This is a genomic window from Streptomyces mayonensis, assembly GCF_018982965.1.
GTDB classification, from domain to species: Bacteria; Actinomycetota; Actinomycetes; order Streptomycetales; family Streptomycetaceae; genus Streptomyces; species Streptomyces mayonensis.
This window is the reverse complement of sequence record NZ_JACBYP010000002.1, coordinates 1-57671: the sequence shown is the minus strand read 5'-3', so window position 1 is coordinate 57671 and position 57671 is coordinate 1. Positions and strand designations below refer to the sequence as shown.

28 protein-coding genes, 1 pseudogene and 1 riboswitch (1 of these 30 running past the window's edge) are annotated in these 57671 nt (G+C 73.6%); of the genes and pseudogenes, 22 read left to right on the top strand and 7 right to left on the bottom strand.

Translation table 11 applies throughout. The annotated features are described in order from the left end of the window. Positions 1–2183 carry the 5' portion of a molybdopterin-dependent oxidoreductase gene (locus HZS56_RS01090; RefSeq protein WP_308407956.1) on the bottom strand. The gene continues 1183 nt to the left of window position 1, outside the view, so 2183 of the gene's 3366 nt are visible here — the first part of the coding sequence; the start codon lies at positions 2181–2183; the stop codon falls past the left edge of the window. Positions 2184–2287: 104 nt separating this feature from the next. Between HZS56_RS01090 and HZS56_RS01085 the strand changes: the two genes are divergently transcribed. Further along, a complete protein-coding gene (locus tag HZS56_RS01085) occupies positions 2288–2974 on the top strand; it encodes a GntR family transcriptional regulator (protein WP_216718713.1) in 687 nt (228 codons plus the stop codon). Positions 2975–3612: 638 nt separating this feature from the next. Then, positions 3613–4104 (top strand): hypothetical protein, encoded by a 492-nt coding sequence (locus HZS56_RS01080; RefSeq protein WP_216718712.1) that lies wholly within the window; start codon positions 3613–3615, stop codon positions 4102–4104. Between the two features lie 56 nt (positions 4105–4160). Here HZS56_RS01080 and HZS56_RS01075 read toward each other — a convergent pair whose 3' ends face one another. From HZS56_RS01075 to HZS56_RS01055, 5 genes are all read right to left on the bottom strand, one after another. Beyond that, positions 4161–6161 carry a vWA domain-containing protein gene (locus HZS56_RS01075; protein ID WP_216718711.1) on the bottom strand — a complete coding sequence of 667 codons (2001 nt, stop codon included), beginning with the start codon at positions 6159–6161 and terminating at the stop codon, positions 4161–4163. Further along, positions 6158–7438, bottom strand: a complete 1281-nt coding sequence (locus HZS56_RS01070; protein ID WP_216718710.1) for a KH domain-containing protein — start codon at positions 7436–7438, stop codon at positions 6158–6160. The genes HZS56_RS01075 and HZS56_RS01070 overlap by 4 nt, the downstream gene beginning before the upstream one ends. After that, complete coding sequence (locus HZS56_RS01065; protein ID WP_216718709.1) at positions 7435–9222, bottom strand: hypothetical protein; 1788 nt, start codon at positions 9220–9222, stop codon at positions 7435–7437. Before HZS56_RS01065 ends, HZS56_RS01070 begins: the two co-directional genes overlap by 4 nt. 2 nt (positions 9223–9224) lie before the next feature. Next, a complete protein-coding gene (locus HZS56_RS01060; protein ID WP_216718708.1) occupies positions 9225–9401 on the bottom strand; it encodes a hypothetical protein in 177 nt (58 codons plus the stop codon). Positions 9402–10009: 608 nt separating this feature from the next. Next, positions 10010–11044, bottom strand: a complete 1035-nt coding sequence (locus tag HZS56_RS01055) for a 3-oxoacyl-ACP synthase III family protein (RefSeq protein WP_216718707.1) — start codon at positions 11042–11044, stop codon at positions 10010–10012. Between the two features lie 320 nt (positions 11045–11364). On the opposite strand from HZS56_RS01055, the gene HZS56_RS01050 reads away from it, so the two are divergent. Both HZS56_RS01050 and HZS56_RS01045 read left to right on the top strand, forming a co-directional pair. Continuing rightward, entirely contained in the window at positions 11365–12588 is a 1224-nt protein-coding gene (locus HZS56_RS01050; protein ID WP_216718775.1) for a type III PLP-dependent enzyme, read from the top strand. Further along, a complete protein-coding gene (locus HZS56_RS01045) occupies positions 12585–13097 on the top strand; it encodes a GNAT family N-acetyltransferase (RefSeq protein ID WP_216718706.1) in 513 nt (170 codons plus the stop codon). The genes HZS56_RS01050 and HZS56_RS01045 overlap by 4 nt, the downstream gene beginning before the upstream one ends. Before the next feature lie 72 nt (positions 13098–13169). Here the strand turns inward: HZS56_RS01045 and HZS56_RS01040 are convergent, their stop codons facing one another. Next, positions 13170–14507 (bottom strand): type I glutamate--ammonia ligase, encoded by a 1338-nt coding sequence (locus tag HZS56_RS01040; RefSeq protein WP_216718705.1) that lies wholly within the window; start codon positions 14505–14507, stop codon positions 13170–13172. 408 nt (positions 14508–14915) lie between these two features. Between HZS56_RS01040 and HZS56_RS01035 the strand changes: the two genes are divergently transcribed. The 18 genes and pseudogenes from HZS56_RS01035 to HZS56_RS00950 all read left to right on the top strand — a co-directional run. Continuing rightward, a complete protein-coding gene (locus HZS56_RS01035; protein ID WP_216718704.1) occupies positions 14916–15251 on the top strand; it encodes a DUF5132 domain-containing protein in 336 nt (111 codons plus the stop codon). 153 nt (positions 15252–15404) lie between these two features. Beyond that, positions 15405–17768, top strand: coding sequence for an ABC transporter ATP-binding protein/permease (locus HZS56_RS01030; RefSeq protein WP_253913533.1), 2364 nt, complete (start codon positions 15405–15407; stop codon positions 17766–17768). A gap of 108 nt (positions 17769–17876) precedes the next feature. Beyond that, positions 17877–42059 carry a non-ribosomal peptide synthase/polyketide synthase gene (locus HZS56_RS01025; RefSeq protein ID WP_216718773.1) on the top strand — a complete coding sequence of 8061 codons (24183 nt, stop codon included), beginning with the start codon at positions 17877–17879 and terminating at the stop codon, positions 42057–42059. A 3-nt stretch (positions 42060–42062) separates the two neighbouring features. Next, positions 42063–42278 carry an MbtH family protein gene (locus tag HZS56_RS01020; protein ID WP_216718703.1) on the top strand — a complete coding sequence of 72 codons (216 nt, stop codon included), beginning with the start codon at positions 42063–42065 and terminating at the stop codon, positions 42276–42278. Between the two features lie 11 nt (positions 42279–42289). Further along, positions 42290–43537, top strand: coding sequence for a cytochrome P450 (locus tag HZS56_RS01015; RefSeq protein WP_216718702.1), 1248 nt, complete (start codon positions 42290–42292; stop codon positions 43535–43537). 140 nt (positions 43538–43677) lie between these two features. After that, complete coding sequence (locus HZS56_RS01010; protein WP_216718701.1) at positions 43678–44421, top strand: SRPBCC family protein; 744 nt, start codon at positions 43678–43680, stop codon at positions 44419–44421. Between the two features lie 109 nt (positions 44422–44530). Further along, positions 44531–44709, top strand: a riboswitch (cobalamin riboswitch). Between the two features lie 45 nt (positions 44710–44754). Continuing rightward, positions 44755–45162: a (2Fe-2S) ferredoxin domain-containing protein gene (locus HZS56_RS01005; protein WP_216718700.1), complete on the top strand. Its 408-nt coding sequence runs from the start codon at positions 44755–44757 to the stop codon at positions 45160–45162. A 169-nt stretch (positions 45163–45331) separates the two neighbouring features. Further along, entirely contained in the window at positions 45332–45574 is a 243-nt protein-coding gene (locus HZS56_RS01000; protein ID WP_216718699.1) for a hypothetical protein, read from the top strand. Further along, a pseudogene (locus HZS56_RS00995) lies at positions 45574–47844 on the top strand (heavy metal translocating P-type ATPase); the annotation flags it as partial. The gene HZS56_RS01000 and the pseudogene HZS56_RS00995, both read left to right, overlap by 1 nt. Before the next feature lie 64 nt (positions 47845–47908). After that, a complete protein-coding gene (locus HZS56_RS00990; RefSeq protein ID WP_216718772.1) occupies positions 47909–48451 on the top strand; it encodes a copper chaperone PCu(A)C in 543 nt (180 codons plus the stop codon). 172 nt (positions 48452–48623) lie between these two features. After that, positions 48624–49346: a hypothetical protein gene (locus tag HZS56_RS00985; protein ID WP_216718698.1), complete on the top strand. Its 723-nt coding sequence runs from the start codon at positions 48624–48626 to the stop codon at positions 49344–49346. Positions 49347–49581: 235 nt separating this feature from the next. Beyond that, the gene (locus tag HZS56_RS00980; protein WP_216718697.1) at positions 49582–50184 is read left to right on the top strand and encodes a sigma-70 family RNA polymerase sigma factor; all 603 of its coding nucleotides are present in this window, start codon (positions 49582–49584) and stop codon (positions 50182–50184) included. A gap of 308 nt (positions 50185–50492) precedes the next feature. Then, a complete protein-coding gene (locus tag HZS56_RS00975; protein WP_216718696.1) occupies positions 50493–51245 on the top strand; it encodes an aspartyl/asparaginyl beta-hydroxylase domain-containing protein in 753 nt (250 codons plus the stop codon). A gap of 330 nt (positions 51246–51575) precedes the next feature. Continuing rightward, the gene (gene scoE / locus HZS56_RS00970; protein WP_216718695.1) at positions 51576–52466 is read left to right on the top strand and encodes a (3R)-3-[(carboxymethyl)amino]fatty acid oxygenase/decarboxylase; all 891 of its coding nucleotides are present in this window, start codon (positions 51576–51578) and stop codon (positions 52464–52466) included. Beyond that, positions 52463–53083 (top strand): (2E)-enoyl-ACP glycyltransferase, encoded by a 621-nt coding sequence (scoD, locus tag HZS56_RS00965; RefSeq protein ID WP_253913531.1) that lies wholly within the window; start codon positions 52463–52465, stop codon positions 53081–53083. The genes scoE and scoD overlap by 4 nt, the downstream gene beginning before the upstream one ends. Before the next feature lie 25 nt (positions 53084–53108). Continuing rightward, the gene (gene scoC / locus HZS56_RS00960; RefSeq protein ID WP_374201046.1) at positions 53109–54692 is read left to right on the top strand and encodes a fatty acid-ACP ligase ScoC; all 1584 of its coding nucleotides are present in this window, start codon (positions 53109–53111) and stop codon (positions 54690–54692) included. 51 nt (positions 54693–54743) lie between these two features. Next, positions 54744–55001 carry a phosphopantetheine attachment domain protein gene (locus HZS56_RS00955; protein WP_216718694.1) on the top strand — a complete coding sequence of 86 codons (258 nt, stop codon included), beginning with the start codon at positions 54744–54746 and terminating at the stop codon, positions 54999–55001. After that, positions 54988–57671: amino acid adenylation domain-containing protein (locus HZS56_RS00950; RefSeq protein ID WP_216718693.1), on the top strand; the 2684-nt coding region annotated here is incomplete at its 3' end. The genes HZS56_RS00955 and HZS56_RS00950, both read left to right, overlap by 14 nt.

Below are 57671 nucleotides of genomic sequence, written 5' to 3'. Positions count from 1 at the left end.
CACCACCCGTACTCGGCGACCACGACGTCCTCGTGCAGGTCGGGATCGATCCGCGCCCGCATCCGTACGGTGCCCGAGCGGGTCGACAGCTCCACCCACTGCCCGTCCTCGACACCGCGCAGCCGGGCCAGTCCGGTACTGATGTCGACGGCCGGGTCCGGACTGCGCCGGCGCAGCGAGGTCAGACCGCGGTGCTGGCTGTGGCAGAAGTAGCCGTTCTTGGCGCAGGTCAGCCGCAGCGGGAAACGGGCGTCCTGGGCGCGGTGCGGGTCGGTGTGCCCGGGCACGGGGGAGTAGCCGTGGGCCGCCAGCCGCTCGGAGTACAGCTCGACACGGCGGGTGGGGGTGGCGAAGCCGGTGACGCGCCCGTCCTCGCCGGTCCGCGCGTACGCGCGGTAGGTGTGTTCGAGAGGCGCCCGCACCCCGCCGGGACGGGCGCGCAACTCCTCGACGGTCAGGCCGAGCGGGGCGAGCTGGTGGTTCCAGCCTGCGGTGACGTCGCCGCCGAAGAAGTCGGCGCCCATGCCGAGCCGCCCGGCAAGGTCGAAGACGACCTCCGTGTCGGAGCGCGACTCGCCCACCGGCTCCACCATCCGCGGCCGCAGCTGTACGTGTTCCTGGGCGCGCAGCCCGATCTCGAAACCCGCCCTGACCGCCTCGTGCTCCCAGGGGCTGTTGACCGGCAGCAGGATGTCGGCGTACTGCGAGGTGGGGTTGGGGAACAGGTCCAGGTGGACGTAGAAGTCGAGCGCGCGCAGCGCCTCCGCGGTGCGCCTCGGGTCGGGCTGGGAGAGCACCAGGTTGCTGCCGAAGCCGACCAGGGTCCGTACGCGGTAGGGCTCACCGTCCAGCACGGCGCGGCACAGGTCGCGGCCGCTGACCCAGCCCTGCGCCGGCGGTCCGACCGGATGCTCGTCCAGGCCGAGGGCCTTCGCCCGCTGTACGGGGTCGAGCTGGTCGACGGAGGTGACCGGGGCGAGGGGCTGCCGGGGCCAGACCACGTTGCCGCCGGGCGCGTCGAAGCTGCCGGTCAGTGCGTACAGGGTGGCGAGGGCCCGCTCGGTCTGGGTCGCGTTCGCGTGCTGGCCGACACCGGTCCAGGAGTGGTAGGAGACGGAACGCGCCGAGGCCAGGGCGTCCGCGAACGCGGCCAGTTCGGCGGCGCCGACGCCGGTGACGCGGGCGGTGGCCTCCGGCGTCCAGGGCGCGCACGCCTCCCGGTACAGCCGGAAGGCGGGCACGCAGTCGACGGGCCCCTCGACGGCGTGGATCCGGTACGTCCCCTCCAGCGCGAAGTCCTCCGGACGGGCCGCCGGGAACCGGGTGTCGTACGGCCGCCAGGACCCGGTGACGGCGTCCTGGACGACATGACCCGTGAGCGCCGGGTCGACCTCCTCCGCGCGCAGGAAGCGGCCGGTGTCGCGGCGCACCAGCAGCGGCGCGTTGGTCCAGGCGCGCACGAACGTTTCGTCGTACCCGCCGCGCTCCAGGAGCAGCCGGGCGGTGCCCAGGGCGAGGGCCGCGTCGGAGCCGGGCCGCACCCGCAGCCAGTGGTCGGCGTCCCGGGCACTCGTGGACCGCCGCGGGTCGACGACGGCCACCCGCGCGCCCCGGGAGCGGGCGTCGGCGAGCGCGGCGGACTGGGCGAGCCAGGTCTTGGCCGGGTTGTGCCCCCACAGCACCGCGAGGTCGGTGGCGGCGAAGTCGGCGGTCGGCAGGGCGCAGCCGAAGGTGAAGGCGTGCGCCCAGTCCTTGTGCCAGTTGCAGACCTCGGTGGAGTAGCAGATGTTGGGGCTGCCGAAGAGCCGGACGAACCGCTCGATCCAGTCGATGGAGTCCGACAGCGCCGTCCCGCTGGGCGAGGTCACCGCGAACGCCACCGCCTCAGCGCCGTGCCGCGCCTTGGTCCGGCCCAGCCGTTCGGCGACCTCGGCGAGCGCCTCGTCCCAGCCGACGGGCTCCCACTTCGGGTCGGGGTCGGACTTCGGGGTGGTACGGCGCAGGGGCCGGGTCAGCCGGTCGGGGCTGTGCACGATCTCGGGCGCGGCCCGCCCCTTGGCACACAGGGCGGCTCCGGTGGGATGCGCGGTGTCGGGCCGCACACCGGTGAGCGCCCCGCCCTCGACGGTGTAGACGGCCCCGCACCGGGAGCGGCACAGAGTGCAGTAGCCCTGCTTCTCCACTGTTGTTACTCCCCAGTAGTCGGTTACCGGCTACCGGTCGCCGGTAGGCCGTTAAGATGCATGCATTCCGAGTCCGAAGTCAAGAGAAGGCGGGCGGAGCACCGATGGCGCAGAACCTGTCAGCCGGTTCCCTGAAGCGCACCAGCCTGCGCGACCAGGTGCTGGACCTGGTCCGCCAGTCACTGGTCTCGGGCGAGATCCGGCCCGGCGACATCTACTCGGCCTCGGCCCTCGCCGCCAGGCTCGGCGTCTCCAGCAGCCCCGTGCGGGAAGCCATGCTCACCCTGGTCAACGAGGGCCTGATGGAACCGGTCCGCAACCGCGGCTACCGGGCGGTGCCGATGAGCGAGCACGACCTGGACGAGGTCTTCTCGATGCGCCTGCTCCTCGAGGTGCCCGGCACGCTGTGGGCGGCGGAACGGGCGACACCGGAGGACCTGGCCGCGTTGCGCGCGGTGGCCGACGAGATCGAGGCGGCGGCCGGCGCGGGCGACGTCGTCGCTTTCCTGGACGCCGACCGCCGCTTCCACGCCGGCCTGCTGCGGCTGTGCGGCAACCGGCGACTGGTCGACACGGTCCTGTCCCTGCGCGACCAGACCCGCCTGTACGGCCTGGACGCCCTGGCCCGTCACGGCACCCTGGACGCCTCGGCCCGCGAACACCACGCCATGCTGGACGCCGTGGCAGCGGGCGACACCGGCCGCCTGGAGGAGGCAGTCCGCCACCACCTCCGCCACACCCGCTCCGACTGGGCCCAGCCGGAGGACGACGCTCCGTCCGGGAAGCGGTAACGCGGTCCACTTCCCCGCGTGCCGGGGAGAGGGGGCCCCGCGTCACCTGCCGCACCCGCTCGCGCCCGAGATCCGAGAGGAACCCGGCCCATACGCTCCGAGGTCAGGCGAGTCGGGGCCCGCCAGGTTCCGCGGATCCCCCGGAGTCGCGTACGTGTGCCTCTCCGGCGGAAAGACAGCGGTGAGGGAGGCGGGCCCACTTGACTCCCTGTCGGCCGAGCGATGGAATCCCGTGTACGGCAACCACGGGCGGAGCACCGCGCGGCACCCGGTGGGACCGGCACGCCGGCGTCGCACCGGGCCGTGTCGTGTGGGAAGGGGGGCCACATGCCCGTACGCATCGGCGTGAAGCGGGACGGTGGTGAGTACCGGTGAAGCCACCGAGGGCGGCACAGTGGCGGCGGAACACTCAGCGCGAGCACCCGGGCCCGGCACCGACGGGGGCCGAGTGGCTGGACAAGTACGCGGAGCGACCGGCGCGGGAGAACCGGCGCCCCGACGCGGAAACCGGCCCACGACTCCCTCGAACGGCCGGCACACCGCCACGGCGGCAGCCGACCACACCACCCGCCCGACGGGTGGCGGGTGCCCGGCCGACATCCGCTGCCGGGGGAGCCGCCGCCGCACGTGCACTGGCTGTGGCTCTCCTCTGGGCTGTCCCGCCCCTCCTCGCGGTCTGGCTCGTCTGGTGGTTGACCAGTTGGGAGTTCGACGTCGCCCGCAGCCTGAGCACGATGGCGCTGGTGGTGAGCGGCACGGCCCTGTTCTGGCTCGTTCCGTGCGCCGCCCGGCTGGGAGCGGCCTTCCGTCCCGGTCTGTGGGCCCTCCCGACCTGGATGCCACCGTTCCGGGCCCTGCTCGCACAGGGCACCCTGATGCTGCTGTACGCACTGGTCGCCGGAGATTCCTCCACCCGCTCCGACGGCATCAAGGCCGATTCCGCCCTTCTGCGCGAGCAGGGGTGGCGGACGTTCTGGAGCTATGCGGACCAGAACAGCCACACGGTCTCGGGCGGAGACACGCTGCGCGCGCTGCTGCTGGTGCTTGTCCTTGCGGGCTGCGCCGTGCTCGGGGCGTACGCGGGAAGTGCGACGTCCCGGCGATGGAAGGAGGAGCGGCCGCGCACCTGACCGGCACCCGCCAGGGGCGTCGCCCGTCCGGTGAACTGCCGCTGCTCCCCAGGTACTCAGTCGTAGCCCTGCGACTTGATGCGGATGCGGCCCGAGTCGCCCGGACCGGCCTCCGGGACGGGTTCGGGTTTCTCCGAATCCGACAGCGGGTCGGGTGCCGCGTTGAGGATCGCGAGGGCCTCGTTGCAGATGGCTGCCAGGTTACGCACCAGCGCCAGTTGCAGCGCGCACCAGGCATCGGTGTCGTGCTCGCTCGGGGCGTAGTTGCCCGTGTGCTTGTGGACGATGGCGCCCGCGGTGCGATTCCGGTCGGCGCGCTCCTCCATGTCACGGTCATGGTGATAGAAGTTGCGCAGTTCGTGCAGCTCGGACATGCGACCGTCCCAGAAGGGTGCCGCAAGCTGAGGCAGGTCCAGTACCTTCGCGGGGTCCTTCTTGGGAATGCGCAGGGGGGTGTACAGGCGCTCGTTGAAGATCTGGTAGGCGACCGACAGCCAGGCCGTGAACTCGGCCCGGTCCGCGCACTGACGGCGCAGCCGGGTGGAGTCGTTCGGCGGCGAGGAACGGAACAGCTGGTGGCCGAGGCGGGCCAGCGACGCCTCGCACACCCTGGCGTGGGCGAGCAGAGCGTCCTCGACCGCCTTGTCCCACGTGCGGCGCCGTTGAGGGTCGGCGGCCGCAACGCGACGCCCGGGCTCGGCGGCCAGCTCCCCCGGGGTGAGCTGTAACGCGGGCAGGCGGGGACGGGCCGGGCGGCCCACGGCTCGTACGACTCCGCTGCCGAGCTCGGCGAAGTACTCCTCCAGGACGTCCAGGCCGCCGATGCGCTGTCGGTCGCCGCCCGCGACGGTGACCAGCTCGCGCAGCATCCGGTGGTTGGGAACCATGTGTTCGGGAGCCTCCGCGGTCCAGCCGGGGCGGTGCCGTTGGGCCTGCCACCAGCGGTCGAACAAGGCCTCGTCGCTGATGCCGACTGCGTGGAGGCGAATGTTCAGGCCCGCGTGCAGATCTTCCATGAGCGACACCGGGTCCTGGGTGCCCAGGACGGACTCGCCGCTGCGTTCGTCGGGGACCGGTGCGTAGTGCGCGCCGTCGCTGACCAGGACGACCAGGCGCTCGTTGCCGGGGACACCGTGGTGGTGGAGGAGCTCGCCGGCCTTGTGCAGCGCCCCGCCGATGTCCGTGCCCCGTCCGCTTCGGCAGGAAAGGAGCGTCACGTCTCCGCGAAGGCGCTGGACGGAGTGAACATCCGACACCTCTTCCATGCCCCACTGGTGGGGGAAGACCGGTCGCTGGCCGTCGTCGAAGCCGACGAGGGCGAAACGGGTCCGCACACCGTCGTAACGCGTACGGGCATCGATCATGGCGCCGAGCGCGTCGATGAGTGCTTTCATACGGGAGATGTACGAGCTCGTGCGCAGGCGGCTGAACCACTTGCCCTCGTGGCCCGCGGTCTCGGGAATGTCCTCAATGCTCATCGAGCCGCTGCAGTCCGCCAGCACGACGATGTCCACACCACTGCGCTCACCCGGCGCGAACAGGGTCAGCTGAGTGTTCGGGCCGATACGGAAGAGTCCATGCAGAGGCCGGCCGCTGTCGTCCAGGACCTGACGTACCCGCAAGAGGGTGCCGGACGCGTCGATCCAGCAGTCAGGGGACGCCTGCAAGTCGTGGGCGAAGACGTGTCCGTGGACGAGCGGGGCGCCGCGGAGCAGCTTGGTGGCTTCTTCGAGGGAAGGTCCCGGGGGCAGCTCGAGTTCCAGAACCGCGGGTGTGCGTGCGTCGGTCGACGCCAGCTCCCAGCCCTCCTCGGGTGTCACACGGTATTCGTGGATCAGGGCGGCGGGCGCCACCACCATGTCGGCGGGGACGCCGGGTGCGGGCAGCACCCGTACGGCCACCGAGCGGGCGCCGCCGGCGTCGTGCACCCGGAGGACGCCGGCCGCCTCGTCCGTCGTGCGGGACGGCGAGACGGCGAGCCTGTTGTCGGCGACCAGCCCGGGGCCGCTCACCGTGACCAGCCGGGCGTCGGCCGCCGAGTACCTGAAGGCAGTCATCCGCGCTCCACTTGAATCCTCACACCCACGGTGTGCTCCAGTTGCCTGACGAACGAACCGCCCTTCCCCCGGAACAGGCCTTGGAGGCGCGCCGGGACGTGGACGAACAGGATGCCGCTGCGCGGCCGGTAGTCGGAGAACGTCACGGCTTCGGCGAGTTCGTGCCTGTCGCGGCGGTGCAACTCCTGCACCAGACGGTGGTAGTGACCGTGCCCTTCGAGGTGCTGCTGCCGAAACCGCTCGATGTCCTCGCGACGTGATGCCCGGTGGCCGGTGAGCAGGTCGAGGGCGGTCGAAAGGTTCGTGTCCCGCGGGGTACGCCCCCGCAGGTGCGTCTCGAGCGCGGTGAAGAGGCCGTCGACGGCCTCCATGTCGAGCACGGTCCTCCGGGTGTTGATCAGGATGTGGCGCACGATGCTGATGCGGGGAAGCGACACGCGGCGGCGGGTCGCCGACCTGCCGCGGCTGCTGCGGGCCACCGTGCCGGCCAGGATCATGTCGATCAGCGCCTCGGGTGAGGTCGAGGGCAGCTGCTGGTGGTGCCGGGTGCACAGGGCCAGGCCCCGGCTGTGCGAGCCGTACACCTGCCAGCGCCTCGCATGCTCGATGCAGATGCGGCGGCCGCACGGCTTCATCGCCGAGAGCGTGCGGTACTCGCAACGGATGTAGCCGCTGCCGGTACAGCTCTCGTGCTCGCACGCCGGGAAGCGCTCCGCGTAGCAGCCCTCGCAGTGGGCGACGGCCGGATCACCCGGATGGCGGCGCAGATGCGTCTCGCACCAGGCCTTGCGAGTGCGGCAGTCGGGACCGCTGCACCAAGCCGCAGCCCTCCTTCCGCACGGGCAGGCGGGAGCGTGACCGGTGCAGGAGGCGCGCAGGCTGCCGTCCAGGAACACAGCGTGCGCCTCGCATACGCGGCCCACGCGCCGGCCGTCGTCGCAGCCCGCGCACGTGTACGGCGCGTAGGTGGTGGTGCCCGCAGCACGGCAGACGGTGCAGACACGCCGGATCTCGGAGGGTTCCAGGACACCCCGGATCGCGAACCGTGTGCCGATGCCGAACGGTTGGGGCGCCGTGGCCGGATCGAGGAACCAGACACCGACCTCCCCCTCGTCGCCCAGGTCGAAGCGGACCCGGGGGCCGGCCCGCGGGTCCAGGGACAGCACGACCGGTTCCAGGCGTTCCCACAGCGCCACGCACTCGTCCGCGGAGCGGGGAACGTGCCGGAACTCCCGCAGATCCAGGGTGACGGGTACGACCACGTCCTGCCCGGTCATCCGTCGCTCTCCTCGCCGGAGACCACGAGCAGCACCTCGACCGTGCCGCGCCTCTCGTTCTCCCGGGCCGTGTAGGTCGCGTCGGTCAGCAGAACGGACCGTACGCCGCCCGGTGCCCGGCCCATCCTGCGCAGCGCCGCACGCACCAGGGTGCGGTCCTGCGCAGGCAGGTCCCAGTGCATCAGGGCGATCCCACGCTCGGCCGCCACACGGAGGGCGCGGGCCGCTGTGGCGTCCTCCCACGACGCCGGGGGCTTCCCGCACCTCACCCGTTGCTCGGCGCGCGGCCGCAGCACCCGGCGCAGCGTTCGCGCCTCGTCCCGGCCGCGGGAACGCAGGGGACGGGTCAGGTCGAGGGTGCCTTCGGCACGGCAGTAGGAGCGGAGAGCGTCCAGGATCTCGGCCGTGGCCAGGTCGGGTTCGGCGATGCGGCCGAGGAGCTGGTCGGCGCTGAGGGGCGCCGGGCGACCGGACTCGCGGGAGGACTCCGGCTTCCGGACCGGCTGCCCGCAGCGCTTCCGGTCCGTCCGAGGCGCGGGCTCGGTGAGGCGCTCCCCGAGCCAGATCCGAGCCGTGGTCCAACTTCCGGGAAAACGGTTCATGTTGACCGAACCGATGTGGTCGGCCGTCAACCAGTCCGGAGTGGCCAGGCCTTGAGCGAGACGTTCGGGATCCAGGGCGGCCCGGTCAGCCTCGTGCCATTGCGTCAACAGGTCGTCCTCGTTGCGTACAAAACCGGAAGCCGCCGCTGTCTCGGCCAACTCCACACCCAGGAAAAGGGGGGCCAGTTCGTCGACCGTCGCGTCCAGTTGACGCAGGTGCGGCATCAGGCCGGACAGCAGCGCCCGTACCGCACGTCCGGCGGACTGTGTTCTGGGAGGCTCCTGGGAACGTCTGGGCAGGTCGACCCGGAATTCGGCGGCCAGGCCGCGGGCGACGGCCCGGGCACGGTTCTGCTCCACCAGGAGTTGCGGTACCTGGCGCGTGCGCTGTCCCGTGCGTTCCAGGTCACGTGCCCACATGGACAGGGCCTGCACGAGCAGGGCGTGCGCCATCGTGCAGGCGACGGTGGCCTGGGCGTCGAACAAGCGGAGTGTGACATCTCCGTCGGCGTTCGCCTCCGGCGCCCCGAGCGGACTGATGTCCATGGCGTCCAGACGGCCCACCCGCTCCTCCTGCAGCAGTCTGACACGCACCCGGTCCAGGTGCTCGGGCGCGCACGAGTCCAGGTAACGAGCACTGACTTGGCCGAACGTGCGCGACAGGCGAGCCGAGCCGCCGGGCGCGACACCGCCGGGGCCGTACACCTGACGGCCGGACAGGGCGATCAGGGGTCCGGTGTGCTCCCGAACGAGATTGGCGAAGACTTCTCGCTGGACCGGGCTCAGCACCTCGGCGGAGTGAAGGTCGGCGCAGAGACCCGGAAACGGGTCGGCCTGCTGTTGCCATCCCGTGGGAAGCAACAGGCCGCCGTGGTGACGGACCTCGGCGGACACCTGGGCGACGGACACGGCCAGCACCCGGGCCACCCGGGCGCGGGCGACCGGGTCGTGCAGGGAGACCCGGCCGGTGTCGATCCACACCGCTCCGCGGGTGCGCGGGCCCGCCCGAAGGACGCACGGCTGCCCGGACGGGCCGTCGGGGAGCAGAGGGGGCCGCGCCAGCAAGGTGGCCACCAGGTCCGCGGCACCACGGCCGGGTCCGGCATCGGGGACGTACACGCTGTACCCCTTGGCGATCCGCTGCCGGAGCGGAGCGGAACGGTAGAGAGCCACCAGCGTCACGTTCAGTCCTCCGTCCTGGCCCACACCTTGTCGGACAGCAGCCTTCGCGGCGGCGGGAGCCGTACGACCGCCGCGACCGTGAGCAGCAGCGCCGAGATGCCGATGGCCCGAAGTGTCCAAGGTCCCGGCGCGCCCCACAACGCTCCGGCCGCGTTCGCCACACCGAACGGCACCCTCACCGCCGACAGCAGACCGAGCGCGACGGAGCAGGCGGAGATCGCACGTATCCGTCGAGGACCGCGTCCCCGGGGCCAGGGGCGAGGCGGTCCAGCGGGATTCGGGAGGCTCGGCGGGCAGCGCGGGCCACGGGCCCCCGGCCCCTTCCGCGGGCAGGTGCTCCGACGCCGGCTTCCCATCGAACACGACGCATGGCCCGTTCCGCCGCGTCGCCCGACCGCCGGACATCCGCAGACCCCCTCGGTGACCAATGATTTCAAAGCTAACAGGATGAGTGGGGTCGTATGAGGCGAGTGGGAAAACAGGGCGAAACCCTCCCGGGGCACGTGTACGGCTGGTGAGGTCCCGCCGGCACCTGTCGCCCTGCCCGAGGACGAATCGCGCCCGGGAGTGCGGCGGCTGTACCGTCCCGGCCCCTCGGTGCCCGGTTCAAGGGCCCGGACGGCTGCGCCGCACGGCCCGGGCAGCCCCGGTGACGGTGTTCCAGACCCTGCCCGTGCGGAGGTGGGCGTCCGCGGTGACCGGACGAGCTGTTCCTGCAGCGATCGGCCGCCAGGTGGTGACCGATCTGCCCTCGAACGGGCGGGCGCGACCGTCGGTCCGTGGTTCGTCAACCGTGCCGGAGGCACAGCGACCCCCACTGGAAACCCGCGCCGATGCCGGACAGCACGTAGGTGTCTCCCGGTGCCAGGGTGCCCTCGGTGACGGTGGCGTGGAGCGCCGTGAACAGGCCGGCCGAACCGGTGTTGCCCAGCCGGTCGACCGTGACGGGAGCGCGCTCGCGGGGGATGCCCAGGGCGTCCGTGGTTTCGTTGAGGATGTTCAGGTTGGCCTGGTGGAGGAAGAAGTACCGGATCCGGCCGACCGGCACCCCGGCGCGGCGGGCGGCGTTGGTGATGCTCTCCGGCAGGCGTGTGGTGGCGGCGTTCCACACGGCGCGGCCGTCCATGAGCAGGTAGTGCTCGCCCGCGGCGACGGTGCCGGCGGTGGTCGGCCGGCGGGAGCCCCCGGCGGGGATCTGTACGCCGTAGGACAACTGGGAGCCCAGGTCGTAGGAGAGCAGGCCTGCTCCGGAGGTGTCGGTCCGGGTGAGGACCACGGCCGCTGCGGCGTCGCCGAAGAAGACGCCGGTGGTGCGGTCGGTGGGATCGGTGACCCGGGAGGCGCAGTCGGCGGCGAGGAGCAGGACGGTGGTGATGGAGGGGTTCTGCAGGAGGTGCGCGGCGATCAGCACGGCCTGGATGCCGGACGCGCAGGCGGCCTGGGTGACGTCCAGGGCCAGGGCGGAGTGGGCGCCGAGGGCGTCCTTGACGATCAGCGCCGTTGACGGGAGCGGCTGGTCCCCGGTGTAGGTGGCGACGACGACCGCGTCCAGCAGGGCGGGCGCGACACCGGCGGCCTCCAGGGCGGGGCCGGCGGCCGCGACGCACATGTCGGACGTCGCCAAGTGCGGGGCCAGGCGACGGCGTTCACGGATACCGGTGCGGCTGGTGATCCACGCGTCGCTGGTGTCCAGAGTGCGGGTGAGATCCTGGTTGGTGACGACCGCCGGCGGCAGGTGCAGCCCGGTCCCGGCGACGGCGAACGGCACGGGCAGTCCGGCGCCGGTGTGGTGGAACAGGGGCTGTTCCCCGGTGACGGTCATGCCACGGTGCTCCGCTCGGGCAGAATCGGTTCACCTCGAAGGAATGCCATTCCTGTTCCTTTCCCTGCCGGTGCGCTAATGCGTCGGCCGCGCCCGGTCCGTCGATTCCGTCGATCCGATCTGCAACGCCGACGCATCCTCCCACGGAAGACGCGGGTGGAAACAACGTGGTCATCCGTGAGCGTGGTGAAAGCCGCAACTGCTTGACCTCGTATTGTTCTTGATGCCTTTGTGGACCGGGCCGGTAAATCCTTGGCGCCCACCATCCACGTCGTACCGAAAGTTCACCCGTGACGCCTCAGAGCACCGAACTGCACCAGATCACCGGCCCCCGCCGGGCAGCCGACGACGGCAGTACCGACCACCCCGCCCTGCGTGCCGCGCTCGCCGCCGCCGTCGAGGACACCCTCGTCTACGACCTGGACGGCATCGGCCGCCAGTACGCCGCCCTGTGCGCGGAACTGCCCGGCGTCGCCGTCCGGTTCGCGATGAAGTCCTGCCCGGTGGACGAGGTGCTCGGTCACCTCGCCCGGCTCGGATCCGGCTTCGACGCGGCGAGCCCGCAGGAGGTCGTCCAGGCGCTGCGCACCGGAGTGCCCCCGGGGCTCGTCCACTACGGCAACACCATCAAGTCCGACCGCGACATCAGGGAGGCCTACCGCCTGGGCGTGCGCGACTTCGCCACCGACTCCCCGGAGGACGTCGCGGCGATCGCCGAACACGCGCCGGGGTCACGGGTGTTCTGCCGGATCGCCACCACGGGCGAGGGCGCGCTGTGGGGCCTCAGCCGCAAGTTCGGCTGCTCGCCCGAGGACGCGCCGCAGGTGCTCGGCGCCGCCCGCGCCGCCGGGCTGGTGCCTTCCGGCCTGTCCCTGCACGTCGGTTCCCAGCAGATGACCGCCGAGGCCTGGCTCGCGGCGGTCGACTCGCTGGCCGCCGTGCTGGAGGCGCTCGGCCGGCGCGGCATCGCCCCGGACCGGATCAACCTCGGCGGCGGACTGCCCGCCCTCGGCGTCCTCGACCGGCGCGGCCGTCCTCTGGTACCGCCGCTGGACAAGATGTTCACCGCGATCCGCGAGGGCATGGAACGGCTGCGCGCCGTCAGTGCCGGCCCGCTGGATTTCCTGCTGGAGCCCGGCCGTCACCTGGTCGCCGACCACGGGGCGATCCGCGCCCACGTGGCCCGGCTCACCTCCCGGCGCCGGCTCGACGGTGCCCTTGAGCGCTGGCTCTATCTGAGCTGCGGCAAGTTCAACGGCCTCTACGAGATCGACCAGTTGCAGTACCGCCTGGAGTTCCCCACCCACTCCGGCGGGCAGTTCGTCGACGCCGTGGTGGCCGGCCCGACCTGCGACAGCGACGACGCGTACGCCCGCGAGGGCGGCCCGGTACCGGTTCCGCGCGCGCTCGCCTCCGGCGACCCGGTGTGGGTCCACTCCTGCGGCGCGTACGCCACCGCCTACACCACCCGCGGCTTCAACGGCTTCGCGCCGCTGCCGTACACCTGCGTCGGCGGCCGGGTCCCGGACGGAGCAGACGCGTGACCGGCACCCGGATCCGGCTGCTTGGGGACGAGGACTGGGACGACGTGGTCGCCCTGGAGGAACGCGCCTATGCCGCGAGCGGCCTGTCCGAAGGACGCCGGGCGCTGCGCTCCCGCCACCGTGCCTCACCCTCGACCTGCTTCGTGCTGGAGCACGGGGGCGGCTTCGGCGGCTACCTGCTCGCACTGCCGTACCCGCTGTTCCACTGCCCGGACCTGAGCCTGGCCGAGGAGGGCCCGGCCGGGCAGAGCGGTCGGGAGACCAACCTGCACGCCCACGACCTCGTCATCGCCGAGCGGGCCCGCGGCAGGGGCATGGGCCCCCGGATGCTGCGGCACTTGGAGGAGACCGGACGGGCCGCTCGCTACCTGTCCCTCTCACTGGTCGCCGTCCGCGGCTCCGAGCCGCTGTGGTCCCCACTGGGCTACCGCATCCGTCCCGAGGTCGGGCTGCCCGCGAGCTACGGTGCCGAAGCGGTCTACATGACAAAGCCACTGGGACCCCCGTGAACGATCCGGTTCCGGACCGACGGCGCCCCCGGCAGTCGCCCGAGGGCGTCCGCCGGGGGCGCCCGGTGCTCGTCAGTAGCGCCAGCGCACGGCCTCGAGGACGTCCGCGTCCGTGCGCCCCGCGAAGAGCTCCGCCTCCGCCTGCCGGACGGCCAGCACGGCCTCGTACAACCCGCCGCCGAGCGCCTGCCGCAGCAGCGCGGACTTCTCGTACGCGGCGATCGCCTCCGGCAGGCTCGCCGGGAGGCGCTCGGCGGAGCCGACCGAGGCCGGGTCGCTCGGTGTCTCGGGCGGGAGGGGCAGGCCGGCGTCCAGCCCGGCGAGCCCGGCGGCCAGCACGCCGCCGACCACGAGGTACGGGTTGGCTGCGGCGTCGAAGCACTTGAACTCGGCGTTGGCCTGTCCGGCGGAGCCGGTGATCAGGCGCAGCGCCGCCTCACGGTTCTCCAGGCCCCAGCAGCGGAAGGCGCCGGCGAAGTGCGACGGGACCAGTCGCAGGTAGGACGCGACGGCGGGCGCACCCAGGGCGAGCAGGGCGGGCAGCTCGGCCAGTACACCCGCGAGGAACTGCTCGGCGTCGGGGTGCAGCCCGTGGCGGCCGGGCCCGCCGTGCACGAGGTTACGGCCCTGCCGCCAGAGGCTGAGGTGCAGGTGGCTGCCGTTGCCGACCGAGCCCTCGGTGAAGAGGGGTGCGTAGGAGACCCGCAGTCCGTGGCGGGCGGACACGGCGCGGACGGTGTGGCGCACCAGCATGGTGGTGTCGGCCGCCTCGACCGGCCCCTCGGTGGCAACCGAGACCTCGAACTGGCCTTCGGCGTACTCGGGGTGGAGCTGGAGCACGGTCAGCCCCTGGTCGGTGAGGGCGCGCAGCACCTCGCGCAGATAGTCGGACAGCTCGACGAAGCGGGTCATCCCGTACGCGGGTCCGAGCGTCGCGGGGGCCCCGGTGGCGTCGGCCACCACCCACTCGACCTCGATCCCCGCCTTCACCGAGAACCCGCGCTCCTCGACCGCTTCGACGGCCCGGCGGGCGAAGCCGCGCTGGCAGCCGGGGTGCGGGGCGCCGTCCTGGGCGCGGAGGTCGGCCGGCGCCCAGGCCCAGCCCGGCTGTGCGGCGAGTGGGACGAGCCGGTCGAGGTCGGGGACGAGTCGCAGGTCGCCCACCGGGCCGGCGCCCGACGGCGCGGCGGCGAAGGAGTCGTCCACCAGGGAGCGGTCGAAGCATGGTACGGCGCCGACGCCGTACTCGGCGGCGTGCCCGAGCCGGGCGAGCGGAACGGACTTGACGCGGGTGATCCCGGCGTTGTCCACCCAGCCGAACACCACTGCGTCGATTCCGTCGGCGGCGAGCCGGTCCGCGGCCGACCGGGCCCGGGCAGTCCGCTCTGAGCGGGGGTACGTGATGACCATGGCGGCCATGCTGGTGTCGGCGTCTGCCGGTGCGCCAGCGGCCGGCCGGGAGTTCACCCGTCCGTGCCGGTCGGACCCTCGGGCGTGGCCACTACATCGTCCTGGGCGTGACAGCCGCCTTTCGCGGCCCTCCCGGAAGGAAGAGCACTCGCATGAGTGAAACCCGCGGGACCGTTTGGCCTCGTCAGACAAGACTGGACTACGGTGATCCAGGAATGGACGGCTCACCGGGCAGTGGCAAGTAATTCGTGGCAAGTAATTCAACGAAGCATTCCCTTCGGGCAGTCGTCCGGCGCGGGGTGTCAAGAATCCCGGAAGTCAATGATTCCGCCCTGTCCGTCGTGCGTTTTCCGGTATTCGCCGGGCGCTGATTCATCGGTCCCCTTTTCTGCGTGGAGTTGGAGCATCATGCCCCCTGTCGTTCCGCCGTTTCTTATCGGACTCGTCGCCGTGCCCCTGGCCAAGCGATTCCTCAAGCCGTTGGTGCGAGGTGTCATCGTGACGTCCGTCGGTGTGGTCATGGACGTGAAGAAGGCGGCTCACGAGGCCGGAGAGAGCATCAACGACCTGGCGGCCGAGGTGGCCGCCGACGTGGTGGCGACGCAGATCGTCTCCGCCGACAGCCACCGGCCCACCGAGGGCGCGGCCCCGGACGACGAGAAGGACAAGTCCGGCGAGCGGGGCGAGGGGCCGAGCAGGAGCCCGAAGGTCCGCGCGGCCACCGGCGCCGGCAAGACCCAGTGACGCCCGGCGCGCGTCCCGGCCCGTCGCCGGCCTTCCGGCCGGGCCTCCGCCCGCCCTCGGACTTTCCGCTCCGTCGCAGTGATCCGCCGCGCGCCGCACCGCGCCGCGCGCGTTGACGGACCACCCGACCTCCGCGAACAGGTGAACGTACGCATGTCATCGCTCATGGGCGCCGCAGCAGGGTCCCGTCACCCGGTACCGGATGCACGGCCGCGCTCGGTCACTCCGGGCCGTCAGCGCTGGGACGTCGGCCTGGTGCTCGGCCGGCCACGGGCGGCCGAGGTCCTCGCCGCGGCGCTCCGCCGCATCCCCGGGATCACCGAGGTCCGGGCCAACCCCGTCACCGGCGGAGTGCTCGTCCGGCACGACGCGCGGGTGTGTGCCACGGACATCGGGCGGATCGTCCACAGAGCCGTCACGCTGATCGCGGGTGCCACGGCGGGAGCGGCACGCTCCGCACCGGCACGCTCCACATCGGTACGCTCCACAGCGGTACGTCCCGCACCGGCCGGGCCCGCCGAGGCACCGGACCGGCCCGCCGAGGCACCCGCCCCGCGGGCGGACCCCGGCCCGGCCGTTCGACCGGTGCTCGCGGTCGGCGGTGGGGTCGCGGCCGGGATCGCGCTGGTCAAGGGGTCGACCCTGAGCAAGCAGTTGGTGGCGCTGGGCGGGGTGGCCGCGGCGACCGTGGCCGTCCTCCACAAGGCATGGCGCAGAACGGCCGACACCGCCCAGGACGCCGCCGGACCCGACACCGAACGGCACCCCCTGCTGGAGATCGCCGGACCGCACCGGCGCCGCCTGGCCCGTGCCGCCGCCCTGTCCGTCGCCTGCCAGGTCTCCGAGATGGCGCTCGGCACCTTCCTCGGCTGGACCGGACTCGTCCTCATCAAGGGCCAGGCAGCTCCCCTCGTGAACCTCGGTCTGACCACCGCGGCCACCCAGCTCCTGGGCCTGGCCGGGCTGGTGGCCGCCGCGTGCGCCGCCGTGGCGGGGCTGTCGTACGCCTCGAACCTCCAGTGGCGCCGGCTCGGCCAGGACATCGAGCACGACTGGCGCAGCCGTACGTACCGCCACGTCCAGCACCTCGAACTGGGGCAACTGGAGGGCGAGCGCACCACCCGGGTGGCGAGCGCGCTCACCGACGACGCCGGCCAGCTCGGCGCCTTCTTCGCCGGACCGGCCAACGACGTACTGCAACTGGCCACCAGCCTGGCCCTCCTGGTGCCGGCGTTCCTGCTGCTGGCACCCCAGATCGCGTGGATCGCCTTCCTGCCGATCCCGGTCGTCGCCTGGCTCTCGCTGCGCCACCAGGACCGGGTCGCGGCCGACTACGCCGTCACCGTCGAGCGGCGGGCCGGGCTGGGCAGCCAGGTGATCAACTCGCTGGGCGCCGGAGCCACCGTCAAGAGCTTCTGCACCGAGGACCACGAGGCCGAGCGTGTCGACGAGTTGAGCGAGGCGGCCCAGGAGAGCGCCCGGCGGACCGACCGCAGCACGACCCGCCACGCCGAGACCGTCCGGGCCTGCACCACCGCGTCCATGGCAGGCACCCTGCTGATCGGCGGCCGTGCGGTACTCGACGGCACCCTGCGCTTCGAGGTGTTCAGCCCGCTGATCGGGCTGCCCCAGATGCTGCTGATGCGGATGAGCCGGCTCGGCGGCATCGTCGACCAGTACCAGCGCACCCTCGCCTCCTACGACCGGGTCCAGGGGCTGCGGGCCCTGCCCGTCGAGACCGACGGCGCCGGCAGCGCGGCCGACGCCGGGGAGGTACGCGGAGAGATCGTCCTGGACCACGTGTCCTTCGCCTATCCCGACCGGCCGTCGGCGCTGGAGGACCTCTCCATGACCATCCCTGCCGGGCAGGTCACCGCCCTGGTCGGCGCCACCGGGTCCGGCAAGACCACGATCGCCCGGCTGCTGATGCGGTTCCAGGACGCCGACTCCGGCCGCGTGCTGCTCGACGGGCGGGACGTGCGCGAGCTGTCGCGGCACGAACTGCGCCACGCCATCGGGTTCGTCTCCCAGGACCCGTTCCTCTTCGACGGCACGATCGCCGACAACATCCGCTACGGCAGTTTCGACGCCGCCGACGAGGCAGTGGTCGAGGCGGCCATGATGGCCGAGGCACACCCCTTCGTCGCCGGGCTGCCCGACGGCTACGAGACGGTGATCGGCGAACGCGGCGCCGCGCTCTCCGGCGGCCAGCGACAGCGGATCGCGCTGGCACGCGCGATCCTCAAGGACGCACCGGTCGTCATCCTCGACGAAGCCACGTCCGCCGTGGACAACGAGACCGAGGCCGCCATCCAGCGCACCCTCCGCCGCTTCGGGGCCGACCGGACCATGCTGATCATCGCCCACCGCCTCTCCACGGTCCGTCACGCCGACCGGATCCACGTCATGGACAAGGGCGGGGTCGTGGCCGAGCAGGGAACGCACGACGAACTCCTCGCGCGGCACGGGCTCTACGCCTCCCTCTGGCAGCTCCAAGCCGGCGAACCCGCCGCCTGACCAACCCCCGCCCCCCCGGCCGACCGCGTGACGACACCGCGGTCGGCGCGCTCCGGCGTGCCCCGCCACCACGCCTGCCCACACTCTCGGAGGTACCCCATGTCCCGTCTGTCCCGTCGCGACGGTGACGCCCTTCCCCTGACCGCGGCCCAACGCGAGATCTGGCTCGCCGAGCAGAGCTCCCGGACCCCGATCGCGGGCTACCGCGTCGGCGAGTGCCTGGAGATCCACGGGCCGGTGGACCGGGAGCTGTTCGAGAGGGCGCTGCGCCGGGTGGTCGACGAGGTCGACGCCCTGCACGTCACCTTCGCCGACGACGGCGAGGGACCGCGGCAGATCCTCCGGGAGCACTGGGACTGGGCACCGGTCCACCTCGACCTGAGCGGGGAGCCCGACCCGCGGACGGCGGCCCTGGCCTGGATGGAGCGGGACCTGCGGCGCCCGCTGGACCCCACCCGCGACCCGCTGTTCGGCCACGCCCTGATCAAGGCCTCACCGACGGAGTACCTCTGGTACCTGAACTACCACCACCTGGTACTGGACGCCATCAGCAGCTCCATGGTCCGGCAGCGGGTCGGCGACGTGTACTCGGCACTGGCCGGGGACGGTGCCGTACCGCCCAGCCCGTTCGGCCCGCTGCGGGACCTCGTCGACAGCGACACCGCCTACCGCGCCTCCGCCGACTTCGCCGCCGACCGCGCCCACTGGACGGAGCACTTCGCCGACCTGCCCGCCCCGACCCGGCTCGCCGGCACCTCCGCGACCGACCCGTACCGCCCCCTCCTCGTGGCCGGGGAGCGGGAACTGCGCCGCCCCGGCGCCCTGCGCGCGGCGGCGGAACGCTCCGGCGTCCGGTGGTCCCGGCTGCTGGTCGCGGCGACGGCCCTCTACGTCCACCGGCTGACCGGCGACCGGGACGTGGTGCTCGCCCTGCCCGTCACCGCCCGCCGGGGCGCCGACCGCGACCTGACGGCGGTGCCCGGCACGACGTCCAACGTGGTGCCGCTGCGGCTGACGGTGCGCCCGGACATGCCGTGGCGGGAACTCGTCGCCCAGGCGGCGCGGGAGATCGACAGGGCCGTCGCGCACGAGCGGTACCGCAGCGAGGACCTGCTGCGGGACCTCGGCGTCCCGGGCGGCATCGGGACGGCGTTCCCGCTGATCGTCAACATCATGGCCTTCAACTCCCGGCCGAGCTTCGCCGGACACCCGGCCTCCGTGCACCACTTCGTCTCCGGGGCGACCACCGATCTCGCCGTCTGGGTCTTCGACTACCGCGACGGCAACCCGCCGCTGCTCCGGCTGCACGGCTCGCCCGAGGCGTACGGACCCGGCGACCTGTCCGGCCACCAGGAGCGGCTGCTCGCGCTCCTCGACACCCTCGCGGACCGCGACCAGGACGAGCCGGTGGGCCGGATCGGACTGCTCACCGCCGAGGAGCACCGCGAGCTGACCGTGCTCGGCACCGGCCCCTCCGCCCCCGCCTCCGCCTCTGCCACGAGCCTGCCGGAGCTGTTCCGCCGGCACGTCCGGGCGACCGGGGACCTGGTCGCGCTGGTGTGCGGCGACGTCTCGCTGACGTACGCGGAACTGGACGCGCGGGCGAACCGGCTGGCCCATGCGCTGATCGCGCGGGGCGCGGGCCCCGAGCGACTGGTGGCGGTGGCCCTGCCGCGCTCGGCCGAGCTGGTGGTGGCCCTCCTCGCCGTGCTGAAGACCGGGGCGGCGTACGTGCCGGTCGACCCCGAGTACCCGGCCGCCCGGATCACCTGCCTCCTCGACGACGCCCGGCCGGCCCTGCTGGTGACGGACTCCCGCAGCGCACGGCGACTGCCACCGGCCGGGTCCCGGCCCGACCGGCTCGTGCTCGACGCCCCGGAGACGGCCGCCCTGGTGGCCGCCTGCCCAGCGGCCGACCCGACGGTGGCCGTCGACCCCCGCCTGCCGGCGTACGTCATCCACACCTCCGGCTCCACCGGACGGCCCAAGGGCGTGCTGCCGACCCACGGCGGACTGCTCGATCTGCTCACCGACCTCCGGCAGGCGCACTTCGCGCCGTTGCTGAGGACACGGCAGCGGCTGCGGGTGGCGCTGACCACCTCGGTCTCCTTCGACGCCTCCTGGAACCAGCTGCTCGCCCTCTTCGACGGCCACGAGCTGCACGTCCTGGACCACGCGACCTGGACCGACCCCGCCGCCCTCGTCGCCTACACGGCGCGCCGCGGACTGGACTACCTGGAAGCCACCCCCTCCTACCTCCAAGAGCTGCTCTCCCACGGGCTGCTGGACGACCCGCAGCGGCGCCCGGCACTGGTCGGAGCGGGCGGCGAGGCCGTCCCGGAGACGCTGTGGGAGCAACTGCGCGCCGCGGAGGGCGTGTCCTGCCTCAACCTCTACGGACCGTCCGAATGCACCGTCAACTCGGTCGTCGCCCCCCTGGAGTCGAGCCCCCGCCCGGTGATCGGGCGGCCGGTCACCAACACCCGGCTGTACGTGCTCGACGGCGCCCTGCGGCCGTTGCCGGCCGGTGTGCCGGGCGAGCTGTACATCGCGGGCGCGGGACTGGCGCGCGGCTATCTGAACCGGCCGGGACTCACCGCGGGCCGCTTCGTGGCGGACCCGTCCGGGCCGGCCGGCACGCGGATGTACCGCACCGGTGACCTGGTGCGCTGGAACCCGGACCAGAACCTGGAGTTCCTCGGCCGCACCGACGACCAGGTCAAGATCCGCGGCTTCCGGATCGAGCTCGGCGAGATCGAGGCCGTCCTCGCCGAGCACCCCGGGGTCTCCCGGGCCGCCGTGGCGGTCCGCACCGAGGAGGAACCCCGGCTGGTCGCCTACGCGGTGCCCGAGCCCGGCGCCACCGTCACAGGCGCCGCCCTGCGCGACCACCTGCGGGACCGGCTGCCCCGACCGATGGTGCCGGCCGCGTACGTGCTGCTGGACGCGCTGCCGCTGACCCCGAACGGGAAGCTCGACCGGCGGGCCCTCCCGGAGCCCGAGTCGCGGCCCGCCGCGCCGGGCCGCGCCCCGCGCACCGCGACCGAGCACCTGCTCGTCGGGCTGTTCGCCGAGGTGCTCGGGGTGACCGGGCCCGGCCCGGACGACAACTTCTTCGACCTCGGCGGGCACTCACTGCTGGCCACCCGCCTGATCGCCCGGATCCGCCCGGTCCTCGGCGTGGAACTGCGGCTCGGCGACCTGTTCGACGCGCCGACCGCCGCGGAGCTGGCGGTGGCCGTGGACGCCGCGGGCCGGGCCCGTCCCGCGCTGGAGCCCCGCGAGCGGCCCGACGTGGTCCCGCTGTCCTTCGCGCAGCGCCGGCTGTGGTTCCTGCACCGCATGGAGGGCCCGAGCGCCACCTACAACATCCCGCTGGCCCTGCGGCTGTCCGGAGACCTGGACCAGCGGGCCCTGCAGGCCGCCCTGGCGGACGTGGCCGAGCGGCACGAGAGCCTGCGCACCGTCTTCCCGGCGGTCGACGGCGTGCCGTGCCAAAGGGTGCTGGGCCCGGAGGAGGCCCGGCCCCGGCTGCGCACGACCGACCTCGGGGAACGCGAGCTGCCGGAGCGGCTGGCGCGGGCGGCCCGGTACGGCTTCGACCTCGCCGAGGAACCGCCGCTGCGCGCCGAACTCTTCCGGCTGACGCCCGAGGAGCACGTGCTGCTCCTCGTGGTGCACCACATCGCCGGCGACGGCTGGTCGACGGGGCCGCTCTCACGGGACCTCACGACCGCCTACGCGGCCCGCGCCGAGGGCGCCAAGCCGCAGTGGCAGCCGCTGCCCGTCCAGTACGCCGACTACACGGTCTGGCAGCGGGAGCTGCTGGGCGACGCCGCCGACCGGGACAGCCTCCTGAACAGCCAGCTCGCCTACTGGCGCCGGCAGTTGGCCGGTCTTCCCGAGCAGGTGGAGCTGCCGTTCGACCGGCCCCGGCCGGCCGTGGCGTCCCACCGCGGCGCCCACCTGCCGGTGCGGATCGACGCCGCACTGCACCAGGGCCTGCGGACGCTCGCCCGCGACGGCGGGGCCAGCCTCTTCATGGTGCTCCAGGCCGGTCTGGCCGCCCTGCTGGGCAAGCTGGGCGCGGGCACCGACGTACCCGTGGGCACGCCGGTCGCCGGACGCACCGACGAGGCCGCGGACGACCTGATCGGCTTCTTCGTCAACACCCTCGTGCTGCGCACCGACCTCTCCGGCGACCCGTCGTTCACCGAACTGCTGGGCCGGGTGCGCGCCGACGCGCTGGCGGCGTACGCGCACCAGGACGTGCCGTTCGAGCACCTCGTGGAGGCCCTGAACCCCTCCAGGTCGCTGGCGCACCACCCGCTGTTCCAGACCATGCTCACGCTTCAGAACGCGCCCCTCGGCACTTTCGACCTGCCCCGGCTGAGGGTGGCGGCCGACTTGGTGCACACCGGGACGGCCAAGTGCGACCTGACCTTCGTCCTGGCCGAACAGCCCGGTGGCGACGGCCTGTCGGGCGTGGTGGAGTACAGCACCGACCTGTTCGACGCGGCCACCGTGACCGGCATCGTCGAGCGCTGGCTGACGCTGCTGCGCGCCTTCGTCGCCGACCCGGGCCGCAGGATCGGCCGGGTGGACGTGCTGTCCGCCGGGGAAATCCGTGCGCTGCTCCCCGCACCCGCCGACCGGAGCGCGGCGTCCTCGACGAGCACCCTGCCCGCGCTGTTCGAGCGGCAGGTGCGGGCCACCCCGTCCGCCGCCGCCCTCACCGACGGCGATGTCACCCTGACCTACGGCGAGTTGAACGCCCGCGCCAACCGTCTCGCGCACGCCCTGATCGCCAGGGGAGTGGGCCCGGAGCAGCGGGTGGCGCTGGCCCTGCCTCGCTCGGCGGAGCAGGTGGTGGCGGTGCTCGCCGTGCTGAAGGCGGGCGGCGCCTACGTTCCCGTGGACCCGGACTACCCGGCCGCGCGCATCGCGTACCTGCTCCGGGACGCCCGCCCCGCCCTCCTCGTGACCACGGGCGGGACCGGCGACCTGCCGGGTGCGGAGGCGGTGGAACGGCTGCCGCTGGACGCCACCGGCCTGGACGGCCTGCCGGACACGGACCCGGAGGTTCCCCTCGACCCCGGTCATGCGGCGTACGTCATCCACACCTCCGGATCCACCGGCGAGCCCAAGGGCGTGGTGGTCCCGCACCGCAACGTGGTGCGGCTGTTCGGCACCACCGAGGAACTGTTCGGCTTCGGTGCCGAGGACGTCTGGACGCTCTTCCACTCCTACGCCTTCGACTTCTCGGTGTGGGAGCTGTGGGGGCCGCTGCTGCACGGCGGGCGTCTGGTGGTCGTGGACCACGAGACCAGCCGCTCGCCCGGCCGCTTCCTGGAACTCCTCGCCCGTGAACGGGTGACCGTGCTCAACCAGACGCCGTCCGCGTTCTACCAGCTGATGCAGGCGGACGCGGAGGCCGCGGACACCGGCCGTCCGCTCGCGCTGCGCACGGTGGTGTTCGGCGGCGAGGCGCTGGAGCACGCCCGGCTGGCGAGCTGGTACGAGCGCCATCCGGACGACGCGCCGCGCCTGGTCAACATGTACGGCATCACCGAGACCACGGTGCACGTCACCCACGCCGCGCTCGACCGGGCTCAGACGGCCGCCGGACGGATCGGCGCGGCCCTTCCGGACCTGCGGACGTACGTGCTGGACGCCCACCTGCGGCCGGTGGCCCCGGGCGTGCCCGGCGAGCTGTACGTCGCGGGCGCCGGACTGGCGCGCGGCTACCTGGACCGTCCCGGCCTGACCGCCGGGCGCTTCGTGGCCGACCCGTTCGGAGCGCCGGGAGCGCGGATGTACCGCAGCGGCGACGTGGTGCGCCGCGCGGCGGACGGCGGTCTGCGCTACGTCGGCCGGGCCGACCAGCAGGTGAAGGTGCGCGGGTTCCGGATCGAGCTGGGCGAGATCGAGGCGGTACTGGCCGCGCACCCCGCCGTCGCCCAGGTCGCCGTCCTGGCCCGGCAGGACCGCACCGACGACACCCGGCTGGTCGCCTACCTGGTGCCGACGGCGGGCGACGCGGCCGGTGCGGGAGCGGGAGAGGCGCCGGACCCGGCCGTGGCGGACGTACCGATCCCGGCCCCGGCCGTGAACGCGACCGACGCCCCGGCCCCGGCCGACCTCCGCGCCCACCTGCGCGAGCGGCTGCCGGAGCACATGGTGCCGTCGGCGTTCGTCGTCCTCGACGCGCTGCCGCTGACCGCCAACGGCAAGCTGGACCACCGGGCCCTGCCCGCCCCCGACCTCACCACCGCCGCCACCGCCCGCGCGCCGCGCACCCCGCGGGAGAAGGTCCTCTGCGACCTGTTCGCCGAGGTCCTGGGCGTCGCGTCGGCCGGCGCCGAGGACGGCTTCTTCGACCTGGGCGGGCACTCGCTGCTGGCCACCCGGCTGGCCGCCCGGATCCGCGCGACCCTCGGCGTGGAGATGCCGCTGCGCACCCTGTTCGAGGCGCCGACCCCGGCAGCCCTCGCCGCCGCGCTGCCCGCCGCCGGACCCGCGCAGGCCGCCCTGGTACGCCGCGAGCGCCCCGGGACGATCCCGCTGTCGTTCGCGCAGCGGCGGCTGTGTTTCCTGCACCAGCTGGAGGAAGACGGCGCGAACTATCACATCTCCCTCGCCTGGCGGCTGTCCGGCGACCTCGACCGGCGGGCCCTGGAGGCCGCCGTGGCGGACGTGGTGGCCCGGCACGAGAGCCTGCGCACCGTCTTCCCGGCGGTGGACGGCGTACCGTACCAGCAGGTGCTGGACGTCGAGGCGGCCCGTCCGCGGCTGCCGGTGGCCCGGGTCACCGAGGACGGGCTGCCGGCTGCTCTGGCCGAGGCCCAGGCCCGCCCGTTCGAGCTGGCGGCCGACGTGCCTCTGCGCGCCGGGCTGTTCGAGCTGGCGGCCGACGAGCACGTGTTCCAGGTGGTGCTCCACCACATCGCCGGTGACGGCTGGTCGCTCGGCCCGCTCGCGCACGGACTGACCACCGCCTACGCGGCGCGCCGCCGAGGCGGGGAACCGCAGTGGGAGCAACTGCCGGTCCAGTACGCCGACTACACCCTGTGGCAGCACGAACTGCTCGGCGACGCGGCCGACGAGGACAGCCTGTTCGCCCGCCAGACGGCCTACTGGACCCGGCAGCTGGCCGGCCTGCCCGAGCAGCTCGAGCTGCCCGGCGACCGGCCCCGTCCGGCGGTCGCCTCCCACCGGGGCGGCTCCGTGCGGGTCGAGCTGGACGCCGAACTGCACCGCGGACTGCACGAGTTGGCCCGCGCCCACGGCGCCAGTGTGTTCATGGTGCTCCAGGCCGGGCTGGCGGTGCTGCTGAGCAAGCTCGGCGCGGGCGACGACATCCCGGTCGGCAGTCCGGTCGCGGGCCGGACCGACCAGGCGCAGGACGAGCTGGTCGGCTCCTTCGTCAACACCCTGGTGTTCCGCACCGACACCTCGGGCGATCCCACCTTCGCCGAACTGCTGGACCGTGTCCGGGAGACCGCGCTGGCCGGGTACGCGCACCAGGACCTTCCCTTCGAGTACCTGGTAGAGGCCCTCAACCCGGCCCGGTCGCTGGCCCACCACCCGCTGTTCCAGATCATGCTGGTGCTGCAGAACGCGCCCCGGGCCGACTTCGCGCCGTCCGGCCTGCGCGTGGCCGACCTGCCGTCGGAGTCGGCCACGGCCAAGCTCGACCTGATCTTCACCCTCTCCGAGCGGCACGCCGAGGCGGGCTCCCCGCAGGGGATCGACGGGACCGTCGAGTACACCACCGACCTGTACGACCCGGCCACCGTCGAGACGATGTTCGGCCGGTGGGTCCGGCTGCTCACCGCCGCGGTCGCCGACCCGCGGACGCGGATCAGCCGGTTCGGCCTGCTCACCGCCGAGGAGCACCGCGAGCTGACGGCGCTGGGCACCGGCCCGGCCGCCCCGGCCCTCCCCGGAAGCCTGCCCGAGCTGTTCCGGCACCAGGTCAGCGCCAGGCCGGACGCCGTCGCCGTGGTGGGCCCGGACGCCACGCTGACGTACGCGGAACTGGACGCGCGGGCGAACCGGCTGGCCCATGCGCTGATCGCGCGGGGCGCGGGCCCCGAGCGGCTGGTGGCGGTGGCCCTGCCGCGCTCGGCCGAGCTGGTGGTGGCCCTCCTCGCGGTACTGAAGACCGGCGCCGCCTACCTGCCGGTCGACCCCGGGTATCCGGCCGCGCGGATCGCGTACATGCTCGACGACGCCCGGCCGGTCCTCGGGGTGACCGACGCCCGCACCCGAGGCCGGCTGCCGGAGACCGGCTGTGCCCGGTGGCTGGTGGCCGACGACCCGGGAACGGCCGCACCGGTGGCCGGGTGCCCGTCGACGGACCCCGCGGTGGCCGTCGACCCGGACCACCCCGTCTACGTCATCCACACCTCCGGGTCCACCGGCAGGCCCAAGGGCGTGGTCGTGACGCACGGGAGCCTGGCCAACCTGTTCGCCGACCAGTGCCCGCTGATCTTCCGGACGGGCGAGCGGATGCGGGTGGGGCTCACCACGTCCGTGTCGTTCGACGCATCCTGCGACCAGCTGTTCGCCCTGTACGCCGGGCACGAGCTGCACGTGCTGGACGAGGCGACCTGGACCGACCCCGACGCCTACCTCGAGTACGCCGCGCGCGCCGGCCTCGACACCGTCGGCGGCACCCCGTCGTACGTGCAGGTCCTCGTGGACCACGGCCTGCTGGACCACCCGCGGTGGCGCCCCTCGTTCGTCGGGCTGGGCGGCGAGGCCGTCCCCGAGCAGCTCTGGGAGCGGCTGCGGGCGGCCGACGGAGTGGACTCCGTGAACTACTACGGTCCGGCCGAGTGCACGGTGGACTCGGTCGTCGCCCCGCTGGGGTCGAGCCCGCACCAGGTGATCGGCCGGCCGCTCGGCGGCGTCCGGCTGCACGTGCTCGACGCCGCCCTGCGGCCGGTGCCCGCCGGCGTGCCGGGCGAGCTGTACATCGCGGGCGCGGGACTGGCGCGCGGCTATCTGAACCGGCCGGGACTCACCGCGGGCCGCTTCGTGGCGGACCCGTCCGGGCCGGCCGGTACGCGGATGTACCGCACCGGTGACCTGGTGCGCTGGGGCGCGGACGGGAACCTGGAGTTCCTCGGCCGCACCGACGACCAGGTCAAGATCCGCGGCTTCCGGATCGAGCTCGGCGAGATCGAGGCTGCCCTGACGGAACACCCGCAGGTCGCCCGGGCCGCCGTGGCCGTCCGGCGGGACCGAGCGGGGGACACCCGCCTGGTCGCCTACCCGGTGCCCGCCACCGGGGCGGAACCCCGGCCGGAGGACCTGCGGGCGCACCTGCGCGAGCGGCTGCCCGACTACATGGTGCCCGCCGTGTTCGTCCTCCTGGACGCCCTGCCGCTGAACACCAGCGGCAAACTGGACCGGCGTGCGCTGCCCGAGCCCGCCGTCACCGCGCCCCGGTCCGGCCGGGCCCCGCGCACGCCCCGGGAACAGGTACTGGCAGGGCTGTTCGCCGAGGTGCTGGGCCTGCCCGAGGTCGGGGCCGACGACGACTTCTTCGACCTGGGCGGGCACTCCCTGCTGGCCACCCGGCTCGTGGCCCGGGTCCGTGCCTCCCTGGACGTGGAGATGCCGCTGCGCGCCCTGTTCCGGACCCCGACGGTGGCCGGGCTGGCCGCCGCGCTGGACGGCGCGGACGGGGCCCGGCTCGCCCTGCGGCGGGCGGAGCGGCCCGAGCGGGTCCCGTTGTCGTCCGCGCAGCACAGGCTCTGGTTCCTGCGCCAGATGGAGGGCGCCGACTCGGTCTACAACATGCCGCTCGCGTGGCGGCTCACCGGGCCGCTGGACCTGGCCGCCCTGGAGGCGGCGCTGGGCGATGTCGTCGCCCGGCACGAGACCCTGCGCACCGTCTACCCGGCCGCCGACGGAGTGCCCCACCAGCAGGTGCTGGCCGCCGCCCGGACTCGCCCGGAACTGTCGGTCGGCCCCGCCGAAGACAGGTCCCTGCCCGGCCTGTTGACGGCGGCCGCCGCGCGCGGATTCGACCTCGCCACCCAACCACCCCTTCGTGCCCAGGTGTTCAGGCTCTCGGCGGACGAACACGTCCTGCTCCTGGTGATGCACCACATCGCCGGTGACGGATGGTCGCTCGGCCCGCTCGCCGCCGACCTGGCCACCGCGTACGCGGCCCGTTGCCGCGACGAGGAACCGCGGTGGGCGGAACTGCCGGTGCAGTACGCCGACTACACCCTGTGGCAGCACGAACTGCTCGGCGACCCGGCCGACCCGGACAGCCTCTTCGCCCGCCAGCGGGCCTACTGGACCGAGCGGCTGACGGACCTGCCGGAACAGATCAGGCTCCCCGCCGACCGGCCCCGCCCCGCGACCCCCTCCCACTCCGGCGGCCACCTCGCCGTAGAACTCGACGCCGAACTGCACGCCGGACTGGTCCGCCTGGGCCGGGAGCACGGCGCCAGCGTGTACATGGTGCTGCAGGCCGGACTGGCCGCGCTGCTGGACAAGCTCGGCGCGGGGCAGGACATCCCCGTCGGCAGCCTGATCGCCGGACGGACCGACCAGGCCCTGGACGACCTCGTCGGATTCTTCGTCAACACCCTGGTGCTCCGCACGGACACCGGCGGCGACCCCACCTTCGCCCAGCTGCTCGGCCGGGTCCGTGAGGACGCACTCGCCGCGTACGCGCACCAGGACCTGCCGTTCGAGCACGTCGTCGAGGCCCTCAACCCGTCCCGGTCGCTCGCCCGTCAGCCGCTGTTCCAGGTGTTGCTCGCGCTGCAGAACGTGCCCCGCACCGAGTTCGCCCTCAGCGGCCTGTCCGCCGAGATCGCCCTGGTACGGACGCCGACGACGATGTTCGACCTCGGCATCCACCTGCTGGAGCGCGGCGGCACCGGCGGGCCGGCCGAGGGCATCGTCGGACGGGTCGAGTACAGCACCGACCTCTTCGACGCCGCCACGGTGGAGGCACTCGTCGCCCGCTGGCTGCGGCTGCTGGCGTCCGCGGTCGCCGAGCCGGACCTGCCGCTGAGCCGGATCGACGTCCTCACCGCCGCAGAACGGCACGAACTGCTGGTCGTACGCAACGACACCGCCCGCCCGCTGCCCGGCGCAGGCCTGCCCGCGCTCTTCGAGGCGCAGGTCCGGTCGGCCCCCGAGGCACCGGCGGTGGTGTTCGAGGACACCGTGCTGACCTACCGGGAGCTGAACCGCAGGGCCAACCGCCTGGCACACGCGCTGATCGCACGCGGGGCCGGGCCCGAGCAGGTCGTCGCGCTGCGGCTGCCGCGCTCCGCCGAGCTGGTGGTCGCCGTCCTCGCCGTACTCAAGACGGGCGCGGCGTACCTCCCCGTCGACCCGGACTACCCGGCCGCCCGGATCGCGTACATGCTTGAGGACGCGCGGCCGGCCGTGGTGCTCGACGACCTCGCGGCCGTCACCCCGGACGGGGACCTGCCGGAGCACGATCCGGCCGTCGCCGCGGACCCGCGCCACCCGGCCTACGTCATCTACACCTCGGGTTCCACCGGCAGGCCCAAGGCCGTGGTGATGCCCGCCGCCGGGCTGCTGAACCTGCTGGCCTGGCACCACGGGTCCGTGGGCGGCGAACCCGGCACCCGCACCGCGCAGTTCACCGCCCTCAGCTTCGACGTCTCGGTGCAGGAGACCCTCTCCGCGCTGCTGTACGGCAAGACGCTGGTGGTGCCGACCGAGGAGCAGCGCCGCAGCGCCGAGTCGTTCGCCCACTGGCTGGACCGGCACGGGGTCGAGGAGCTGTTCGCGCCCAACCTGGTGGTCGAGGCGCTGGCCGAGGCCGCCGAGGAGGCCGGGCTCGAGCTGCCGAAGCTGCGGCTGATCGCACAGGCCGGCGAGGCGATGCGGCTCGGCGCCGTCGTACGCCGCTTCCGGGCCCGCCGGCCGGGACGGGAGCTGCACAACCACTACGGCCCCGCCGAGACCCATGTGATCACCGCGTATCCGCTGCCGGCCGACTGCCCGCTGCCGGTACCGATCGGCCGCCCGATCGCCAACTGCCGTGCCTACGTGCTGGATGGGGCTCTGCGGCCGGTCGCCCCCGGCGTACGGGGCGAGCTGTACCTCGCCGGTGCGGGACTGGCCCGCGGCTACCTGAACCGGCCCGGGCCCACCGCCACGCGCTTCGTCGCCGACCCCCACGGTCCGGCCGGTGCGCTGATGTACCGCACCGGGGACCTGGCCCACTGGCGCGCCGACGGCGAGCTGGAGTTCGCGGGCCGGGCGGACCACCAGGTGAAGGTCCGCGGGTTCCGCGTCGAGCCGGGCGAGATCGAGGCCGAGCTGGCCACCCACCCGGCGGTCGCCCAGGTCGCGGTACTCGCCCGGGAGGACCGGCTCGTCGCGTACGCGGTCCCCCTGGCCGGCATCGGGGTGAGCGTCGCGGAGCTGGCGGCGTACCTGCGCGAACGGCTGCCGGACCACCTGGTGCCGTCCGTGTTCGTACTCCTGGACGTGTTGCCGCTGACGCCGAACGGGAAGCTGGACCGGGCGGCGCTGCCCGCGCCCGAGCCGGTCGCGACGGCCGGTGGCCGGGCGCCGCGCACGCCGCAGGAGCAGGTCCTCGCCGAGCTGTTCGCCGAGGTGCTGGGCGTACCGCGGGTCGGGGCCGACGACGGCTTCTTCGACCTGGGCGGGCACTCGTTGCTCGCCACCCGGCTGGTCTCACGCGTCCGGGCCACCCTCGGCGTCGAGCTGGAGCTGCGGGCCCTGTTCCGGACCCCGACACCCGCCGGGCTCGCGGCCGCACTGCACGGCGCGGGCACCGCACGGCAGCCCCTCGTGCCCCGACCCCGCCGCGAACCGATGCCCCTGTCGTTCGCCCAGCGCCGGCTCTGGTTCCTCCAGCGGTTCGGCGCGCCGAGCGCCACCTACCACATGCCCCTCGCCCTGCGCCTTTCCGGCACCCTCGACCGGGCCGCGCTGCACAGCGCGCTGGCCGACGTGACGGCCCGCCACGAAACCCTGCGCACCGTCTTCCCGCACACCGCCGGAATCCCGCGCCAGCGGGTGGTGGACGCGGCGGAGGCCGCGGTCCCGCTGACCGTACGCGCCGTCCGTGAGGCGGAGATGCCCGCCCTGCTGCGGGAGGCCGCGGTGCGGGCGTTCGACCTGACCTCGGAAGTACCGCTGCGGGCGGAGCTGTTCGCGCTCGCGCCGGACGAGCACGTACTGCTGCTGGTCCTGCACCACATCGTCGGGGACGGCTGGTCCATGGGCCCGCTGGCCCGCGACCTGGCCACCGCGTACACCACCCGGCGGGGCGGCGGCGCGCCGCCCTGGCCGCCGCTGCCGGTGACGTACGGCGACTACACCCTGTGGCAGCACGAGATCCTCGGCGACGAGCAGGACGCGGACAGCGTGTTCGCCCGCCAGGTCGCCTACTGGACCAGGACGCTGGCCGGGCTGCCCGGACAGGTGCAACTGCCCGCCGACCGGCCGCGCCCCGCCACCATGTCGTACGGCGGCGACCTGCTGGAACTGCGGATCGACGCCGAACTGCACGCTTCCCTGCTGGAGTTGGCGCGCCGCTCGGGCGCGACGCTGTTCATGGTGCTGCAGGCGGCGCTGGCGGCGCTGTACACGCGGCTGGGCGCGGGCACGGACATCGCGATCGGGAGCCCGGTCGCAGGGCGTACCGACGAGGCGCTGGACGACCTGGTCGGGTTCTTCATCAACACGCTGGTGCTGCGGACCGACACGAGCGGTGACCCGAGTTTCCGCGAACTGCTGGGAAGGGTGCGGGAGACGGCGCTGTCGGCGTACGCGCACCAGGACGTGCCGTTCGAGCACCTGGTGGAGGTGCTGAACCCGTCCAGGTCCCTGTCCCACCACCCGCTGTTCCAGACCGGGCTGGTCGTGCAGAACGCACCGGGCGGCGACTTCGAGTTCCCGGGCCTCAGGGTCTCCGGGGTGACCGTGCTCACCGGGACCGCGCGGCTCGACCTGACCTTCGGGTTCGCGGAGGAGCACGGTGCGGACGGCGCACCGGCCGGGCTCAGCGGTGCGGTCGAGTACAGCACCGACCTGTTCGACCGCTCGACCGTCGAGGCCCTGGCCGCCCGGTGGACCAGGCTGCTCGCCGCCGTGGCGGCCGCGCCCGACCGGCCGATCGGCGAGGCCGACCTGCTGTCGGCCGGGGAACGCCGCGAACTGCTGCCCCCCGTCGAGCCCGTCGAGCGCGGGGTGGCCGGGGCGGCCGGAGCGGCTGGGGCGAGTCTGACCGAGCTGTTCGCGGCGCAGGTCGCGGCGACGCCGGACGCGGTGGCGCTGGTGTGCGGCGTCGACGAGCTGACGTACGGGCAGCTCGACGCCCGCGCGAACCGGTTCGCGCACGCGCTGCTCACCCGGGGCGCGGGACCGGAACAGGTCGTGGCGGTGGCGCTGCCGCGGTCGGTGGAGTCGGTGGTGGCCGTCCTCGGTGTGCTGAAGACCGGGGCCGCGTACCTGCCGGTGGATCCGGCGTACCCGGCTGCACGGATCGCGTTCATGCTGGACGACGCGCGGCCGGCCGTCGTCGTCGACGATCCGGCCGTGGTGGCCGGGGCCTGCGGCCCGGACACCGATCCGGGTGTCGTGGTGGACACCCGGTGCCCGGCGTACGTGATCTACACCTCGGGTTCGACGGGCCGCCCGAAGGGCGTCGTGGTGAGCCACACCGGCGTGTCCGGCCTGGTGGCCGCGCAGGTCGACCGGCTCGGCGTGGCGCCGGGCAGCCGTGTCCTCCAGTTCGCCTCGCCCAGCTTCGACGCCTCCTTCTGGGACCTGTGCAGCGCCCTGCTCACGGGGGCCGCGCTCGTCCTGGCCCCGTCCGAGGCCCCGTTGGAGGCCCTGACGGACCGGCGGCTCGGCGTCACTCACGTGACCCTGCCGCCCTCGGCCCTGGCCACGGTGGAGAGCACCGACCTCACGGCCACCACCCTGGTGGTCGCGGGCGAGGCCTGCGCTCCGGAGCTGGTGGCCCGCTGGGCGCCGGGCAGGCGGATGTTCAACGCGTACGGTCCGACGGAGACGACGGTGTGCGCGACCATGAGCGGCGCCCTGTCCCCGGGGGCGGCCGGCGCACCGCCCATCGGCCGTCCGGTCGCGGGCTTGCGGGCGTACGTCCTCGACGAGCGGCTGCGCGTCGTGCCGCCGGGCGTGGCGGGGGAGCTGTACGTCGCCGGTCCCGGTCTGGCGCGCGGGTACCTGAACCGGCCCGGGCTGACCGCCGCGCGCTTCGTGGCCTGCCCCTTCGGCCCGGCGGGCGCGCCGATGTACCGCACCGGAGACGTGGTGCGCCGCCGAACGGACGGCGAGCTGGAGTACGTGGGCCGCGCCGACGACCAGGTGAAGGTGCGAGGGTTCCGCGTCGAACTCGGCGAGGTCGAGACGGCGCTGGCCGAGCACCCGGACGTCGCCCGGGCCGCCGTCCTCGCCCGGGACGACCGGCTCGTCGGCTACGCCGAGGCCCGCTGCGGTGCCGTCCTGCACCCCGCGGAGCTGGCGGCGCACCTGCGTGAACGGCTGCCCGACTACCTGGTGCCGTCCGGGTTCGTGGTCCTCGACGTGTTGCCGCTGACGCCGAGCGGAAAGCTGGACCGGGCGGCGCTGCCCGCGCCCGAGCCGGTCGCGACGGCCGGTGGCCGGGCGCCGCGCACGCCGCAGGAGCAGGTCCTCGCCGAGCTGTTCGCCGAGGTGCTGGGCGTGCCGCGGGTCGGGGCCGACGAGGACTTCTTCGAGCTGGGCGGGCACTCCCTGCTGGCCACCCGGCTGGCCGCGCGGGTGCGTTCGGTGCTCGGTGTGGAGCTGGCGCTGCGCACCCTGTTCCAGGCGCCCACCGTGGCGGGCCTGGCCGGGGCGCTGACCGGGGCCGGCCCGGTCCGCCCGGCGCTGACCCGGCGCGAGCGTCCCGAGGCGGTACCGCTGTCCTTCGCCCAGCGCCGCCTGTGGTTCCTGCACCGCATGGACGGTGCCGCCGCGACCTACCACATCCCCCTCGCCCTCCGGCTGACGGGGACGCTCGACCGGACCGCGCTGGACGAGGCGCTGGCCGACGTGGTGGCCCGGCACGAAAGCCTGCGGACGGTCTTCCCGGAGGTCGCCGGCGTGCCCCGACAGCACGTCCTCGACCCGTCCGGAACCCGGCCCCGGACGCGGCTGATCGGGGTGTCGGAGGCCGAACTGTTCGAGCGGCTGGCCGAGTTCGCCCGGTTCCCGTTCGCCCTGGAGGAGGAGGCGCCCCTGCGCGCGGAGCTGTTCGTGCTCGCGCCGGACCGGCACGTGCTGCTCCTGGTGATGCACCACATCGCGGGTGACGGCTGGTCGACCGGCCCGCTGGCACGCGACCTGGCCGAGGCGTACACCGCCCGCTGCCAGGGCCGCGCGCCGCACTGGCACGCCCTGCCGGTGCAGTACGCGGACTACACGCTGTGGCAGCGCGAGCTGCTCGGCGACGCCACCGACCCCGACAGTCGCTATGCCGAGCAACTCGACTACTGGAAGAACCAGTTGTCCGGCCTGCCGGAGCTGCTCCAGCTGCCCACCGACCGGCCCAGGCCGGCCGTGGCCGGCCGCCGCGGCGACCATGTCGGCCTGGAGATGAGCCCCGAACTGCACGCCGCACTGCTGGAGTTGGCGCGCCGCTCGGGTGCCAGCCTGTTCATGGTGCTGCAGGCGGCGCTGGCGGCGCTGTACACGCGGCTGGGCGCGGGGACGGACATCCCGATCGGGAGCCCGGTCGCGGGGCGCACCGACGAGGCGCTGGACGATCTGGTCGGCTTCTTCGTGAACACGCTGGTGCTGCGCACCGACACGGGCGGCGACCCCACCTTCACCGAGCTGCTGGAGCGGGTGCGGGAGACGGCGCTGTCGGCGTACGCGCACCAGGACGTGCCGTTCGAGCACCTGGTGGAGGTGCTGAACCCGTCCAGGACCCTGTCCCACCACCCCCTCTTCCAGACCGTCCTGGCCGTGCAGAACGCCCCGATGGGCCGGTTCACGCTGCCGGGCCTCGACGTCACCACCCACGCGGTGGACACCGGGACCGCCAAGTTCGACCTCGGTGTCAGCCTCGTCGAGCAGTTCGCCCCCGACGGCGGTCCGGCGGGGATCGCCGGCGCGGTGGAGTACGCCACCGACCTGTTCGACCGCCCGACGGTCGAGGCACTCGCGGCGCGCTGGACGCGCCTCCTGGAGGCGGTCACCGCCGACCCGGACCGGCCGGTCGGACGGATCGAGATCCTCGGCGCCGAGGAACGCACCCTCCTGCTGGAGCGGGGCAACGAGACCGCCCGCGAGGTGACGGCCGTCCCGGTGCCGCGGGCGTTCGAGGCACAGGTGACGGCGACACCGGACGCGGTCGCCCTGGTGCGCGGCGCCACCGAGGTGACGTACGAGGAGCTGAACGCCCGCGCGAACCGGTTCGCGCACGCCCTGATCGCCAGGGGTGTCGGTCCGGAGCAGACGGTGGCCGTGGCCCTGCCGCGTTCGGTGGAGTCCGTGGTGGCCGTCCTGGGCGTCCTGAAGGCCGGGGCCGCCTACCTGCCCGTCGACCCGGCGTACCCGCGGGCGCGGATCACGCAGATGCTCGACGACGCCCGCCCGGCCCTGACGGTCGACGACCCGGCGCTGGTGACCGAGGTCTCCGGGCGGCCCGAGACGGACCCGGTGGTCGCGCTCGACGTCCGGCATCCGGCCTACGTGATCTACACCTCGGGTTCGACCGGCCGTCCCAAGGGTGTCGTGGTCGGCCACGGCGGCGTCGCCAGCCTGGTCGCCGCGCAGCTCGAACGCTTCGCGATCGAACCCGGCAGCAGAGTGCTGCAGTTCGCCTCGCCCAGCTTCGACGCCTCGGTGTCGGAGATCTTCACGGCGCTGCTGCGCGGCGCCACCCTGGTGCTGCCCCCGGCGGCCGACCCGGTCGCGGCACTGACCGACCCGGACCTCCGCATCACCCACGTGACCGTGCCCCCGTCCGTCCTCGCCGCGGTGCCGGAGGGCTCGGTGGACGTGCGGACGCTGGTGGTGGCGGGGGAGGCGTGCCCGCCGGAGCTGGTGGACCGCTGGGCGCCCGGGCGCCGGATGATCAACGCGTACGGCCCGACCGAGACCACGGTGTGCGCCACCATGAGCGACCCGCTGCCGGCCGGAGCGGGCGTGCCGCCGATCGGCCGTCCGATCGCCAACGCCCGGGTGTACGTGCTGGACGAGCGGCTGCGGCCGGTGCCGCCGGGCGTGGCGGGAGAGTTGTACGTCGCGGGCGCGGGACTGGCGCGCGGGTACCTGAACCGGCCGGGCCTGACCGCCGGACGGTTCGTGGCCTGCCCGTTCGCGGCCGGTGAGCGCATGTACCGCACCGGAGACCTGGTGCGCTGGCGCAGCGGACGGCTGGAGTACGCCGGCCGGGCCGACGACCAGGTCAAGGTGCGCGGCTTCCGGATCGAGCCCGGCGAGGTCGAGGCGGCCCTGGCCGAACACCCCGGCGTCGCACGGGCCGCCGTCCTCGCCCGGGACGACCGGCTCGTCGGCTATGTCGTCCCGCGCCAGGACGACCGCCGGGACAGCGACCTGGAAACGGACCACGTGAGCGAGTGGCAGGACATCTACGACGCCCTGCCCATCACCCCGGAGGACTCCGGCACCGGCACCGACACCGACACCGGCACCGAGAACGGCTTCGGCCAGAACTTCGTCGGCTGGAACAGCAGTTACGACGCGGAGGCGATCCCCACCGAGCAGATGCGGGAGTGGCGGGACACCACCGTGGACCGCATCCTCGCGCTGCGCCCCCGCCGGGTGCTGGAGGTCGGCGTCGGAACCGGACTGCTGCTCTCGCAGATCGCACCGCACTGCGAGAGCTACTGGGCGACGGACTTCTCCGCCACGGCGATCGACGCGCTGACCACGCAGGTCGCCCGCCGAAGCGACCTGGCCGAACGGGTCGTGCTGCACACCCGCCCGGCCCACGACACCGACGGCCTGCCGGCCGGGCACTTCGACACCGTCGTCATCAACTCGGTCGTGCAGTACTTCCCGTCCGCCGACTACCTCGCGGACGTGATCGGGCAGCTGATGCGGCTGCTCGCCCCCGGCGGCACGCTCTTCGTCGGCGACGTCCGCAACCTGCGGCTGCTGCGCCCGCTGGCCACCGCCGTCCAACTGCACCGGACCGGTGCCGACGGCGACCTCGCGGCGGTGCGCCGCGCGGTGGAGCAGGCCGTCAGGGTGGAGAAGGAACTCCTGGTCGACCCGGACTTCTTCAACGCCCTGCGGGAGCACGGCAGGGACAGCGGCACGGACAGCGGTACGAACAGCGGTACGGACATCGGCACGCACAGCGGTACGGACATCGGCGCGGTGGGCGTCGAGATCAAACGCGGCCGCCACCACAACGAACTGACCCGCTACCGCTACGACGTGACCCTGCACAAACCACCGGTCGCCCCGGCCGTGCCCGGCCGGCCGGCCGAGCTGGAGTGGGGGAGGCAGGTCGCCGGGCTCGACGAACTGCGCGCCCTGCTCGCCCGGCCGCACACCGGCCCGCTGCGCATCACCGGTGTGCCGAACCGCCGCGTGGCGCGCGAGTCCGCGCTGGCCCGAGCCGTGCAGGACGGCGAAGCGCCGCTCGCGGAACTGCTGGAGCGGCTCCACAGCCCGGAGCAGAGCGACCTCCCCGACCCGGAGGACTTCCAGGCCCTCGGCGCCCGGACCGGACACCGGGTCGCCGTCACCTGGTCGGCCACCGCGGACGACGCCCTGGACGTGGTCTTCACCGACCCGAGCGTCCAGCACCACGGCTCGCCGGTCGAGGCGTACCGGCCGGCCCTCCCCACCGGCAGGCCGCTGTCGTCGCTGACCAACCGCCCGACCGGCAGCCGGGGCACCGGCGCCCTCATCGGCGGACTCCGCACCTGGCTGCGCGACCGACTGCCCGACCACCTGGTCCCGTCGGCGTTCGTGGCGCTGCCGACGCTGCCGCTCACGGCCAGCGGCAAACTCGACCGCCGCGCCCTGCCCGCACCCGACCCCGGCCCCGCCGGAACCGGGCGTGCCCCGCGCACCCCCCAGGAACAGCTCCTCGCCGAACTGTTCGCCGAGGTGCTGGGCCTCGCCCAGGCCGGCGTCGACGACAGCTTCTTCGACCTCGGCGGACACTCGCTGCTGGCGACCCGGCTGGCCGCCCGCGTCCGGGCCACCCTCGGCGCGGAACTCGAAGTCCGTACGCTGTTCGAGACGCCGACGGTGGCCGGACTGGCGGCCCGCCTCGACGGTTCCGGGACGGCACGGCCGGCGCTGACCGCCCGGCCGCGCCCCGACCGGGTCGAGCTGTCCTTCGCCCAGCGCCGCCTGTGGTTCCTGCACCGGATGGACGGTCCGAGCGCCACCTACAACATGCCCCTCGCGCTCAGCCTGACCGGCGCACTCGACCGCCCCGCCCTGCACGCCGCGCTCGCGGACGTGATCGCCCGGCACGAGAGCCTGCGGACCGTCTTCCGCGAGACGGACGGCGTGCCGTACCAGGTCGTGCTGAGCCCCGAGGAGGCGCGTCCCGAGCTGCCGGTGGTCGACCTCGGTGAGGACCGGCCGGCCGAGCGCCTGGCCCGGACCGCACGGCGGGGCTTCGACCTGGCGGCCCAGCCGCCCGTCCGGGCCGAGCTGTACGCGCTCGCGCCCGACCGGCACGTACTGCTGGTCGTCGTGCACCACATCGCCGCCGACGGCTGGTCGATGGGGCCGCTCTCCGGCGACCTCGCGACCGCCTACACGGCACGCTGCCGCGGCGAGGAACCGCAGTGGCCGCCACTGGCGGTGCAGTACGCCGACTACACCTGCTGGCAACGCGACCTGCTCGGCGACACCGCCGACCCGGACAGCCTCTTCGCCCGCCAACTGGCCTACTGGAAGGACGAGCTGGCGGGAATCCCGCAGCAGGTGGAACTGCCCGCCGACCGGCCCAGGCCGCCGGTGGCCTCCCAGCAGGGCGGCCGGGTGTCCGTCGCGCTCGACCCCGAACTGCACCGGGCGCTGCGCGACCTGGCCGCCGCTCAGGGCGCCAGCATGTTCATGGTGCTCCAGGCGGGTCTCGCCGCGCTCCTCACCCGCCTCGGCGCCGGCACCGACATCCCGGTCGGCAGCCCGATCGCCGGCCGTACCGACCAGGCGCTGGACGAACTCGTCGGCTTCTTCGTCAACACGCTGGTGCTGCGCACCGACACCGGCGGAGACCCCGGCTTCGCCGAACTCCTCGACCGGGTGCGGCAGAAGGCGCTCGCCGCGTACGACCACCAGGACGTGCCGTTCGAGTATCTGGTCGAGGTGGTCAACCCGGCTCGCTCGCTGTCGCACCACCCGCTGTTCCAGGTCATGCTGGCCCTGCAGAACGCACCGGTGGGCGAGTTCGCGCTGCCGGGCCTGACGACCGGCCACCTGGAGGCGTCGACCGGCACCTCGCGGGTCGACCTGACGTTCAGCCTGGCCGAGCAGTTCCGTGCCGACGGCGGCCCCGACGGCCTGGTCGGCGCGGTGGAGTACGCCACCGACCTGTTCGAACCGGCCACCGTGGAGCTGCTGTTCGACCGTTGGGTCCGGCTGCTGCGCGCGGCGGTCGCCGACCCCGGCCGGCCGATCAGCCGGATCGACGTCCTGTCGGACGGGGAACACGACCGGCTGCTGTCCGCGTCCACCGGCACCGCGGTCGAGCTGCCCGACGCGGGGCTGCCCGAGCTGTTCGCCCACCGGGTGCGCGCCACCCCGGACGCGGTCGCCGTCGTCGCGGGCGCCACCGAACTGACCTACCGGGAGCTCGACGAACGGTCCAACCGTCTCGCGCGGGCACTGGTCCGCCGGGGCGTACGGCCCGAGACCCCGGTCGCGGTGCTCCTCGACCGGTCGGCGGACCTGGTGGTGGCACTCCTGGCGATCACCAAGGCAGGCGGTGCCTACGTGCCCCTCGACGCGCGCTTCCCGCAGTCCAGGATCGACCTGATCCTCCGGGAGGCCGGGGCCCGGCTGGTCCTCACCGCGGACGCGCTGGCCGCCCTGCTCGGGGGCGAGCCGGACCCGTCCAGTGTTGACGTCCGCTGCGCTCCGGGCCAGTTGGCCTACGTGATGTACACCTCCGGTTCGACCGGCCGGCCCAAGGGCGTGGCCGTCACCCACCGCGACGTCGTCGGTCTCGCGTACGCCCCCGAGTGGCACCGGGGCGGACACCGGCGGGTGCTGATGCACTCCCCGACCGCCTTCGACCTGTCGACCTACGAGCTGTGGGTACCGCTGCTGAGCGGCGGCACGGTCGTCGTCGCCCCGCCCGAGCGGCTCGACCTGGACCTGCTGCAGCACACGATCGGCACGCACGGGGTGACCGGACTGTGGCTGACGGCCGGGCTGTTCCGCCTGGTCGCCGAGGAACGGCCGGGCCTGCTCGCGGGAGTGCGCGAGGTGTGGACCGGCGGTGACGTGGTCTCCCCGGCCGCCGTCGCCCGGGTGCGGGCGGCCTGCCCCGGCATCGAGGTGGTCAACGGCTACGGGCCCACCGAGGCCACGACCCTGGCCACCTGCCACCCGGTACGGAACCTTGCAGAGAACGCCGCGACCGTGCCGATCGGCGCGCCGATGGCGAACACGCGCGCCTACGTGCTCGACGACCACCTGCGGCCGGTGCCCACGGGACTGGTGGGCGAGCTGTACCTCGCGGGGACGGGCGTGGCCCGGGGCTACCTCGGCCGGTCCGGCCTGACGGCGGAGCGCTTCACCGCCGACCCGTACGGACCGCCCGGCAGCCGGATGTACCGCACCGGCGACCTGGCGCGGTGGACGGCCGAAGGGACGCTGGAGTTCGCCGGACGCACCGACCACCAGGTCAAACTCCGCGGCCTGCGGATCGAACCGGGCGAGATCGAGGCGGTCCTGGCCGGCTCCCCGGGCGTCGCCCAGGCGGCCGTGGTCGCCCGCGAGGACCGCCCCGGCGACAAGCGCCTCGTCGCCTACCTGGTCCCCGGCCCCGGCGAAACGCCACAGGCGCGGGCGCTCGCCGGGCGCCTGCGCCGCGAACTGCCGGACTACATGGTGCCGTCGGCGTTCGTCGCCCTCGACGCGCTGCCGCTCACCGCCAACGGCAAGCTGGACCGGGCCGCCCTGCCCGCCCCCGAGTACGGGGCGACGGGCGATGGACGCGGCCCCCGGACGCCGCGGGAACAGCTGCTGTGCGACCTCTTCGCCGAGGTCCTCGGCCGGGAACAGGTGCACATCGACGACAACTTCTTCGACCTGGGCGGGCACTCGCTGCTGGCCGCCCGCCTGGCCTCCCGCGTCCGCGAGACCCTCGGCCTGGAGCTGGGACTGCGCATGCTGTTCGAGGCACCGACCGTGGCCGGGCTCAGCGAGCGCCTGGTCATGGACGACCCCCACGACGCGCTCGACGTGGTGCTGCCGCTGCGGCCGACCGGGACCGGTACACCGCTGTTCTGCATCCACCCCGGCGGCGGCATCAGCTGGTCGTACAGCGGACTCCTGAACCACATCGGCCCCCAGCATCCCGTCTACGCGATCCAGGCGCGCGGCCTCGGCCGCCCGGAACCCCTGCCGACGTCCTTCGAGGAGATGGCGGCGGACTACGCCGACCAGATCCGCAAGATCCAGCCCCAGGGGCCGTACCTGCTGCTCGGCTGGTCCGCGGGCGGGCTGATCGCCCACGCCCTCGCCTGCGAGCTGCAGGCGCGCGGCGAGCGGACCGCGCTGCTGGCCGTCCTCGACGCCTACCCGGTCAAGGACGTGCAGTTCGAGGAGGCGCCCGTGCCCACCGAGCGGGACGTCCTCGTCGGTGTGCTCGACGTCGACCCGGACGAACTGGGCGACCGGGAGCTGACCTACGCCGAGGTCGCCGAGGTACTGAACCGGCGGGGCAGCGCGCTGCAGGGCCTGACGGAGCAGCAGATCGAGGTCATCATCCACATCATGATCAACAACGCGAAACTGGCGGTCGACTTCGTCCCCGCGGGCTTCGACGGCGACCTGCTCCTGTTCAACTCGACCATCGACCGCGAGGGGAACGACGCCGGGCCCGCGACCTGGCGCCCGTACGTCACGGGGCACATCGAGTCGCACGAGATCACCACCCGCCACAACAAGATGACCGAGGCCGGCTCGCTGGCCCAGATCGGCCCGGTCCTGGCCGCCCGCCTCGCCGAGGCCACCGAAGACGCCCCCACTTCCCACCTCACCCACCCCACTCAGCTCACCCACCTTTCCGATCAGGAGGACTGACCCATGACCAACCCGTTCGAGGACCAGGACGGCACCTTCCTCGTACTCGTCAACGAGGAGAACCAGCACTCGCTGTGGCCGCAGTTCGCCGACGTACCCGCCGGCTGGACCGTCGCCCACGGCCCCGACGGCCACGCCGCGTGCCTGGAGTACGTCGAGCGGTCCTGGACCGACATGCGGCCCAAGAGCCTCGCCGACGCCATGAACGCCCAGCGGTAGCGCGGGCCGCAGTGATCCCGACCGACACCACCGACGGGGCCCGCGCCGGCGCGGGCCCCGCCCGGTCCGACGACCTCGCCGCGGCCCTGCTCACGGACGAGGCCCGCCGCGACCCGTACCCCGTCTACGCCCGCATGCGGCGCGAGGACCCGGTCCACCGCAGCGCCCAGGGCATCTGGTACCTCACCCGGTACGCCGACGTCGAGGCGGCACTGGGCGACCTGCGGCTCTCCAACGACCGGGACAGGATGACCCGTGCCTACACCGCGCTCGGCGGCGACCTGAAGGCCCTCAGCCGCCTCACCGACCGGCTCGGCCGGGTGATGAGCAACACCGACCCGCCCGACCATGCCCGGCTGCGCAAGCTGGCCAACCGGGCCTTCACCGCCCGGCGCGTCGAGGCCCTGCGCGACCGGGTCCAGCGGATCGTCGACGGGCTCATCGACGAGGCGGTCGCTTCCGGGCCCACCGCGGACCTGATCGAGGCGGTCGCCTCCCCGCTGCCGATGTCCGTCGTCTGCGAGCTCTTCGGCATCCCGGACGAGGACCTCTCGCAGGTCACGTCCTGGTTCGCCCGCTTCGGCCGGCTGAGCGAGGACATCGACGCGTCCGAGGCCGCGATCGAGCAGTACGAGGAGTACCTCGCCCGGCTGGTCCGCCGCCGCCGTACCGACCCCGGCGACGACCTCATCAGCGCCCTGGTCGCCACCCAGGCCAAGGACGACCGGCTCACCGACTCCGAACTGCTGTCCACCTGCTTCGTCCTGATCACCGCGGGCGACGAAACCACCACCCACCTGGTCGGCAACGGCATGCTCGCCCTGCTGCGCCATCCCGCCCAACTGGCCCGGCTGCGGGCCGACCCGGCGCTGGCCCGCCCCGCCGTCGAGGAGCTCGCCCGCTACGACACACCGACCCAGGCGATCGTCCGGGTCGTCGCCGAGGACGTCACGATCGGCGGCCGGACCCTGCGCGAGGGCGAGTTGGTCTACCTCTTCCTCGCCGCCACCAACCGGGACCCCGAACGCTTCCAGCACCCCGACGCACTCGACCTGACCCGCCCTGGCAACCGGCACCTCAGCTTCGGCAACGGCCCGCACTTCTGCCTCGGCGGCCCCCTGGCCAAGCTCCAGGCGGAGATCGCCGTCGGCACACTGGCCCGCCGGCTGCCGCACCTGCGCCTGACCGACGAAGCGGCCCTCGACTGGCGGCCCAACCCGCTGCAGCGCCGCCTCACAGCGCTGCCCGTCACCTACTGACCCGTGAACGACTACCACCCCATGCACGACTACTACCCCCCATGCACGGCTGCACGACTGCACGGCTGTACGACGAACGACTGCCCGACCGAACGACTGCACGACCGAGTGACCGCATGACGACGAAGGAGAAAGCGACCATGGCGCGAGAGTTCGAGGTCCGCAGGGAACAGGACCTGCCCGCCCCGCCCGAACGGGTCTGGGACGCGGTCGCCACCGCGACCGGCAACCTCGGCTGGCTCTACCCCATGGAGGTCGAGCCGCGTGTCGGCGGAAAGGTGACCCGCGGCGACAGCACCGTCGTGGCGTGGGAGCCGCCGAGCCACTTCGCGGTCCGGGCGGCGCAGGACGACGAGTTCTCCAACACCCTCACCTACCGTGTCGAACCGGCCGACGGCGGCACGAGCCGCCTGCGGATGGGGATCCACTGGGTGCACACGGGTGTCGTCGACGACAGCTGGGAGTGGGACACCAAGACGGACGCGGCCGAGAAGCACGTCGACTTCTACCAGCACTCGCTGGCCGAGTACCTCAGCCACTTCGCCGGGCGCCCCGCCGTCTACGTCAAGGCGTCCCGCGCCGAACGCACCGCCGACCCCGCCGACTTCACCGCACTGCGCCGACGCCTGGGCCTCCACGACGCGTCGTGCGTGGGCGACCGGCTCTCCCTGCACCTCCCCGGCCCGGAGGGCGGCCCGACGGAGGTGGTCGTGGACTGGCTGGACCCCGACTTCGTCGGCCTGCGCGGCCCGGACGCGCTGTACCGCTTCTTCAACGGCAGTACCTGGAACTGGCCGATCTGGCTGGGCCACCACCTGTTCGCCGAGGACGCGGAGGACGGACCGGCCACCGAGGCCTGGACCGCCTGGCTCAACGGCGCCTGACCGGCGCCCCCGCGGGAACGCGGGCGGACCGACGGGCGGCGACGTGCGGGCGGAGCGGCTCCCCGGGACGGGATGAGCGGCTCCCCGGGACGGGGTGAGCGGCGCCCCGGGATGGGATGATGGCCGACGACAAAGGCGACGGCGGAACGAGGAAGCCGGTGTGAATCCGGCGCGGTCCCGCCACTGTGATCGGTGAGCGCGTCCCGACTGGCCACTGCCCGGCAGCGGGTGGGAAGGCCGGGACGCACAACGACCCGAGAGCCAGGAGACTCACGCGGTCGCCTCCTCGACGACCCCCGGGGCGGATCTCCCCGGAGAGAGGGACGGCACCGCATGCCCGCAACGCCGACCGGACGAACGACCGACGACGCGAAGGCCCGCGCGGCCGCCGGCGAACCCGTGCCGTGCCGCGTCGTCGTGTGCCGCGACTGCTGCTGCGGCAGCCCCAAGGTGACCGGCGTCGACCACGCGGCGCAGACCGAGCGGCTGCGCGCCGCGGTGCCGGTACGCGTCTCCGAGTGCCTCGACGTCTGCGACCAGGCCAACGTCGTCGTCGTACAGCCCTCGGCGGAGGGCCGGGCCGCCGGCGCCCGGCCCGTCTGGCTGGGGCTGGTCAACGACCCGGAGGCGACCGAGGACATCGCCGCCTGGGCACGTGCCGGCGGCCCGGGCGTCGCACCCCGGCCGGACATCCTCGACCTGTACGCCTTCACGCCGCCGCGGCGGCGCACGGCCTCCTGACCGTACGGACGACGGCGTCGAGCCGGGCGGACCGACCGCGTCCGTGCTGTGACGCACCGCACGACCGACCGCTGGAACTCCCTGCCCCGTCGACTCGACTCCTGGTGCGGCACGGCTCGAGCCGCGACCTCCAGCAAAGACGAAACCGACGTGACCAGGAAGGTCCGGCATGGCCGATGTACCACTGTCACCCCGCTCCGCCGGTGTGACGGTCCCGAGACTGCTGCCCCCTCCCGCGCTCTGCGCGTTCCTGCTCCTGCTCGCGGTGCTGTTCTCGGTCTCCTACGCCGTCGGCTCGGCGTCCGGACCCGTGGCGCCCGCCACGCACGGCACCGGAACGACCGGGGGCAGCGGCGACACGCCCGGAGACGGGGAGGACATGCCGGGGATGCACCACGGGAGTGGTGGGTGATGGCGGGCGGACCGGTGGCGGGTCTCCTGGTCACGGACATCGCCGTGGGCGGGATGACCTGCGCGGCCTGTGTGCGCCGGGTCGAGAAGAGGCTCGCGAGGGTGGAGGGCGTCACGGCCACGGTCAACCTGGCCACCGGGCTCGCCCGCGTGAGCCATCCCGCCGACGTTCCGCCCGAGGATCTGGTGGCGGCGGTCGAGCAGGCCGGTTACGAGGCGGCTCTGCCCGCCCGCGAGGAGGACGGGGAGGAGACGGGCGAGAGGGCCGACGACGCGGACGGCTCCGTGGCCGGGGACCGCGGTGCGCGGGAGCGGCTCGCGGTCACCGCGCTGCTGGCCGTGCCGGTCCTCGTCCTGTCGATGGTGCCCGCCCTGCAGTTCCGCAACTGGCAGTGGCTGTGCTTCGTGCTGGCAGCCCCGGTCGCGGCATGGAGCGCCTGGCCCTTCCACCTCCGGGCACTGCGCGGACTGCGGCACTCCACGGCCACCATGGACACGCTGGTCTCCCTCGGGGTGGTGGCCTCGTTCTCCTGGTCCGTGTACGCGCTGTTCCTCGGCGGAGCCGGCGAGCCCGGCATGCGCATGGCCTTCAGCCTGGTGCCCTCCGCGTCGGAAGGCATGGCCCACCTGTACCTCGAAGCCGCCGTGAGCGTCCCGCTGTTCGTGCTGACCGGGCGGTACCTGGAGGCGCGGGCCCGGGCAGGGACCGGGGCGGCGCTGCAGTCGCTGGCCGAACTGGCGGCCAGGAAGGTGTCCGTGAAGGACGGGCGGGGCGAACGGTCGGTCCCCATCGAACAGTTGCGGCCGGGGCAGGTCTTCGTGGTGCGTCCCGGCGAACGGATCGCCACCGACGGGCGGGTGACGCAGGGCAGTTCCGCCGTCGACCTGTCCCTGGTCACCGGCGAGAGCGAACCGGTCGAGGTCGGTCCCGGCTCCGCCGTGATCGGCGGTGCGGTCAACTCCGGCGGGATGGTGCTGGTCGAGGCCACGGCGGTCGGCGCGGACACCCGGCTGGCCCGGATCACCCGCCTCGTGACGGACGCGCAGGCCGGCAAGGCGCGGGCCCAGCGGCTGGCCGACGCGGTCGCCGGAGTCTTCGTCCCCGCCGTGCTCGCCGTCGCGGTGACCGTGCTCGGGTTCTGGCTCGGCGCCGGTGCCGACCCGCAGGCCGCGCTCACCGCCTGCGTCGCCGTCCTGGTGGTGGCCTGCCCCTGCGCGCTGGGCCTGGCGACCCCGACCGCGCTGATGGCCGCCACCGGACGCGGTGCCCAACTGGGCGTACTGGTGCGCGGGCCGCAGACGCTTGAGGCCCTCCAGCACGTGGACACGGTCGTCCTGGACAAGACCGGCACGCTGACCACCGGCCGTATGACGGTGGGCAAGGTCACCACGCTGCCGGGCGGACTCGGCCAGGACGAGGTGCTGCGGCTGGCCGGGGCGGTCGAGCAGGGCTCCGAGCATCCCGTCGGCCGGGCGATCACCGCGTACGCGCGCCGCGCGGCACCCGGCGAACCGCTGCCGGACGTCACGGACTTCGGCTCGGTCCCCGGCCACGGCGTCGGCGGGCGGGTCGACGGACACGCGGTCGACGTGGGCGCACCGGACGGCAAGGTGCCGCGCGCCCTGGCCAAGGCACTCGCGGCGGCGGAGGAAACGGCACACACGCCGGTCCTGGTGCGGATCGACGGCCGGGCCAAGGCGCTGATCGCCGTCGGCGACCTCGTGCGGCCCGGGAGCTACCGTGCCGTGGACCGGCTGCGCCGGCTCGGTGTCCGCCCGGTGCTGGCCACCGGCGACCGCAGGGCACCCGCCGAAGCCGTCGCCCGGGCACTCGGCATCGAGGAGGTGCACGCCCGCTGCACTCCCGAGGCCAAGGCCGATCTCGTACGGGGGTTCCGGGAGGAGGGGGCACGGGTCGCGGTGGTCGGCGACGGCGTGAACGACGCCGCCGCGCTCGCCGCCGCCGACCTGGGCATCGCGATGGGCAGCGGTACCGACGTGGCGATCGGTGCGGCCGACCTGACCCTGGCACGCGGAGACATCGAGGCACTCGTCGACGCGGTCCGGCTGGCCCGGCGCACGCTGGGCACGATCCGGGCCAACCTGGCATGGGCGTTCGGGTACAACGCCGTCACCGTGCCGCTCGCCATGGTGGGCCTGCTCGATCCCATGGTCGCCGCGGCGGCGATGTCGGCGAGCTCCGTGCTGGTGGTGGCCAACAGCCTGCGGCTGAGGAGCTGGCAGCCGTCCGCCGCCCGAGGACGGGGACGGGGCCGGGGCCGGGCCGGGGACGGGGACAGGGGCAACGTGCCGGCGGCGGAGAGGGGAGTGGCCGATGAGGCGGTTCACCAACCCGCTGTCCTCCCTGCCCGCTCTCGACCGGCGGCGGCTGAAGGACCTGGCGCCGGCCGTCCTGGTGCCCTTCGCCGCGTGCAGCGTGGCACTGGCGGGTCTGACCACCTGGGTCGGCGCCGGCCGGGCCGGAAGCCCCGCGGAGATCCGGGTCGACGTCGGCAAGGTCCTGATGCCGTCGGACGGGGTTCCGGAGACGGCGGCGTTCTTCCGCATCACCAACGAGGGCGGCTCGCCCGACACCCTCGTCCGGGTCACGGCACGCGGTGTGCCGGGTGCCGTGACGCTGTCCCGGCACCGCATGACGCCGGGGAACGCGGCCTACCGGTCCCTCACGGACTCCGTGTCCGTCGCCGCGGGCACCCGTCTCGAGATGTCGCCGGGCGGTGTCGATCTGACGGTGCCCGTCCCGCCGGGGGAGTGGAGCCCCGGTGACCTCGTGCCGTTCACCCTGGAGTTCCGGCGCAGCGGCCGCATCGAGACCACGGCCGCCGTGGTGCAGCCGGGCTCGGTGACGTTGCCGTAGGCGGATCGAGGACCTGTGCGGCCCACCGGGTCGCATTGACCGGGTGGGCGGCCGGATGCGACCCACCCGGTCAATGTGATCCAACTCACTTGTGCGTGCCTGAGGTGGAGGGTGGGGGCGCATGCGTACCCCATGACGACGAGCGAGTTCCGGGTGCGAGGATGGGCGGACCATGACTGTCCGAGGGTGGTGCCGTGCGGCACGGGCCGGCGTGTTCGCCGTGGCCTGCGTGCTGCTCGCCGCCCTCGGTCACGTGACCATGTCCGGTACACCGGTCCCCTGGTGGGCCATGGCCGCAGGACTGACCGGGACCGGCACGGCGGGCTGGCTGCTGGCCGGCCGGGAGCGCGGCCGCGTCCTGATCGTGGCGGTCGTGACCGCCGCCCAGGCGGTGCTCCACGAGACCTTCTCCCTGGCGCAGCGCCTCACGCCCGCCCCGGTGTCCGGGCCGTCCCCCATGTCACCTGCCCACGGAGCCGACGGCATCAGCGCGCACGCGCACATGCATGCGACGGCGTCCATGGGTGCCGACTCCATGGCCGGGACCGGCATGGGGGCCGCCGCGCACGCGGCCCACACCACGGGCCACCTTCCCGTGCACGACATGTCCGCCATGAGCGGAGCGGCATCCGTCGGCATGTTCGCCGCGCACCTCCTGGCCGCGGTCGTGTGCGGCCTGTGGCTGGCCTACGGAGAGCGGGCCGTCTTCCGTGTCCTGCGGGCGGCGGCGCGCCGGCGCGCCGCCCCGTTGCGGCAGCTGCTGGCACTGCCGGCGCCGGTGTCGCGCCCGACCGTGCGCAGGCGCCGGTTCACGGCCCGGCCCGGTCCGGTGCGCCTTCTCCTGCGCTCCTGCCTCACCTTCCGGGGACCGCCACCGGGGACCGCTGTCGTCTGAGACAGCCGGAACCACCGGAGCCCGCTTTTCACTCCTGACGTCCCTGCCCGTGGACCACCACGCGCGGGTTCCCACGGCACCCGCCGCGTCCCGGCGCACCCGAGCGCCGACGCGGACGGACCGTCGCACCGGGCTCCGGGCATCGCCGTACCCCGGGTACGGAACGCACCCCATGTGCCGGTGAGCCGCGCCCTTCGGGGCCGGCGCCGGAGATACCCGAGAAGGACATCACGTGATGACCCCTGCCCTGCCCACTCAGCGGGTGGACCGTGCCGCCGCCGACGCGTCGGCGACCGCCTGGGCGCTGGCCGCCCGCGGAGGTGACCCCGACGCGGCCGACCACTTCGTCCGCGCCCTGCACGGTGACGTACTGCGCTACGTCACCTACCTCAGCGGTGACCCCCAGGCAGCCCACGATCTGACCCAGGACACCTTCACGCGGGCGTTCGGCAGCCTGCACCGCTTCGAGGGCCGCGCATCGGCCCGCACCTGGCTGCTGACGATCGCCCGCCGAGCGGTCGCGGACAGCCTGCGCCGCGCCGCGGCCCGCCCGCGGATCGCGGACGCCGTCGACTGGCAGGCCGCCGTGGAACGCGCCCAGCCGTGCGGCCTGCCGGGCTTCGAGGACGGCCTCGCCCTGCTCGACCTCCTGGAGGTTCTGTCCGACGAACGCCGGGAGGCGTTCCTGCTGACGCAGATCGTCGGACTGTCGTACGAGGAGGCGGCCGGTTTCGTCGGCTGTCCCGTCGGAACGGTCCGCTCCCGCGTGTCCCGCAGCCGGGCGATCCTCGAACGGCTGCTCCGGGAGGCCGAGGCGGAAGGCGCCTTCGCGGCCTGACGCCGGCGCCGCCCTCGTTCGGGGGAGGCGCCCGACCCCGTGTTCCGGCGGCACTGTCCCAGGAGGGGGCGGTGCCGCCGGGGCCCCTGCGTTGGTGGGGAATCGACCGCGACAGCCGTTTGTCACAGCCGTTCGCCGCAGCCGTTCGCCGCAGCCGTTCGCGGCAGTCGTCTGCCGCGGTTGTCTGTGGGAGTCGGGCGAGAAACTGACGGAAGTTCCTGGGAACCAGCGCGCCCGCGCCCTCGACTCCTGTTGCGACACCGGCCCGGCAGTCCGCCAGGGCCGTGCAGCGGCCGGGAGGGGCCTGCATGACACCCGAGACGGAGAACGCCTTCGCGGCGCTCAGGAGCGAATACGGCGCGGAATCCCTCAGACGTGTGGAAACGATGCTGCAGTCCGGGGCGGGAAACGCACGCCATCCGCTTCAACGGGGAGCCAAGTGGATTCTTCCCGGAATCTCGGAGACCCCTTGGCACGATCCCCACGGTCATCCCGAGCTGTCCCCCGTCGTGGAAGCCCTCGAAGCCGCACATCCGGCGATCAAGGAGGAGGTGACGGCGGCCTGGGCCGGCCGCCGGGAGGCGTTCTCGGAGTACGAGCACTACCTGACGCGCCAGGAGGACTGGCAGGCCCTCCACCTCTACCGTGCCGGGGCGCTGGTCGAGGAGTCGGCGGCCACCGTGCCCACGGCCTACGGGGTCCTCGACGAATTCGCCGTCAGGACGGGGAAGATATGCCCTCTTCTGGAATGCCACTTCTCGACCCTCCTGCCGGGTGCGGTCATCTCCCCGCACTGCGACCTGTGGAACTTCAGCATCAACCTGCATCTCGCGGTCGACATCCCGGACGGATGCAGTATCGCGGTGGCGGGTGAAAAGCGAACCTGGGTGGAGGGCAGATGCCTCCTCTTCGACTACTCCTTCGAACATGAAGCGCGCAATGAGGGCCACAGTCCGCGGACATGCCTTCTCGTGGACCTCTGGCATCCCGAGACCACCATTCCGGAGAGGCGGGCGCTCACCGTGCTCGTCACAGAGGTCAGGCGTCTCATGAGCCAATGATTCCTAGCGGCAACCGCCGTGAAATAGCTCGGGAACGACGCTCGTGAAGGCCAAGGCGATCATTCGGGGACGGACGCGGGAGCGGTCGTCCGGTGCGCCGGCGATCCGGACGAGCCCGGCGAACGCGACCTCGGCGTCACCTGCGGCGGCGACGAACTCCAGCCCGGCCTCGCCCCCGTCGCGATCGCCGACCTCGTCGTGTCCCGCCGTCCCACGAACGTGTGACGCCCGCCGGACCGACCCGGGCCCCGTCCCCGTCGCCGTTTCCCTCTCCCTCCCACTCCGCCAACCCGTCCCGTCACGTCCCGTCCCAGGAAAGGACCAGCGGCCATGCAGATCAAGGACCAGCCCGGTGCCCCGCTCGGCGCGATCGTCGAGGACTTCGACCACACCGGAGCCTCCGACAGCGACATCGACGCGCTGAAGCGGACCGTCTACACGAAGAAGATCGCCGTCCTGAAGGACCAGGACCTGACCCCGCAGGCCTTCCTCGCCCTCGGCAGGCGCCTCGGCCGGCCCGAGACCTACTACGAGCCGATGTACCGGCACCCCGATGTCCCGGAGGTCTTCGTCTCTTCCAACGTCCCGGAGAACGGCAGGCAGATAGGCGTGCCGAAGACGGGCAAGTTCTGGCACGCCGACTACCAGTTCATGCCCGACCCCTTCGGCATCACGCTGATCCACCCCCAGGTCGTCCCGGAGAAGAACCGCGGCACGTACTTCATCGACATGGGCCGGGCCCACGAGCGGCTGCCCGAGGAACTCAGGAAGGAGATCGCCGGTACGCGGTGCCGGCACTCCGTGCGCAAGTACTTCAAGATCCGCCCGCACGACGTCTACCGCCCGATCTCCGAGATCATCGCGGAGATCGAGACCAGGACCCCGCCCGTCGTCCGGCCCACCACCTTCACCCACCCCATGACCGGCGAGACTGTCCTCCACCTCAGCGAGGGCTTCACCGTCGGCATCGAGGACGCGGGCGGACAACCGCTGGACGAGGACCTGCTGAAGCGCCTCTTCGACGCCACCGGCCAGCTCGACGACACCTTCGAGCACGAGGGCATCCACCTTCAGGGCTTCGAGAAGGGCGACCTGCTGGTCTGGGACAACCGCAGCCTCATCCACCGCGCCCGCCACACCACGACTGCCGAACCGACCGTCTCCCACCGCGTCACCGTCCACGACGAACGCAAGCTCTACGACGGGATGCCGACCGCATGACCGCCCCCGACCGTATGACCGCTCCTGCCACCGACCGCATGACCGCCCCTCCCACCGGCGACGTGACCGCGTCCGCCACCGGCCGCGCCGACGCCCCGCCGCGGCAGCGGCCGTACCGCACCGACGAGGAACTGCTGGCCCGGGTCCTGACCCCCTACAAGCCGCACTGCAGGTATCTGCGGTCCGCCGAAGTGACGGCCCAGGCGGGGCTGTCGGCCGCGCGTTGCACCTTCGCGATCCCGGAGTCCTGCTACATCGACGACACCGGCCATCTCAACTCCGTCGAGGCCAACATCGCCTACAACCAGATGATGTACTACCTGGTCGCCAAGTCCGTTCAGGAAGGGCTGCTGACCGGCTTCGAGAACTGGACGCTCGACGACTTCTGGCGCCACCAGCTCCCGGACATCCTCATCGCCCGCTTCACCTCGCACTTCCGCCGGCCCGTCGACCCCCGTGACTTCACCGGGGAGTTGGAGTTCCGCTCCGTGGCGCGGCGCAATCCCGGCGGCGCCGCCGGCTCCTTCCTCCACGCCCGGACCGCCTTCCGCTACCAGGACGCCCACGGCGGCCGGAGCGACGGCGAGGTGACTCTCGCGTTCGTCAACATCCCCTGAAGCAGCCGCCGTTGGGAGACCGCACATGGAGATGTCCGGAGCCCCGCAGACCCGGGGCGCGAGACTCCACCACCCCGAACTGAGCACCCTGGTCCACACGGCCCGCTTCCACGCCGGCCGGCAGCCCGGGGCGATCGCCGTGATCTGCGAGGACCGCAGCCTCACGTACGCCGGACTGCACCACCGCAGCAACCGCCTCGCGCACGCCCTGACAGCCGCGGGACTCGCCGAAGGCGACCGGGTGGCCTACCTGGGCAGGGAGTCCGAGCACTACTACGAGGCACTGTTCGCCTGCGCCAAGACCGGCACCGTGCTCGTCCCGGTCAACTGGCGGCTCACCGCACCCGAGGCCGGCCACATCCTCCAGGACTCCGGCACCCGGCTGCTCCTCCTGGAGGACGCGTTCTCGCCGACCGTCGAGGGCATGGCCACCGAGCCCCCGGAGACCGTCGTCCGCCTCGGCTCCCTAGCCGCCTGGAGCAACCGGTACGACGACACGGAGCCGGAGTTCGAGGCGACCCCGGACACCCCCGTGGCCCAGCTCTACACCAGCGGAACCACCGGCCTCCCCAAAGGCGTCGTCCTCGCCCACCGCACCTTCTTCGCGATCCGCGACCGGATGGCCGCCGCGGGAATCGACTGGATCGACTGGCGGGCCGGAGACATCGCCCTGATCGGCATCCCCGGCTTCCACGTCGGCGGCCTGTGGTGGGCCACCCAGAACTTCAACGCCGGCACCACCGTGGTGGCGATGCCGGCCTTCGCCGCCCGGCAGGCCGTGCACCTCATCCGCGACCTCGGCATCACCACCGCCTGCGTGGTCCCCGCCATGCTCCGCATGATGCTCGCCGAACCCGGCGTCGGAGCCGAGGACTTCACCACCCTGCGCAAGATCGTGTACGGGGGCTCGCCGATCTCCGAAGCGCTGCTGGAGGAGAGCCTCGCCGTCGTCGGCTGCGAGTTCGCCCAGATCTACGGCCTGACCGAGACCGGCAACACGGCCGTGTGCCTCCCCCCGGCCGCCCACGTCCCCGGCAGTCCCCTCATGCAGGCCGCCGGGCGCCCCTACCCCGGCGTGCGGGCCAGGACGATCGACGCCCGGGGACGTGAACTGCCCCCGGGCGCGGTGGGGGAGGTCTGCCTGCACACGCCCGCCCGGATGGTCGAGTACTGGGGACTGCCCGACCGGACCGCCGAGACCCTCGTCGACGGCTGGATCCACACCGGAGACGCCGGCCACCTCGACGAGGACGGCTACGTCTTCATCCGCGACCGCATCAAGGACGCCATCCTCGTCGCCGGGGAGAACGTCTACCCCGCGGAGATCGAGAACAGCCTCGAGAGCCACCCGCAGGTCGCCGAGGCCGTCGTCGTCGGGGCGCCCGACGAACGCTGGGGCGAGTACGTGCACGCCTTCGTCGTCCCGGCCCCCGGACAACCGCCCACCGCCAGGGACCTGCACACCTTCCTCGTGCCGCAACTGGCGAGCTTCAAACTGCCCGCCCGCTACGAACTCATCGACGCCGTGCCGCGCAACCCCAGCGGCAAGATCCTCCGCCGGGAGCTGCGCGACCGCTTCTGGAGCGGCGCCGCGCGCAACGTCAACTGAGCAGTGCAGCAACGCCGTTCATCTCCCAGGCGACCCGAGAAGGAGCCCTTCGTGCCCGACCCCCTCACCCTGGCCGGCTTCCGCGCGGACCTGGCGGAATGCCTGTTCCGGGAACCCGGCGAAGTCGATCTGCGCGAGAGCCCGCTGGACGCGGGGCTGGACTCCCTGCGCATCGTCACCCTTCTGGAGCGGTGGCGGGAAGCCGGCGCGGACGTGACCTACCTCGACCTGGCGGAACGCACCTCCTTCGCACAGTGGTGGCAGCTGCTGTCCGAACGCGGGCGAGGAGCCGGCCGTGCGGAAGCCTGAACGCCTCCCCCTGCTGGCGGCCCAGGAGGGCATCTGGGCCGGCCAGCAGCTCGACCTCGACAGCCCGGCCTACAACACCGCCGAGTACGTGCGCATCTCCGGCCCCGTGGACACCGCCGCCTTCGACCAGGCCCTCCACCACGTCGTCGCCGAGACCGAAGCCCTCCACGTCACCTTCGCCACCGACGACAGGGGCCGGCCCCGGCAGTTCACCGCCCCGGCCGGCGACTGGCACACCCACATCGCCGACCTGACCGCCGTACCCGACCCGCGCGCCGCCGCACTGGCCTGGATGCACCAGGACATGGCCCGCCCCGTCGACCTCGCGCGCGGCCCGCTCTTCGGCCATGCCCTGCTGCGGACCGGGCCCGAGGAGTTCCTCTGGTACCACCGCGTCCACCACATAGCCCTCGACGGTTTCGGCCTGTCCCTGGTGGCACGGCGCGTCGCCCAGGTCCACACCGCTCTCACGGCCGGCGAACGCCCGCCGGACAGCGGCTTCGGCACCCTGGAGGCCGTCCTCGCCGAGGAGCGGACCTACCGGGCATCCGCCCGCCACGCCGAAGACGCGGCCTACTGGACCCACCGGTACGGCGACCGCCCCCACGTGCCCTCTCCGGCCGGCCGGTCCGCGCTGCCCGCCCGCACGTCCCACCGCCAGGTGACCGACCTGGACCAGGAGCGGGCCGACACCCTGCGCGAGGTCTCCCACGACCTGTCGGTGACCTGGTCGGACGTACTGCTCGCGGTGACCGGCGCCCACCTCCACCGGCTCACCGGGGCATCGGAGACCGTCCTGAGCCTGCCGTCGACGGGCCGCCTCGGCTCCGTCTCCCTGCGCGTGCCCGCCATGGTGCGCAACATCCTGCCCCTGCGCATACCGGCAGGACCGGGCGACAGCCTCCGCGGCCTCGCCCACCGCGTGGCGCGCGAACTGCGCGCCGGCCTCCCGCACCAGCGGTACCGCTACGAGCAACTGCGCCGCGACCTGAAGCTGGTCGGGGGAGAGCGACGGCTGTCCGGGCCCGGCGTGAACATCATGCCGTTCCGGTACGACCTGAGGTTCGCCGGATGCCCCAGCACCGTGCACAACGTGTCCGCGGGCCCCGTCGACGACCTGGCCGTCAACGTCTACGACCGGGGCGACGGCACCGGCCTGCGCGTCGCCGTCGACGCCAACCCCGACCTGTACACGGAGGCCGGGACCGCCGCGTTCCAGGAGGGCCTGCTCACGCTGCTGGAGGAGGCCCTCACCGACCCGGACCGGCCGCTCGGCGGAGCACCGGCGCGCCGGTCCGTCACCGTGCCCGTCCTGGACGGCGGTCCACTGCCCGCACCCGCCCGGCCGGTCCTGAGCCTGATCGCCGGCCACGCGGCCCGCCGAGGAGGGACCGTCGCCGTCGAGCAGGCAGGCAGCCGTCTCACCTACGCCCAACTCCACGGCGCGGCCCTGGACATGGCCCGGCGCCTGTCCGCCCGCGGCGTCGGCCGGGGCGACGTGGTGGCGGTGGCCGTGCCCCGCAGCGCCGACGCCGTCACGGCCGTCCTCGGTGTGCTGCTCTCCGGCGCCGCCTACTGCCCCCTCGACCCGAAGGCGCCGCCGGACCGTACGAGCCGCCTGCTGACCGGCACCGCTCCCGCGCTCGTCCTGACCACCGGCGACCGCGCGGCCGACTTCGCGGGCCACCGCGTACTCCTGCTGGACCTGAACGAGCCGGACCCCGGGACCGACGCCGCCGCCACCGCGCACGGACCGGCTCCCCGGCCCGCGGGCACCACGCCTGAGCCCGGCAGGCTCGAGCCCGCCACGCCCGAGCCCGGCAGGCCCGAACCCGCCACGCCCGAGCCCGGTACGCCCGAACCGGCCGATCTCGCCTACGTACTGCACACCTCGGGCTCCACCGGCCGGCCCAAGGGGGTGGCGGTCGCCCACCGCGCGCTGGCCCACTTCGTCGCGGCGGCCACGCACCGCTACGGGCTGCGTCGCGAGGACCGCGTCCTGCAGTTCGCCCCGCTGCACTTCGACACCAGCGTGGAGGAGATCTTCCTGACCCTGTGCGCCGGGGCGACCCTGGTGCTGCGGACCGACGACATGACGGAGTCGGTGCCGCGCTTCCTGGACGACTGCGCGCGGCTGCGGGTCAGCGTCCTGGACCTGCCCACGGCCTACTGGCACGAGGTCGCCCACGCCGTCTCCACCGGCATCGCGGCGCTGCCCGGGGGCGTGCGGACCGTCGTCATCGGCGGTGAGGCGGCGCTGCCCGAACGCGTCGAGCGCTGGCGCGAGGCGGTGGGCACCTCCGTCGCGCTGCTGAACACCTACGGACCGACCGAGGCCACCGTGGTCGCCACCGTCGCCGACCTGCACGACCCCGGCCTCGCCCCCGGGGACGTCCCCGTCGGGCGGCCCCTGGCCGGCACCCGGGCGGCCGTGGTCGACGGCGAGCTGTACCTGTCGGGCCCCGCCCTCGCCGAGGGTTACCGCCCCGACGTGCCGGACGGTTCGCGCTTCGCCCGGCTCGCCGCCCTCCCCGACGCACCCCGGGCCTACCGCACCGGGGACCTGGTCCGCGTCGGCGAGGACGGCCAACTGCGCTACCTCGGCAGGGCCGACACCGAGTTCAAGATCAGCGGGCACCGGGTGCAACCCGCCGAGGTCGAGACCGCCCT

Excerpts from the sequence above, each read along its gene's own strand:
- HZS56_RS01085 (WP_216718713.1), top strand. The coding sequence starts at position 2,288 with ATGGCGCAGAACCTGTCAGCCGGTTCCCTGAAGCGCACCAGCCTGCGC.
- HZS56_RS01075 (WP_216718711.1), bottom strand. The coding sequence starts at position 6,161 with ATGACTGCCTTCAGGTACTCGGCGGCCGACGCCCGGCTGGTCACGGTG.
- HZS56_RS01070 (WP_216718710.1), bottom strand. The coding sequence starts at position 7,438 with ATGACCGGGCAGGACGTGGTCGTACCCGTCACCCTGGATCTGCGGGAG.
- HZS56_RS01055 (WP_216718707.1), bottom strand. The coding sequence starts at position 11,044 with ATGACCGTCACCGGGGAACAGCCCCTGTTCCACCACACCGGCGCCGGA.
- HZS56_RS01040 (WP_216718705.1), bottom strand. The coding sequence starts at position 14,507 with ATGGTCATCACGTACCCCCGCTCAGAGCGGACTGCCCGGGCCCGGTCG.
- HZS56_RS01035 (WP_216718704.1), top strand. The coding sequence starts at position 14,916 with ATGCCCCCTGTCGTTCCGCCGTTTCTTATCGGACTCGTCGCCGTGCCC.
- HZS56_RS01030 (WP_253913533.1), top strand. The coding sequence starts at position 15,405 with ATGTCATCGCTCATGGGCGCCGCAGCAGGGTCCCGTCACCCGGTACCG.
- HZS56_RS01020 (WP_216718703.1), top strand. The coding sequence starts at position 42,063 with ATGACCAACCCGTTCGAGGACCAGGACGGCACCTTCCTCGTACTCGTC.
- HZS56_RS01010 (WP_216718701.1), top strand. The coding sequence starts at position 43,678 with ATGGCGCGAGAGTTCGAGGTCCGCAGGGAACAGGACCTGCCCGCCCCG.
- HZS56_RS01005 (WP_216718700.1), top strand. The coding sequence starts at position 44,755 with ATGCCCGCAACGCCGACCGGACGAACGACCGACGACGCGAAGGCCCGC.
- HZS56_RS01000 (WP_216718699.1), top strand. The coding sequence starts at position 45,332 with ATGGCCGATGTACCACTGTCACCCCGCTCCGCCGGTGTGACGGTCCCG.
- HZS56_RS00990 (WP_216718772.1), top strand. The coding sequence starts at position 47,909 with ATGAGGCGGTTCACCAACCCGCTGTCCTCCCTGCCCGCTCTCGACCGG.
- HZS56_RS00985 (WP_216718698.1), top strand. The coding sequence starts at position 48,624 with ATGACTGTCCGAGGGTGGTGCCGTGCGGCACGGGCCGGCGTGTTCGCC.
- HZS56_RS00980 (WP_216718697.1), top strand. The coding sequence starts at position 49,582 with ATGACCCCTGCCCTGCCCACTCAGCGGGTGGACCGTGCCGCCGCCGAC.
- HZS56_RS00975 (WP_216718696.1), top strand. The coding sequence starts at position 50,493 with ATGACACCCGAGACGGAGAACGCCTTCGCGGCGCTCAGGAGCGAATAC.
- scoE (WP_216718695.1), top strand. The coding sequence starts at position 51,576 with ATGCAGATCAAGGACCAGCCCGGTGCCCCGCTCGGCGCGATCGTCGAG.
- scoD (WP_253913531.1), top strand. The coding sequence starts at position 52,463 with ATGACCGCCCCCGACCGTATGACCGCTCCTGCCACCGACCGCATGACC.
- scoC (WP_374201046.1), top strand. The coding sequence starts at position 53,109 with ATGGAGATGTCCGGAGCCCCGCAGACCCGGGGCGCGAGACTCCACCAC.